Source organism: Amphritea opalescens, assembly GCF_003957515.1.
GTDB classification, from domain to species: Bacteria; Pseudomonadota; Gammaproteobacteria; order Pseudomonadales; family Balneatricaceae; genus Amphritea; species Amphritea opalescens.
Genome location: NZ_RQXW01000004.1, coordinates 1 through 57,671, shown reverse-complemented (window position 1 = coordinate 57,671; position 57,671 = coordinate 1). Strand labels below are relative to the sequence as shown.

57 protein-coding genes (1 of these 57 running past the window's edge) are annotated in these 57,671 nt (G+C 49.7%); 42 read left to right on the top strand and 15 right to left on the bottom strand.

Translation table 11 applies throughout. The annotated features are described in order from the left end of the window. From EH243_RS05655 to EH243_RS05645, 3 genes are all read right to left on the bottom strand, one after another. Positions 1-1,952, bottom strand: partial view of a valine--tRNA ligase gene (locus EH243_RS05655; RefSeq protein WP_126157677.1) — the 5' portion only. It extends 904 nt beyond the left edge of the window; the window shows 1,952 of its 2,856 coding nt (coding positions 1-1,952); it begins with the start codon at positions 1,950-1,952; its stop codon lies off the left edge, out of view. 231 nt (positions 1,953-2,183) lie between these two features. Further along, positions 2,184-2,615 (bottom strand): DNA polymerase III subunit chi, encoded by a 432-nt coding sequence (locus EH243_RS05650; RefSeq protein WP_126157676.1) that lies wholly within the window; start codon positions 2,613-2,615, stop codon positions 2,184-2,186. A 101-nt stretch (positions 2,616-2,716) separates the two neighbouring features. Continuing rightward, entirely contained in the window at positions 2,717-4,213 is a 1,497-nt protein-coding gene (locus tag EH243_RS05645; protein ID WP_126157675.1) for a leucyl aminopeptidase, read from the bottom strand. A gap of 178 nt (positions 4,214-4,391) precedes the next feature. Here EH243_RS05645 and lptF point away from each other — a divergent pair, with 178 nt between their 5' ends. Next, entirely contained in the window at positions 4,392-5,495 is a 1,104-nt protein-coding gene (gene lptF / locus EH243_RS05640; RefSeq protein WP_126157674.1) for an LPS export ABC transporter permease LptF, read from the top strand. Continuing rightward, positions 5,485-6,546, top strand: coding sequence for an LPS export ABC transporter permease LptG (gene lptG, locus EH243_RS05635; protein ID WP_241235003.1), 1,062 nt, complete (start codon positions 5,485-5,487; stop codon positions 6,544-6,546). Before lptF ends, lptG begins: the two co-directional genes overlap by 11 nt. A 111-nt stretch (positions 6,547-6,657) precedes the next feature. Here the strand turns inward: lptG and EH243_RS05630 are convergent, their stop codons facing one another. The 3 genes from EH243_RS05630 to gloA form a co-directional block, all read right to left on the bottom strand. Continuing rightward, positions 6,658-7,095: an RDD family protein gene (locus EH243_RS05630; RefSeq protein ID WP_126157673.1), complete on the bottom strand. Its 438-nt coding sequence runs from the start codon at positions 7,093-7,095 to the stop codon at positions 6,658-6,660. Between the two features lie 182 nt (positions 7,096-7,277). Then, positions 7,278-8,084 (bottom strand): tetratricopeptide repeat protein, encoded by an 807-nt coding sequence (locus EH243_RS05625; RefSeq protein ID WP_126157672.1) that lies wholly within the window; start codon positions 8,082-8,084, stop codon positions 7,278-7,280. A 267-nt stretch (positions 8,085-8,351) separates the two neighbouring features. After that, positions 8,352-8,747: a lactoylglutathione lyase gene (gloA, locus tag EH243_RS05620; protein WP_126157671.1), complete on the bottom strand. Its 396-nt coding sequence runs from the start codon at positions 8,745-8,747 to the stop codon at positions 8,352-8,354. A gap of 149 nt (positions 8,748-8,896) precedes the next feature. On the opposite strand from gloA, the gene EH243_RS05615 reads away from it, so the two are divergent. After that, positions 8,897-9,226 carry a phasin family protein gene (locus tag EH243_RS05615; protein WP_126157670.1) on the top strand — a complete coding sequence of 110 codons (330 nt, stop codon included), beginning with the start codon at positions 8,897-8,899 and terminating at the stop codon, positions 9,224-9,226. A gap of 31 nt (positions 9,227-9,257) precedes the next feature. Then, positions 9,258-9,776 carry a flavodoxin FldB gene (gene fldB / locus EH243_RS05610; protein WP_126157669.1) on the top strand — a complete coding sequence of 173 codons (519 nt, stop codon included), beginning with the start codon at positions 9,258-9,260 and terminating at the stop codon, positions 9,774-9,776. 61 nt (positions 9,777-9,837) lie between these two features. Here fldB and nhaD read toward each other — a convergent pair whose 3' ends face one another. Continuing rightward, the gene (nhaD, locus tag EH243_RS05605; protein WP_126157668.1) at positions 9,838-11,301 is read right to left on the bottom strand and encodes a sodium:proton antiporter NhaD; all 1,464 of its coding nucleotides are present in this window, start codon (positions 11,299-11,301) and stop codon (positions 9,838-9,840) included. Positions 11,302-11,512: 211 nt separating this feature from the next. Between nhaD and prfB the strand changes: the two genes are divergently transcribed. The 6 genes from prfB to EH243_RS05575 all read left to right on the top strand — a co-directional run bounded on the left by prfB (position 11,513) and on the right by EH243_RS05575 (position 17,183). Then, a complete protein-coding gene (gene prfB / locus EH243_RS05600; protein WP_126157667.1) occupies positions 11,513-12,607 on the top strand; it encodes a peptide chain release factor 2 in 1,095 nt (364 codons plus the stop codon). A 121-nt stretch (positions 12,608-12,728) separates the two neighbouring features. Further along, on the top strand, positions 12,729-14,231 hold the full coding sequence (gene lysS, locus EH243_RS05595; protein ID WP_126157666.1) for a lysine--tRNA ligase: 1,503 nt from the start codon (positions 12,729-12,731) through the stop codon (positions 14,229-14,231). Positions 14,232-14,429: 198 nt separating this feature from the next. Then, positions 14,430-14,879 (top strand): hypothetical protein, encoded by a 450-nt coding sequence (locus tag EH243_RS05590; protein WP_126157665.1) that lies wholly within the window; start codon positions 14,430-14,432, stop codon positions 14,877-14,879. 28 nt (positions 14,880-14,907) lie between these two features. After that, positions 14,908-15,594 (top strand): uracil-DNA glycosylase, encoded by a 687-nt coding sequence (ung, locus tag EH243_RS05585; RefSeq protein WP_126157851.1) that lies wholly within the window; start codon positions 14,908-14,910, stop codon positions 15,592-15,594. Positions 15,595-15,616: 22 nt separating this feature from the next. After that, positions 15,617-16,171: a hypothetical protein gene (locus tag EH243_RS05580; RefSeq protein WP_126157664.1), complete on the top strand. Its 555-nt coding sequence runs from the start codon at positions 15,617-15,619 to the stop codon at positions 16,169-16,171. Between the two features lie 178 nt (positions 16,172-16,349). Further along, positions 16,350-17,183 carry an alpha/beta hydrolase gene (locus EH243_RS05575; protein WP_206441531.1) on the top strand — a complete coding sequence of 278 codons (834 nt, stop codon included), beginning with the start codon at positions 16,350-16,352 and terminating at the stop codon, positions 17,181-17,183. Between the two features lie 67 nt (positions 17,184-17,250). Here EH243_RS05575 and efpL read toward each other — a convergent pair whose 3' ends face one another. The 6 genes from efpL to rsgA form a co-directional block, all read right to left on the bottom strand. Next, the gene (gene efpL, locus EH243_RS05570) at positions 17,251-17,817 is read right to left on the bottom strand and encodes an elongation factor P-like protein EfpL (RefSeq protein WP_126157663.1); all 567 of its coding nucleotides are present in this window, start codon (positions 17,815-17,817) and stop codon (positions 17,251-17,253) included. A gap of 99 nt (positions 17,818-17,916) precedes the next feature. Then, entirely contained in the window at positions 17,917-18,951 is a 1,035-nt protein-coding gene (ygfZ, locus tag EH243_RS05565) for a CAF17-like 4Fe-4S cluster assembly/insertion protein YgfZ (protein ID WP_241235002.1), read from the bottom strand. Positions 18,952-19,027: 76 nt separating this feature from the next. Further along, the gene (gene asd, locus EH243_RS05560) at positions 19,028-19,870 is read right to left on the bottom strand and encodes an archaetidylserine decarboxylase (RefSeq protein ID WP_126157661.1); all 843 of its coding nucleotides are present in this window, start codon (positions 19,868-19,870) and stop codon (positions 19,028-19,030) included. A 78-nt stretch (positions 19,871-19,948) separates the two neighbouring features. Then, the gene (locus EH243_RS05555) at positions 19,949-20,761 is read right to left on the bottom strand and encodes a sulfurtransferase (protein ID WP_126157660.1); all 813 of its coding nucleotides are present in this window, start codon (positions 20,759-20,761) and stop codon (positions 19,949-19,951) included. Further along, positions 20,758-22,425 carry an HDOD domain-containing protein gene (locus EH243_RS05550; protein ID WP_126157659.1) on the bottom strand — a complete coding sequence of 556 codons (1,668 nt, stop codon included), beginning with the start codon at positions 22,423-22,425 and terminating at the stop codon, positions 20,758-20,760. The genes EH243_RS05555 and EH243_RS05550 overlap by 4 nt, the downstream gene beginning before the upstream one ends. Before the next feature lie 18 nt (positions 22,426-22,443). Beyond that, on the bottom strand, positions 22,444-23,466 hold the full coding sequence (gene rsgA, locus EH243_RS05545) for a small ribosomal subunit biogenesis GTPase RsgA (protein WP_126157658.1): 1,023 nt from the start codon (positions 23,464-23,466) through the stop codon (positions 22,444-22,446). 97 nt (positions 23,467-23,563) lie between these two features. On the opposite strand from rsgA, the gene orn reads away from it, so the two are divergent. The 3 genes from orn to EH243_RS05530 all read left to right on the top strand — a co-directional run bounded on the left by orn (position 23,564) and on the right by EH243_RS05530 (position 27,248). Further along, complete coding sequence (orn, locus tag EH243_RS05540) at positions 23,564-24,106, top strand: oligoribonuclease (RefSeq protein WP_126157657.1); 543 nt, start codon at positions 23,564-23,566, stop codon at positions 24,104-24,106. Between the two features lie 126 nt (positions 24,107-24,232). After that, entirely contained in the window at positions 24,233-26,047 is a 1,815-nt protein-coding gene (locus EH243_RS05535; RefSeq protein ID WP_126157656.1) for a sensor domain-containing diguanylate cyclase, read from the top strand. A 208-nt stretch (positions 26,048-26,255) separates the two neighbouring features. Beyond that, positions 26,256-27,248: a patatin-like phospholipase family protein gene (locus EH243_RS05530; protein ID WP_126157655.1), complete on the top strand. Its 993-nt coding sequence runs from the start codon at positions 26,256-26,258 to the stop codon at positions 27,246-27,248. Between the two features lie 44 nt (positions 27,249-27,292). On the opposite strand, the gene queG is transcribed toward EH243_RS05530, so the two are convergent. After that, positions 27,293-28,417, bottom strand: a complete 1,125-nt coding sequence (queG, locus tag EH243_RS05525; RefSeq protein WP_126157654.1) for a tRNA epoxyqueuosine(34) reductase QueG — start codon at positions 28,415-28,417, stop codon at positions 27,293-27,295. A gap of 59 nt (positions 28,418-28,476) precedes the next feature. On the opposite strand from queG, the gene EH243_RS05520 reads away from it, so the two are divergent. The 12 genes from EH243_RS05520 (at position 28,477) to EH243_RS05465 (ending at position 41,422) form a co-directional block, all read left to right on the top strand. After that, complete coding sequence (locus EH243_RS05520; RefSeq protein ID WP_126157653.1) at positions 28,477-29,979, top strand: NAD(P)H-hydrate dehydratase; 1,503 nt, start codon at positions 28,477-28,479, stop codon at positions 29,977-29,979. 11 nt (positions 29,980-29,990) lie between these two features. Further along, positions 29,991-30,470: a tRNA (adenosine(37)-N6)-threonylcarbamoyltransferase complex ATPase subunit type 1 TsaE gene (gene tsaE, locus EH243_RS05515; protein WP_241235001.1), complete on the top strand. Its 480-nt coding sequence runs from the start codon at positions 29,991-29,993 to the stop codon at positions 30,468-30,470. A 65-nt stretch (positions 30,471-30,535) separates the two neighbouring features. Continuing rightward, entirely contained in the window at positions 30,536-31,882 is a 1,347-nt protein-coding gene (locus EH243_RS05510; RefSeq protein ID WP_164549052.1) for an N-acetylmuramoyl-L-alanine amidase family protein, read from the top strand. Positions 31,883-31,904: 22 nt separating this feature from the next. Continuing rightward, positions 31,905-33,797, top strand: a complete 1,893-nt coding sequence (gene mutL / locus EH243_RS05505; protein WP_126157651.1) for a DNA mismatch repair endonuclease MutL — start codon at positions 31,905-31,907, stop codon at positions 33,795-33,797. 55 nt (positions 33,798-33,852) lie between these two features. Beyond that, complete coding sequence (gene miaA / locus EH243_RS05500; RefSeq protein ID WP_126157848.1) at positions 33,853-34,758, top strand: tRNA (adenosine(37)-N6)-dimethylallyltransferase MiaA; 906 nt, start codon at positions 33,853-33,855, stop codon at positions 34,756-34,758. A 118-nt stretch (positions 34,759-34,876) separates the two neighbouring features. After that, positions 34,877-35,113 (top strand): RNA chaperone Hfq, encoded by a 237-nt coding sequence (hfq, locus tag EH243_RS05495; protein WP_091361235.1) that lies wholly within the window; start codon positions 34,877-34,879, stop codon positions 35,111-35,113. An 8-nt stretch (positions 35,114-35,121) separates the two neighbouring features. Continuing rightward, positions 35,122-36,441 (top strand): ribosome rescue GTPase HflX, encoded by a 1,320-nt coding sequence (gene hflX / locus EH243_RS05490; RefSeq protein ID WP_126157650.1) that lies wholly within the window; start codon positions 35,122-35,124, stop codon positions 36,439-36,441. Positions 36,442-36,496: 55 nt separating this feature from the next. Next, positions 36,497-37,678, top strand: a complete 1,182-nt coding sequence (gene hflK / locus EH243_RS05485; protein ID WP_126157649.1) for an FtsH protease activity modulator HflK — start codon at positions 36,497-36,499, stop codon at positions 37,676-37,678. Beyond that, a complete protein-coding gene (hflC, locus tag EH243_RS05480; RefSeq protein WP_126157648.1) occupies positions 37,678-38,559 on the top strand; it encodes a protease modulator HflC in 882 nt (293 codons plus the stop codon). The genes hflK and hflC overlap by 1 nt, the downstream gene beginning before the upstream one ends. Before the next feature lie 128 nt (positions 38,560-38,687). Next, on the top strand, positions 38,688-38,885 hold the full coding sequence (locus EH243_RS05475) for a DUF2065 domain-containing protein (RefSeq protein ID WP_126157647.1): 198 nt from the start codon (positions 38,688-38,690) through the stop codon (positions 38,883-38,885). 23 nt (positions 38,886-38,908) lie between these two features. Further along, a complete protein-coding gene (locus EH243_RS05470) occupies positions 38,909-40,093 on the top strand; it encodes an ATP phosphoribosyltransferase regulatory subunit (RefSeq protein ID WP_126157646.1) in 1,185 nt (394 codons plus the stop codon). A gap of 33 nt (positions 40,094-40,126) precedes the next feature. Then, complete coding sequence (locus EH243_RS05465) at positions 40,127-41,422, top strand: adenylosuccinate synthase (RefSeq protein WP_126157645.1); 1,296 nt, start codon at positions 40,127-40,129, stop codon at positions 41,420-41,422. 136 nt (positions 41,423-41,558) lie between these two features. Here EH243_RS05465 and EH243_RS05460 read toward each other — a convergent pair whose 3' ends face one another. Beyond that, on the bottom strand, positions 41,559-42,371 hold the full coding sequence (locus EH243_RS05460) for an inositol monophosphatase family protein (protein WP_241235000.1): 813 nt from the start codon (positions 42,369-42,371) through the stop codon (positions 41,559-41,561). 129 nt (positions 42,372-42,500) lie between these two features. Here EH243_RS05460 and EH243_RS05455 point away from each other — a divergent pair, with 129 nt between their 5' ends. The 17 genes from EH243_RS05455 to der all read left to right on the top strand — a co-directional run bounded on the left by EH243_RS05455 (position 42,501) and on the right by der (position 57,117). Beyond that, the gene (locus EH243_RS05455) at positions 42,501-43,235 is read left to right on the top strand and encodes an RNA methyltransferase (protein ID WP_126157644.1); all 735 of its coding nucleotides are present in this window, start codon (positions 42,501-42,503) and stop codon (positions 43,233-43,235) included. 150 nt (positions 43,236-43,385) lie between these two features. Further along, positions 43,386-43,871, top strand: a complete 486-nt coding sequence (gene iscR, locus EH243_RS05450; protein WP_126157643.1) for a Fe-S cluster assembly transcriptional regulator IscR — start codon at positions 43,386-43,388, stop codon at positions 43,869-43,871. A gap of 33 nt (positions 43,872-43,904) precedes the next feature. Continuing rightward, positions 43,905-45,119, top strand: a complete 1,215-nt coding sequence (locus tag EH243_RS05445) for an IscS subfamily cysteine desulfurase (protein WP_126157642.1) — start codon at positions 43,905-43,907, stop codon at positions 45,117-45,119. 35 nt (positions 45,120-45,154) lie between these two features. Continuing rightward, entirely contained in the window at positions 45,155-45,541 is a 387-nt protein-coding gene (iscU, locus tag EH243_RS05440) for a Fe-S cluster assembly scaffold IscU (RefSeq protein WP_126157641.1), read from the top strand. Between the two features lie 36 nt (positions 45,542-45,577). Further along, positions 45,578-45,901 (top strand): iron-sulfur cluster assembly protein IscA, encoded by a 324-nt coding sequence (gene iscA, locus EH243_RS05435; protein ID WP_126157640.1) that lies wholly within the window; start codon positions 45,578-45,580, stop codon positions 45,899-45,901. A gap of 54 nt (positions 45,902-45,955) precedes the next feature. Next, positions 45,956-46,495 (top strand): Fe-S protein assembly co-chaperone HscB, encoded by a 540-nt coding sequence (gene hscB, locus EH243_RS05430; protein WP_126157639.1) that lies wholly within the window; start codon positions 45,956-45,958, stop codon positions 46,493-46,495. A 6-nt stretch (positions 46,496-46,501) separates the two neighbouring features. Continuing rightward, positions 46,502-48,376: a Fe-S protein assembly chaperone HscA gene (gene hscA / locus EH243_RS05425; protein ID WP_126157638.1), complete on the top strand. Its 1,875-nt coding sequence runs from the start codon at positions 46,502-46,504 to the stop codon at positions 48,374-48,376. Beyond that, positions 48,376-48,714, top strand: coding sequence for an ISC system 2Fe-2S type ferredoxin (fdx, locus tag EH243_RS05420; protein WP_126157637.1), 339 nt, complete (start codon positions 48,376-48,378; stop codon positions 48,712-48,714). Before hscA ends, fdx begins: the two co-directional genes overlap by 1 nt. Before the next feature lie 19 nt (positions 48,715-48,733). Then, positions 48,734-48,928: a Fe-S cluster assembly protein IscX gene (iscX, locus tag EH243_RS05415; RefSeq protein WP_126157636.1), complete on the top strand. Its 195-nt coding sequence runs from the start codon at positions 48,734-48,736 to the stop codon at positions 48,926-48,928. Positions 48,929-49,091: 163 nt separating this feature from the next. Continuing rightward, positions 49,092-49,499: a nucleoside-diphosphate kinase gene (gene ndk / locus EH243_RS05410; protein ID WP_126157635.1), complete on the top strand. Its 408-nt coding sequence runs from the start codon at positions 49,092-49,094 to the stop codon at positions 49,497-49,499. 57 nt (positions 49,500-49,556) lie between these two features. Beyond that, the gene (rlmN, locus tag EH243_RS05405; RefSeq protein WP_126157634.1) at positions 49,557-50,690 is read left to right on the top strand and encodes a dual-specificity RNA methyltransferase RlmN; all 1,134 of its coding nucleotides are present in this window, start codon (positions 49,557-49,559) and stop codon (positions 50,688-50,690) included. A gap of 41 nt (positions 50,691-50,731) precedes the next feature. After that, positions 50,732-51,493, top strand: a complete 762-nt coding sequence (gene pilW, locus EH243_RS05400; RefSeq protein WP_126157633.1) for a type IV pilus biogenesis/stability protein PilW — start codon at positions 50,732-50,734, stop codon at positions 51,491-51,493. Then, positions 51,490-52,470, top strand: coding sequence for a RodZ domain-containing protein (locus EH243_RS05395; protein WP_126157632.1), 981 nt, complete (start codon positions 51,490-51,492; stop codon positions 52,468-52,470). Before pilW ends, EH243_RS05395 begins: the two co-directional genes overlap by 4 nt. A 53-nt stretch (positions 52,471-52,523) precedes the next feature. Further along, positions 52,524-53,762: a histidine--tRNA ligase gene (hisS, locus tag EH243_RS05390; RefSeq protein WP_338142343.1), complete on the top strand. Its 1,239-nt coding sequence runs from the start codon at positions 52,524-52,526 to the stop codon at positions 53,760-53,762. A gap of 43 nt (positions 53,763-53,805) precedes the next feature. Continuing rightward, positions 53,806-54,453 carry a YfgM family protein gene (locus EH243_RS05385; protein WP_126157846.1) on the top strand — a complete coding sequence of 216 codons (648 nt, stop codon included), beginning with the start codon at positions 53,806-53,808 and terminating at the stop codon, positions 54,451-54,453. A 3-nt stretch (positions 54,454-54,456) separates the two neighbouring features. Further along, entirely contained in the window at positions 54,457-55,608 is a 1,152-nt protein-coding gene (gene bamB / locus EH243_RS05380) for an outer membrane protein assembly factor BamB (protein ID WP_126157630.1), read from the top strand. Positions 55,609-55,701: 93 nt separating this feature from the next. Continuing rightward, a complete protein-coding gene (der, locus tag EH243_RS05375) occupies positions 55,702-57,117 on the top strand; it encodes a ribosome biogenesis GTPase Der (RefSeq protein ID WP_126157629.1) in 1,416 nt (471 codons plus the stop codon). Positions 57,118-57,671: the final 554 nt, after the last annotated feature.

Here is a 57,671-nt window from a genome sequence, read left to right as displayed (position 1 = left end):
TGCACATAACGGGCGGCGTTCCAGATCTTGTTACAGAAGTTACGGTAACCTTCCAGTCGCTTCACATCCCAGTTGATATCCCGGCCGGTGGAGGCCAGCGCTGCTAGGGTGAAACGCATCGCATCGGTACCGTGGGCGGCGATCCCTTCGGGGAACTGCTTTTCGGTACGTTTGCCAATTTTCTCCGCCAATTGCGGCTGCATCATGTTGCCAGTCCGTTTTTCCAGCAGGTCTGGCAGGCTGATGCCGTCGATCATATCTAGCGGGTCGAGTACGTTACCCTTGGATTTCGACATTTTATCGCCGTTTTCATCACGAATCAGACCGGTGACATAAACGGTTTTAAAGGGTACCTGCGGTTTGTCATTTTCATCTTTGATTAGGTGCATGGTCATCATCATCATCCGGGCTACCCAGAAGAAGATGATATCGAAGCCGGTGACCAGTACATCGGTTGGATGGAAAGTTTGCAAACGTTGGGTATTTTCAGGCCAGCCTAGGGTGCCAAAGGTCCACAGGCCGGAGCTGAACCAAGTATCGAGCACGTCGTCGTCTTGGCGCAGTTCGGTGTCTAGCGCTAGGCCATATTTCTCACGGGCAGAGGCGGCATCTTTAGCGACGTAAACATTGCCTTCATTGTCGTAGAAGGCGGGAATACGGTGTCCCCACCACAGCTGACGGGAGATACACCAGTCTTGGATATCACGCATCCAAGCGAAGAACATGTTTTCGTACTGTTTAGGAACGAACTTGATATCGCCATCTTCAACCGCTTTGATCGCCGGTCCAGATAGGGTTTTGGCATCGGCAAACCATTGGTCGGTCAGCATCGGTTCGATGACCACACCACCCCGATCACCGTAAGGGATGGTCATATCGTTTTCTTCGATCTTCACCAGTAAGCCCGCGGCTTCCATATCGGCGACGATTTCACGACGGGCAGCAAAGCGCTCCATGCCGTGATATTTCTCCGGTAGGGTGGTATCGATATCGTGGTTTTCGCTGCCATCGGTGTTAAAGGTTTCGGCGGCGTCGCGAATATCACCGTTGAGGGTGAGTATGTTGATCATGGGTAGCTTGCAGCGCTTACCGACTTCATTATCGTTGAAGTCGTGAGCCGGCGTGATTTTCACGCAACCGGAGCCCTTCTCCATATCGGCGTGTTCGTCGCCAACAATAGGGATGCGACGGCCAACCAACGGCAAGATAATCTCTTTGCCGATCAGGTCTTTATAACGGTCATCATCGGGGTTAACCGCGACACCGGTATCACCGAGTAGAGTTTCTGGACGGGTGGTACCCACTACCAGATAATCGTCTCCCGCAGCGGTTTTAACACCGTCGGCTAGTGGGTAACGCAGATACCACATCTTGCCTTTAACTTCGCGGTTTTCCACTTCGAGGTCGGAGATGGCGGTGTGTAGCTTAGGGTCCCAGTTAACCAGACGCTTACCACGGTAGATCAGGCCTTCGTCATAGAGACGGATAAACACTTCCTGTACCGCGGTGTAAAAACCGGAATCCATGGTGAAGCGTTCATTTTGCCAGTCAACGGAGTCTCCGAGACGACGCATCTGGTTGGTGATCATACCGCCGGATTCGGCTTTCCATTCCCAGATTTTCTCGATAAAGGCATCGCGGCCCAGATCATGACGGGTTTTCTGCTCTTCCGCCGCGAGTTTACGCTCGACTACCATCTGTGTGGCGATACCGGCATGGTCGGTACCGACCTGCCAGAGGGTGTTTTTACCCTTCATGCGCTGATAGCGAACCAGTGCATCCATGATGGTGTGCTGGAAAGCATGGCCCATATGTAGGCTGCCGGTGACATTCGGCGGCGGGATCATGATGCTGTAGGCTTCGCCTTCACCGGAGGGGGCAAAGTAACCTTTTTCTTCCCAGGTTTTGTACCAGGATTTCTCGATCTCGTGCGGCTGGTAGGTGGTATCCATTAATAGACCGTGCTCTCAAAGCTAGAATTAGTGCAAAAAAATAGTCGGATATTATACCCCCGAGGCTGTTAAGTAGCTAGCCGTCGCCATGGTGCGGTTTGTAAAGTTCAACGGTAGTAAACAAGATTTGGTAAGGGTGTGGTGAAGGCTGAACCGCACCGAAGTGATGTTTCGCTTGGGCGTGTTGGGGCGGTTCGTAACACTCATCGGTACCCTACGGGGGTTTAATGATTAACCTTTGGGGCGCATATCATGCATTTTTGGGGTGATACCGTTTTTTTTGTATAGAGCGAAGTTTTGCCGTGTGGCGGCGAGGATATCCGGTTGTTGAATCACAATCTCGAGGATACGATCGAATTTGAGGGTTTCAGCTGAGGCATCGAGGCCTAGGTTGATGTAGACATCTCGGTGGGTTGGGAGTTGATCTCCCCAGCCGATCTGCACGGGGGCATCGGGTTTTTGATTGAGTATCCCGTGGGGAATAAACGCATCGGGGCGATAGTCCCAGAGTAATTGATCGAGACGATTGGCTTCGGTTTCGTTGGCGACACGGATAAAGACGTTAAGCCCGCGGCCTAATACTTTATCGGCTAAACGACAGAGAAACGCGTTGCGGCTTTCCGGTTCGGCATTGGGCAGAACATAGAAATCAGCCTGACTCATAGGTGCTTACTCTTTGCAGCAAAAGGGGCTAACAGCGGGATGACTCGCAGGCGCCGGTTTAGGACAGTGCGCCTGCGAGTGATCCATACGGTTAGGCTGGCTTACTCTTCAGTTAGGTCGTCAACCTGAGCGATCAGATGTTGACACAGCAGCGGAACACAGCGTCCAGTGGCGCCTTTGGCTTTGCCGTTACTATTCCAAGCAACACCGGCGATATCCAGATGGGCCCAGCGGTATTTTTTGGTGAACCGAGACAGGAAGCAGGCGGCGGTTACCGTACCGGCGGCAGGACCACCGATATTAGCGATATCGGCAAAGTTGCTGTCCAGTTGTTCCTGATACTCATCCCACAACGGCAGACGCCATGCTTTGTCTGCGGCGAATTCACCGGCAGCCAGCAGATCATCGGCTAGCAGATCATCGGTGGAGAGTAGGCCGGTCGCATGGTTGCCCAGCGCGACGATGCAGGCACCGGTAAGGGTGGCGACATCGACGACGGTTTCAGGCTCGAAACGTTCGGCGTAGGTCAGTGCATCACAGAGCACCAAACGGCCTTCGGCATCGGTGTTAAGGATTTCAACGGTTTGACCCGACATCGTAGTGACGATATCACCCGGTTTTGTGGCATTGCCCGATGGCATGTTCTCAGCAGAAGCGATAATGCCCACGACGTTTAGGTCGAGACCTAGTTGAGTGAGTGCTTCCATGGCGCCCATCACACTGGCGGCACCGCACATATCAAACTTCATCTCATCCATTTTAGCGCCAGGCTTCAGGCTGATGCCGCCGGTGTCGAAGGTGATCCCTTTACCTACGAGCACATGGGGATGTTGATCCGGCTCGCCACCTTTGTATTCCATGACGATCAGTTTAGACGCTTCAGCGCTGCCTTTGCCGACGGACAGTAGGGAGTGCATGCCCAGTTTTTCCATCTCGTCTTCATCGAGAATGGTGGTGGTTAGTTCTTCGCACTCTTGTGCCAGCTTCAGGGCTTTTTCGGCCAGATAGGTTGGCGTGCAGATGTTGCCGGGCAGATTGCCCAGTTCACGGGCGGTATCGATACCATTGGCAATGGCAGAACCATCGCTGATGGAGAACTCGCCCAGTTCCGCATTATCATGGCTTAGCAGAAAACCAATGCTTTCTAGGCTAATGGCGTCGGCTTTTTTGCTCTTAGTTGCATCATATTGATACAGCTCGGCACTGGCCCACTCGGTATTGTGACGCAGTTGACGGTAGAGATCTTGATCAGCACTTTCTAAACCATCCAAGGCAATCACAATCGATTTGCAGCGGATCGCTTTGACGTTGCTCATGACGCTCTTGATGATTTTGAGCTGATTGCGGTCGCTACGCTCATCGGCTTTGCCCAATCCCATCAGCAATACACGCTTGGCGCTGATGCCTGGAACCTTATGCAGCAGTAGTGCTTCACCGCATTTGCCTTGATGATCGGTGAGTAGATCTTTTAGGTAACCGGCAGATGCTTTATTGATTAGATCTGCAGAGGGAGCCAGCTCACCATCAGAGGATACGCCAACGATTAAACAGTCAGTTTCAAGGGACTCTACTGACCCGGTAACTATTTCAAATTCCATGCTTTCTCCACACAAGACATCGTGTCTGGTTTATAAGATAATGATGCACCGGTTCAGACGTTGATGTTGGACCGATTTTAAATTGATACCCGGATTTTATCCTAATGCCGCAGAAACAAAACCCCGTTTTCGGTATCAGAGAGAATTCTTTACCGGCAATAATACAGGATATGGCAGTTTGATTATCTTTCGCTACCTGGCCAAAGAAGTGTTGATCAGTATGGCCGCAGTGACATTGGTGCTGCTGCTGATCATCATGAGTGGTCGTTTTATCAGTTACTTAAGTATTGCTGCAGCCGGAGAAATTCCGATGGAAGCAGTATTTTACTACCTTTTGTTCCGTCTGCCAGGGTTTCTTGAGCTGATTTTGCCTCTTGGGCTGTTTTTAGGGATTTTACTCTCGTATGGCCGCTTATATCTCGAAAGTGAGATGGTGGTGTTGCAAGCGACGGGGATGAGCCAGCGGCGTCTTACCATGTATACCCTGGGGCCGGCACTTGTCTGCGCCCTGTTAGTGGGCGGGATGAGCCTGTATCTATCGCCGCTGGGGGCGAATATGACCGAGATTATGTTGCAGAAGCAGCGCAATATCGGCGAGTTTGATGTGATTAGTGAAGGTCGGTTTCAGGCGATGCCCCGCGGTAATCGGGTGACCTATATCGAGAAGTTGGATAAAGCCAGTGGCTCAATGAAAGGCGTCTTTATTTCCGAAAAAGTCACCTTGGGCGATAAAGAGCAGGCCGTGATGGTGGTGGCTGATCAAGGCCGCAGCTATACCAACCCAGAAACCGGTGTGCGCTATCTCGTGTTAGATGATGGTTATCGCTATGAAGGCAACCCGGGTGAGGCCGATTATCGTCAGATTGCTTTCGAAGAGTACGGCATACGATTACCTGATCAACAGCCGATACAGCAGGTGAATAAACTCTACTCATTGCCCTCTAGCGATCTGGTGAATGGTACTGCGGCGCAGCAGGCTCAGCTTCATTGGCGTTTGTCGTTGCCCATGCTGACCTTAATTGTGGCTCTGCTGGCGGTGCCATTGAGTAAGACTAACCCCCGTCAGGGGCGATATGCCAAACTGATACCGTCTATTTTGCTCTATATGACCTATCTAATGTTGTTAACCAATGTGCGTAAATATATTGAGAGTGATGGTGGGGCGGTGATTCTACTCTGGTTGGTGCATCTGTTGTATTTTGCGTTGGCCATCGGGCTGATGTACTTGGATGGCTCTTGGAAAAAATTGCTCGGCCGAGGGAGAACCCAGCATGCTGCTTAAGTTAGATCGTTACATCGGTCAGCAGGTTCTACTCAGCATCTTGGTGGTGATGTTGATCGTTGTGGGGCTGGATTTCCTGTTCAAAGTCATCGATGAGATGTCGGAGTTAAACGAAGGTTATACCCTGCTGATTATGCTGGGTTACTCGGCGCTGAATATGCCGGCAGCCTTTTATGAATTTCTACCACTGGGCTGTTTGGTGGGGTGCTTGCTAGGGTTAGGAAGCCTCGCCAGTGGCAGTGAGTTAACGGTCATGCGAGCGGCGGGTATTTCGGTCTGGCGACTGGTGAAAATGGTATTAAAACCCATTATTCTGCTGTCACTCTTTGCCCTATTGATAGGAGAGTATGTGGCTCCTTACAGCGGTGCACTGTCTGAGAGTATTCGGGCGCAGCATCTTAATCGGGGAACTATCTCTGCTCGCACCGGTGTTTGGCATCGTGAGGGTGGTGAATATATCCATATTAATGTGGTCACACCAGAAGGTGATATTCAAGGCGTAACTCGTTTTGCGCTAGCGCCGGATAGCCATCTACTTTATAGCAGCTATGCAGATGCAGGCCATTATGAAAACGGCGGTTGGTTGTTGAGTTCGGTGGTTGAAACCCGCTTTCTCGATGATCAAACAGAGACCTCACGTTTCGATACCCAACCCTGGTCTATCGAGTTAACACCCCAGCGCTTGAAAGTGTTGATGGTTAAGCCGAAGGAGATGTCCACCAGTGAGCTGTATCGCTATAGCCAATATTTAGACGAACAAGAACTCAACAACGATCGTTATATGCAGAGCTTCTGGCGCAAGGTTTTTCAACCGCTTGCGATTATTGGTTTAGTACTAGTGGCGATCTCTTTTATCTTTGGTTCGCTGCGCAGTGTGTCCACAGGGCAGCGTATCATTACCGGAGTCGTGGTCGGGATGGCATTTAAGATCAGTCAGGATATTCTCGCACCGGTGAGTAGTCTCTACAATATCGACCCGGTTTGGTCGGCGCTGGTGCCGATATTGATCTGTATGACGCTTGGTGGCTGGCTAATTAAACGAGCGGGATAGTCGAGGGATAGTCGACGTTGCTGAACCTTAAGTGTTGAGTTCTTGCCCGCGCCCTCTTTATTGAGGATTAAACCGTATTGTTGAGGCTGCTCGGTCATACCGAGCAACCTGCTACTTAGGCAGTAACACTATCTGTGTTTCTGAAAAGCTGTCATGCCAAGTTGCTTTATTAGCAGAGAAGAGCATCCAGAAGAAACCTAGGCCTAAGCAAGCGGTGGATACGATGGCGGTCATAAAGCGGATCAGTGCTTGCCGTAAGCTTATGTGATGCCCATCGACGGTTTGCACTCTTAACTTCCATGCTTGCATCCCTAAGGTTTGCCCTAGACGTACCCAGAAGTAGGCATAAAAGGCGAAGGTGAGTAGGAAGAGTACGGTTTGAAATATCGGACCACTCACGGCTTCACCTTGGTTTAAGCCTACCGCAGCAAAACCGGCACACATCCAGATAGCCACAACCAGAAAAGCATCGTAGATCATGGCCGCAAAACGGCGCATTAGGCTGGGTTGACGTAGTTCTCCGTCGACTTCAGGGAAAGATATGCTCATGTTAATTACAACAGTCTCTTAGGTTTCATATGTACGGTTTAGGCTTGGCGATGCGGTGATCGATGCCGCGACAGAGCCTAATAAATTGTTGCCGACTATACCACCAAAATGCTTCGCGATGTTATGGCGCTGGTATAAAAAAGCCGAGCGCAATGCTCGGCTTTTCGTGGTTAGCTCAGGCCTTATTTGAAGGGGGTGACAAATTTGTCTTTGTATTCAGTGGCCAGTGTTTTCGCTTCGGCTAGTTCGGTATCGGACAGTTTCATCACGATACGGGACTGAATAGCGGTCGCTGTGCGGTTACCCAGTTCCAGGGCGTTTTGCAACCAAGCGTAAGCGATGATGTTGGTTTGCTGATTCGCATCGGCACCGTGGTTATTCGAATAGAGTGCACCTAGGAAGAACATAGCATCCATGTAACCCTGCTCAGCGGCTTTGCGATACCATTTTTCAGCTAGGGCGAAATCTTGGGTCACGCCAGTACCGAAGTTATAAGCACGGCCTAGGTTATATTGGGCGGCGACCAGACCTTGGTCCGCAGCAAGTTGATACCACTTGATCGCCTGTGAAGCGTCGCGGTTAAGGCCATAACCAAATTCATACATTTCGCCGAGGCGGTTTTGCGCAGTGACGTCGCCGGCTTCCGCATTAGGCTGAACGGTTTTTAGTTCAACCTTATAGCCTTTGTCTTTGTAAGCGCGAAGGCTGTTGACGCACTCTAAATGGCCTTGATTGCTACAGCGGTTGTAGAGTTTAACCGCCTGTTCTTCATCGGCCGCAACACCTAAACCGAATTCATACATCTGGCCCACTAGGTTCATTGCATCGAGATTGTTCTCGCTGACGAGTGGCTTCAGCTCAGTCATGGCGGTGCTGTAGTCTTTGGCTTCAAAGGCTTTCATGCCTTTTGCCAAACTAGCGGCATAGACAGAGGCTGTGTTGAGAGTCAGTAGCAGGCCGGTCATGGCCAGTAGAAGTTTCTTACTCATCGAGTTGCGCCCTTATGATTAAAGGTAAAAATTTGGCGCCTATTATAGACCTGTATTCCGTTGTTGATAGGGACAAAACGGATCTTTTTGGCAGGCCCTGTTGGCGCAGGTCAGTTGAATCGTTAATTAGCAGAATCTAATGTTGGCCGTATTCTACATGATCAGCAGTGAAAAATCATGATAATGATCAGGCCGATTGATTTGTGGCGGGTAAAATAGGCATCGAGATATCGATGCCTAGATAAGGATGCCTATTGGAGATAAATCTTACCTTTCTGAACGGTCGGTGCCGAGTAGTTCAATCATGTAACCATCAGGGTCACGCACAAATGCCAGAATCGTTGAGCCATGCATCATTGGGCCTGCTTCTCTGACGACCTCGCCACCTAGGGCTTTGATTTTATCGCAGGCGGCGTAGACATCATCGACTTCAATGGCAATATGGCCGTAGGCATTACCCATATCATAATGATCGGTTTCCCAGTTATGGGTGAGTTCGAGAACAGTCGAGTCGGACTCTTCACCATAACCGAGAAATGCTAAGGTGAACTTGCCATCCGGAAAATCGGTGCTGCGCAACAGCTTCATGTCGAGCATATCGGTATAGAAAGCGATCGATTTTTGCAGATCGGTCACCCTAAGCATGGTGTGTAATAGTCTCATTTTGTGTTCTCCTGTTTGTGGCCTGACAGTAATTCATCGTAAACTATCCCTCTGCCAGCGCAAATTAAACCCATCGGCGGCTTTTTAAGACCGGCTAATCCATGGGTAATCTTTCATCAGTAGGCAGAATGGCGAGCAAGGATACTGTTATGTTTCAAGATATGTCAAAAGCCGTAAACCAAACGATGGGGCCATTCAAAGAATTGGTCAATATTCAAACGAAAATGTTGGAAGAGCTGACCCGTCAGCAGATGATGTGTACCAAGGCCTGTATCGAGGCGACGGTTGCTCAGACGCGAGAGATGCAAAGCTGCTCGTCGACCGATGATTTAATTAAATCACAGCAGGTCTATGCGGCGCAGCTTGAGGAAACGTTAAAGCAAGCGAGTGACCAAAATATTAAAGCGCTAAAGGCTGCGCGTGAGTCCGTTGAGCAGTTGGCGAATGATGCCTTTGATGCGTTTGCGCCAAAATCATAGATTGTCAGATTCGATGAATAAGTGAGATGTAATGAGTAAGGAAATTGGTCTTTTTTACGGATCAACAACGGGCAATACAGAGAGTTGTGCCGAGCTAATTGCGACACATATTGGGTTTGATCGTGTTGATCTGCATGAGTTGGCGGCCGAAGGGCTAGAGGGAGTGTCCGATTATCGCTATCTGATTTTCGGTATCCCTACTTGGGATTATGGTGAGTTACAGGAAGACTGGTCCGATGTTTGGGCTGAGCTCGATGAGCTGGATCTTAACGGTGTGAAATGTGCGCTGTTTGGTTTGGGTGATCAGATCGGTTATGGGGAGTGGTTTCTGGATGCCATGGGGGCGCTGCACGATAAATTAGTCAGCCGCGGTGCGATTATGTGTGGTTACTTCCCCATTGAAGGGTTCAATTTTGAGGCATCTAAGGCGTTGACCGAAGAGCAAGACTGTTTTGTCGGTTTGGCATTGGATGAAGACTGTCAGAATGAACTGACCGCCGATCGTGTCGCCCGCTGGGTGCCTGAGGTGCTTGAGGCCTTTGCTCTTTAAGGCTAGGCATGATGACTTCAGCGATCGACATGATTCAGTGTCATGGGAGATAAGGCTCGACCTAGGTGCCGTTGATCCATAGGTGAGCTGCGATACTGAGCAGATAGCCGAGTGCGACCGCCCAGCTCCATTTGAGGTGACTGTAAAAGGTATAGACGCCCTGGGCCTGTCCCATTAGGGCGATACCTGCCGCTGAACCGATGGAGAGGAGTGATCCACCAATGCCGGTGGTGAGGGTGATAAGTAGCCATTGATGGGTCGACATATCCGGTTGCATCGATAACACGGCAAACATCACGGGGATGTTGTCGATCAGAGATGACAGTACACCGATCAGGCTATTGGCGAGTGTCGGCCCCAGGTGGTTATAGACTAAGTCAGACAACAGCCCAAGATAGCCCAGCGTGGCTAATCCGCCAACGGACAGTACCACACCGTAGAAGAACATCAGCGTATCCCAAGAGGAGCGCTCTACCACCTGAAAAATATCAAAACGGCGGATAACATCGGTATGATCGCCTTTCATCTGACGGATATCGGATAGGGTGTCGATATGGTGGTTATAAATATGGCCGGTATCGCGGATATTCGATTCAAATCGGCTGAGGTAATAGCCATAGAGCTTTAAAATACCCAGTCCGGTCATCATGCCTAATACCGAGGGCAGATTGAGCAAGCTGTTGCTAACAACGGCTAGCATGATAGTCATCAGGAATAACAGCAGAATAGTCACTGCCCCGCGTTTCATATGCCGTTTTTGCTGTCGTTTTTCTGGGGTTGGATAGGCTTTTTCGATCGTGAGCGACATAATAATGGCTGGGGTTAGCCAGCTGATCAATGCCGGAATAAACAGGCTGAAGAAATCGGCAAAGGGGATAATGCCTTTTTGCCAAACCATCAGTGTGGTGATGTCCCCAAAGGGGCTGAAGGCCCCGCCGGCATTGGCGGCAACCACGACATTGATGCAGCCCACGGCGATGAATTTTACACTTTTTTGGCCGATGGCCATCACGACGGCGCCCATTAATAGCGCGGTCGATAGGTTGTCGGCTATGGGCGAAAGAAAGAAGGCGAGTGCGCCGGTGGCCCAGTAAATCTGTACAAGGCTGAGCTCGCAGGAGATGAGCCATGCACGCAGTGCGGCAAATACCTGGCGCTCTTCCAACATGGTAATAAATGACATCGCCGCCAGTAGAAAGAAAAACAGTTCGGCATATTCCAATAAATTATGCCGAAAGGCGATAGCGGCGGTTTCGCTGTCCCCTTCAAGGGTATAAGCCAGACCGACTAACAGCCAGATAAGCCCTGCGGCGACAATCACCGGTTTCGACTTTCGCAGATGAAAAAGCTCCTCCCCTAGCACGAAGATATAACTGATGCAGAAGATGCACACACAGGTGATGCCAATCCAGCTGTTACTAAGCAGAGGGACGTTATCAAGGGTCTCAGTTGCCATCAGTGGGGTCGAAAAGAGTACCGCCGTCAGGATGAAAAGCGTGCGGCGTGGTGTGAGTAGATGGGGCATTTTGCTTCAGGTTATCTCAAAGTTAGCGATATCTGTTCTAATTCTTGCCGATAAAGAGAGGTAAAGTCGAGTTTTTTCAGGCCATTGGATACACAGCTGCCGGGTAATCAGGTAAAATGTGCTGCTTTTTTAAACGGCCATTTCACTCCGGCGTACAACCCGGGAGCCAAGATGTGCTCCCCGTGCAGATAGAGAGAGTTAAGCGAATACGATGGAAATCAATCCGATCACCAACAGCCTGAAAGATATTACCGAACGTACAGAGACCCTGCGTGCTTATCTGGAATATCCAGAGAAACAGGAGCGTCTAGAAGAGGTAAATCGGGAGCTGGAAGATTCTGCTGTCTGGAGTGAACCCGAACGAGCACAGGCGCTGGGTAAAGAGCGGGCGATGCTGGAAGGGGTGGTTAAAACGATCGATGATCTCACCAGCGGTGTCGCCGATGCCCGAGATCTACTAGAGATGGCTGTTGAAGAGGACGATGAAGACACGGTCGAAGAAGTGCGTACAGAAGTCGCTAGCCTCGAAGGCATGTTGAATCAGCTGGAGTTTCGTCGGATGTTCTCCGGTGAAGCGGATGGCAATAATGCTTACCTTGATATTCAGGCCGGTTCCGGTGGCACCGAGGCGCAGGATTGGGCCGAAATGATGCTGCGGATGTACCTGCGCTGGGGTGAAGATAAGGGTTTTAAAACCGAGCTGGTGGAATGCTCAGCCGGTGATGTCGCGGGTATTAAATCGGCGACCATCAGTTTTCAGGGGCCATACGCCTTTGGTTGGCTGCGGACCGAGACCGGCGTACATCGCTTAGTGCGTAAGTCTCCCTTCGACTCCGGCGGCCGCCGACATACCTCATTCTCTTCAGTCTTTGTCTCCCCCGAGATTGATGACAATATTGATATCGATATTAACCCTGCGGATTTACGGGTGGATGTTTACCGTGCCTCAGGTGCGGGTGGTCAGCACGTTAACCGAACGGAATCCGCGGTGCGTATTACCCACGGGCCCTCCGGCATCGTCGTGCAGAGCCAAAGTCAGCGTTCGCAACACCAGAATAAAGATACCTGTATGAAACAACTGCGAGCAAAACTCTACGAGATGGAGATGCTGAAACGCTCGGAAGCGGCGCAGGAGCAAGAAGATAGTAAAGCGGATATCGGCTGGGGTAGCCAGATTCGCTCCTATGTACTCGATGATCAGCGCATTAAAGATCTGCGCACCGGTGTGCAGAGCAGTAACTGCGATAAGGTTTTGGACGGGGATCTCGATCAGTTTATTGAAGCCAGCCTCAAAGCGGGCCTGTAAACAACCGCCGTTGTCACGCTGAAGTAATTCAGTAATGCCGAAAAAACGATGGGATCTGTTTGTTGTTATATAACCAGATTGCCATGAATTAAAGATTTAACCATTGAAGGTTCAACATAAAATGTCTGATAACACCCAGCAGCAAGATGAAAACCGCCTGATTGCAGAGCGTCGTGAGAAATTGAACACGCTGCGTGAAGCGGGTAACGCTTTTCCTAATACTTTCCGTCGCGATAGTTATGCACAGGATTTGCAGGATCAGCATGGTGATAAATCGAAGGAAGAGATTGCTGAAGAAGGTATTACGGTTAGCATTGCTGGCCGAGTAATGCTTAATCGCGGTGCCTTTGGTGTTATTCAGGATATGACGGGTCGCATTCAGTTTTATGTTAATAAGGAATCGCGTCCTTTCGCTAAATCCCTCGATCTAGGGGATATCATCGGTGTTACCGGTGTCCTGCATAAGTCAGGTAAAGGCGATCTGTATGTTGACCTGGGTGAGTATGAACTGCTGACTAAAAACCTGAACCCACTGCCGGATAAGCATAAAGGTTTGCAGGATACCGAGACTCGTTACCGTCAGCGTTATGTTGACCTGATTATGAATGAAGACGCTCGCAAGGTGTTTGAGGCGCGTTCAAAAATTGTCGCCGGTATTCGTAACTACCTGACAGAAAAACGCTTTATTGAAGCTGAAACACCGATGCTACAGGTTATTCCTGGCGGCGCAACTGCTCGACCTTTCGTCACCCATCACAATGCACTAGATCGGGATATGTTCCTGCGGATTGCCCCTGAACTCTATCTCAAACGTTTGGTTGTGGGTGGTTTTGAGCGGGTATTTGAAATTAACCGTAACTTCCGTAACGAAGGTTTGTCGACTCGCCATAACCCTGAATTCACCATGATCGAATTCTATCAGGCCTATGCTGATTATCGCGATCTGATGGACTTAACCGAAGATATGTTGCGTACCGTGGCACGGAACGTGTTGGGCACAACAACTATCATCAACACCGTGCGTAACGATGATGGTGAAGTGCTAGAAACCTTCGAATACGATCTGGAAAAACCCTTTACTCGCCTGAGCGTCTTCGATTCTATTCTGCATTATAACGATGATATTACCGCTGAAGCGCTAGCGGATGATCATGCCGCGCGTCAGATTGCTGAACGTCTGGACATCGACGTAAAAGAGATCTGGGGGCTGGGCAAGGTTCAGATCGAGATCTTCGAGAAAACCGTTGAACACCGTCTACAGCAACCGACCTTTATTACCGAGTATCCGACCGAAGTTTCTCCGTTGGCCCGTCGTAGTGATGCCAATCCGTTTGTTACCGACCGTTTTGAATTCTTTGTCGGTGGCCGCGAGTTAGCCAATGGCTTCTCCGAGTTGAATGACTCAGAAGATCAAGCAGAGCGTTTCCGCGCTCAGGTGGCGGAAAAAGATGCCGGTGATGATGAAGCGATGCATTATGATGCCGATTATATCAACGCCTTGGAATACGGCCTGCCGCCAACCGCCGGTGAAGGTATTGGTATCGACCGTTTGGTGATGCTGTTCACCGATTCCGCTTCCATTCGGGATGTGATCCTCTTCCCCGCGATGCGTCCTCGAGGCTAAGCCCTCAACCGATCAAGGCTGCCAATGGCAGCCTTTTTTATGTACAGGACGTACGGTATGCCGCGGGCGCAGGGATGCGCAGGAGCGGCGATGGACAGGGCTCTTGAACCGTTTTGCCGCGGGCGCAGGGCTCGTCTCTTTTGAATCGCTATATGCCGCAAACCTTTACTATCAAACCGTATAACGAGGAGCCAGCATATGAGTTGGTTAATTCCACAACAAAAGCGACACCTACCCGGTAAGCGTTGGCTCAGCATCGTGCTGCGCTCCTTGCATCTGGTGGGTATCGCCGGCCTAGCGGGGGCTTATCTGTTTGATCAGCCGGAAGCCGCTTGGTGGCCGTTTATGATCCTCGGTATTGGTAGCGGCATACTGATGGCGGCGAAAGAGTTGTATGTCGATGGGATCTGGTTGTATCAATTGCGGGGGCAGTTAGTGCTCTTGAAGGTGCTGTTGCTGTTGGGTGGTTTCTATTGGTTCGATCAGGCGCAAGCATGGATCTATATTGTGGTGATTCTGATTTCCGGTTTGATCTCCCATGCTCCCGGTAAAATTCGCTATTACTCGGTGATCTATGGCAAAACACTCACTCGAGATATATGGCAGGGTGATACGAATGCGAAAATTCGTGATAGCGGCGATAACTAGGAAAAATTGAATGAGTGATCATGTGGTGATGACATTAGACAACGCACCCAGTTGGCAGCCGTGGTTAGACGCGGAGTTTACTCAGCCCTATATGGTGCAGTTAACCCAGTTTTTACAACAGGAAAAAAACGTCCAGAAACATATCTACCCCCCTGAGCACCAGTGGTTTCATGCACTGGAGGCGACACCGCTGGATCGGGTGAGAGTCGTGATTATCGGTCAAGACCCTTATCATCAGCCGAATCAGGCCCATGGTCTCTGCTTTTCAGTGCAGCCGGGGATTAAAACCCCACCTTCGTTGGTGAATATTTACAAAGAGTTACACAGTGATCTCGGCATTGAGCCGGCGCGTCATGGTTATCTGGAAAGCTGGGCGCAGCAGGGGGTTTTGCTGCTCAATGCGGTCTTAACCGTGGAAGACTCCAAGGCCGCATCCCATCAGGGAAAGGGGTGGGAACGGTTTACCGATAAAGTGATCACGACGGTTAATGAACAGTGTGAGCATGTGGTGTTCCTTCTGTGGGGCAGTTATGCACAGAAAAAAGGGGCCATGATTGATACGCAGCGTCACCTCGTATTGAAGTCGGTGCATCCATCACCGCTAGCGGCGTATCGCGGTTTTTTTGGCTGCCGACATTTTAGTCAGGCCAATGACTATCTTTCGGCGCAAGGGCGAGGCTTGATAGAATGGCAGCTCCCCGCGCTGAATGGCTAGTGATGACCTAAGGAGGTGTTGTATGACCGATACCGTACGTTTGAAAGTATTTCATCTCGATAGTGAGGCGCAGGGCTATCTCTCCGAACTACTTGAGTTACGCCTAGACGAAATTTGGGCCGGTGGGTTACATACCTGTCTGGGGCAAGATATGAATCGGGCGTGCTGGTTGCGCTTTCGTTTGGATGATGAACACTGGATAGAGATTAGTGTTACTCGGCATCCCTTTAGTGATGGTTTTAGCGTGGGTTGTTTGGCCGCGGCTGAGGTTGAGGCCGTGATGCCCAGAGCAGATCAATGCAGTTGGATCAGCCTGCCAGCCGCCGCAAGAGTGGTATCGATCGATATCTATGAGCAGCGTGAGTTGATCGATGTGATTGCACCTGATCTGAATGTTCCATCTGAATCACTCAATTATGATGCGTTATTGGTACTGTATCTCGACAATGGCTCCGCCATTATGTTGGGAATGGAGCAGGATTTTGTCGATGGTGAACTGGTGATACTTCAGACCGACCAGCCTGCGACTCAGATAGGCCCAGGATTACGCCTGCGACGCACCTTGCCTGCTCACTAAAAACATCGATATGCGAATGGCGTGAAGCGGGTAATGGGCTAGGTTTAACCTAGGGGTAAGAAACCTGCTTTGATGGGCAGGCGTTGGTTAATCCAATTGATAGGGCAGGGAAATGTGTCTAGATAGCAGGGAGCGGTATCTTACAATTTATTCTATGTTGCTATTGTTGGGGAGTTTGTTGTTTTCCAGTGTAGCCTTTGCGAGCGCTATTCAGCGCGCTGCCGATATCGCTTATGGTCAAGATACCCAGCAAACCTTCGATGTTTATTATCCGGCGGATGCTCAGCAGGCACCGGTTATTTTTATGGTGCATGGCGGCGCATGGAAGATGGGGGATAAAGCATCGAAAGCGGTTTATGACAATAAAGTCGAGCGTTGGGTGACGCGTGGTTTTGTTCTGATCTCGGTTAATTATCGATTGTTACCGCACGCAGACCCGGTCAGCCAAGCAAGGGATGTGATGCGCGCTTTACGATATGCGCAGCGTCATGCCGCCCGCTGGGATGCGGATGCCACGAAATTCATCTTGATGGGGCATTCCTCTGGAGCGCACTTGGTGTCTTTACTAGCGACAAGGCCGGCATTTGCGATGGGCGGCTTGGTTCGCAAGGATAACCCGAAAACTCCTTGGCTCGGCACCATCGCGCTGGATTCCGCCGGCTATGATGTTGTCAGTATTATGAGTCAGAAGGGGGTTCGACGTTTCTATCAAAAAGCCTTTGGCGATAAATCCGCCTATTTGCAGCAAGCGTCACCTCTATTTCAATTGCAGGAATCCATAACGCCCTTTTTAGCGGTTTGTTCAGAGAAGCGTAAAGATGCACCTTGTCAGCAAGCCCAGATGTTTGTTCAAAAAGCCCAATCGTTGGGCACCCGCGCAGAGCTGTTGAAGGTTGACCTATCTCACCGGGCTATTAATGTTGAGTTAGGTAAGGCAAACCGATATACGGCGGCGGTAGAGATTTTTATGGCGTCACTGGATGTATCGGTCGCGGCGCTGCTGCGGCAGTAATATGACGAAAATGTAGGCAGAAAAAAACCGCTTCAATGAGCGGTTTTTTTGATGGCCTTGTTAAGGCTTAAGCACGGCCGGTGAACTTACGTTCTTCGACATTCACTTTAATGCGGTCACCGGTAGAGATATGTTCAGGCACCTGAATGATCAATCCTGTGGACAGAGTCGCAGGCTTGGTTCTCGCGGTTGCCGAGCCACCCTTGATCGATGGATCGGTTTCGGTGATTTCTAGTTCAACGATGCCGGGCAGGTCGAGGGCAACCGGTGCATCATTCACGATCATAACGTGCAAACCTTGCAAGTCATCGGTGATGAACATCAGCTCGTCTTCGATGTTCTCTTTATTCATGCTGTAGGAAGAGTAATCTTCACTATCCATGAAGACATACTCATCGCCATCGGAGTAAGAGAAGGTGACTGCACGACGGGTTAGGTCGGCCAGTGTCAGCATATCTGAATCTTTAAAGGTTTCATCGATCTTAGCGTTGGTAGCAACATTGTACATCCGCATGCGATAGAGACTGCCGCCAGCACGTCCTTGAGGGACGGAGCGCTCGATATCGCGAACAATATAAGCTTCACCATTAATGTCGATGGCTGCGTTTCTTTTTATTTCACTAGCTTTTGGCATGATCACGGGTTCCAGAATAAAAATGGGTGGATAGTATCATCAGATCCATTGTTGGACAAAATGGGGCGGTGAAGAGAAGGCTTTCACCGCATCTGATGATTAGTGTGTTTTTCGTTCAAACAGTTCAGGGTCGGGGGTGTAGGGTAGGTCAAGACGCGTTAGCGGTTGATCGTTACCTTCGAACATGAGTTGGACTTGGTTGTCATCGAAACTGGTTTTGAGTATCACGGCTAACAGTTCGCCGCCCTCTGCTGAACTCATCGCGGCACTGACAACAGTGCCTACACCGGCGCGATCTGGGGTGTTGATACTGCTGCCGGGAGTCGGTGGATGATCTGCACTAAAGGCTAGACGGAACATAGGGCGATTGAGTTTGCCCCGATGTTGCAAGCGGGTGACGACTTCTTGGCCGGTATAGCAGCCTTTAGTAAAGCTAACGCCATCGAACACCTGCAGATTAGTCATCTGTGGGATGAAGCTTTCGAGGGTTTCTGTGTGCAGCGCGGGAATGCCGGCGCGGATCTCGCTTAACAGCCAAGCATTGGTGCCGGCTAGGGAGACTTGTGCTGCTAATGAGGTTAGCAGTGAGGTCGCTTGTTCCACCGGTAGCCAGAGCTCAAATCGATCCCCAGGCACGCGGATCAGTAGGCCATTGAGGTGAGCGCTCATGAGGCCGTCCTCTGCTGGAATGCTGAAGCCTTGAGCGGTGAGTAACTCACTCGATTGCTGACCGCTGAAGCCTAAGCCTACAATCTCGTCTGAACGATCTTGGCTTTCGGCTTTAGAAAAGATCATATACTTTTTTAGGTTCGCCATGGCGGTGTCGAGAAGGGGGCGCTCGGTACGCAACCAGAAACCATTCTCCACCGGCATCAGGCGGCTAAGGCTGACCATGCTGCCTTTGATATTACAGTGAGAGCCTAACAGGCTTTGGCCTGCGCTCACGCGGCTAACATCGCAAGAGAGTTGTCCTTGAAGAAATTTTTCAGCCTCCGGCCCGATGACATCAAATAACCCTAAATGGGTTAGTGGTGTCAGCGTGACAGCGGTGTTGCTATCGGTCTCTGACACCTGGCAATGGCCCAGTTCATTAACCTGAATACCTAATGTATTAAGCGTATCTAACCAGCTCATAATTAAACCTGAAACAATGATGTATGTAAGTGCCCATCGAAAGGGGCATATCTAAGTTAATGGCGGCAAGTTGTTGCTAGCCGCTCATTTGTTGGCCTAAGCGTACGGGATCATCCGCCTGTAGTGATGCTGACCAGTCTATTGCGTCTTTACCAAATAATAGAATCACGGTGGAGCCGAGTTTAAATCGCCCCATCTCTTCACCCTGTTGCAGGATTATCGGCTCTACAGGTTTTTGATGGTCTATGCGCCAGCTGTTTTTCGTTGGCGGCGCTACCTGACCACCCCAAACGGTTTCGATACCCGCGACAATCATGGCGCCGACGAGGATCATCGCCATCGGCCCTTGTTCGGTATCAAAAATCGTGATCAATCGTTCGTTGCGGGCAAACAGGTTATCAACACCCTTAGCGGTGGTCTGATTAACCGAGTAGAGATCGCCCGGAACATAGATACTTTCCCGCAGGGTGCCGGTGATTGGCATATGCACCCGGTGATAATCGCTGGGTGACAGATAGATGGTGGCAAAACTACCGTGAATAAAGTGTTCGGCTAGATCCGCGTGGCCCCCTAGCAGAGTACTAAGGCCATAGCCTCGGCCTTTAGCTTGCAGAATACGGCCGTATTGCAATGTGCCGATCTGGCTGATTTCGCCATCGGCGGGTGATACCACAGCCGCCTCATCGAGAGGACGAATATCCGGCTTCAGTGCGCGGGTGAAGAAGGCGTTGAAATTGTCGTATTGCTCCAGATCTTCAATCAACGCTTCGGACATATTCACCCCGTAGCGTTTGGCAAAGGTCTTAATAAAGGGGCGTTTGATCCAGTTGCAGCGACTCTCAGCCAAATAACCGACTGCACGGGACAGCAGGTGTTGAGGCAGCAGATGTTGCAGCAGAATAAAAAGGGAATCTTTCACTGTCAGGGTTCCGAAAAAACATTGTATAAAAAGTACCGGTATTATCCGGCATAGCTGGCATGTTTAGCATACACAGGTTTAAGACTCGATGGGCGTATCATCTCGATTGCCCCACTCAAACCAAGAGCCATCGTAGCAGCGTACCTTATCGAACCCAAGATGTTTTGTGAACAGATAACTTAGCCCTGAACGTCGGTGGGTCTGGCAGTGGGTGATCACGGTTTTATCCGGTGTCACGCCCAGTGCCGCTAGGTCAGCAAGAATCTCGGCAGCGGGCTTTAGTTGTGGACAGTCCGTGGATGCCAGGGCGTTGGTCCATTCGTAGTTCACCGCGCCGGGTATGTGGCCGCCATGCTTCGCATTAATGACTTTCTCGCCGCTATATTCAGCCGGTGAACGAACATCCAGTACGATATGATCGCTATCCTCGAGATGGCCGCTAATGTAAGCGATGTCCGCTAGGTAGTCAGGGTTGAGTGTTCCGCTGTAATGGCTGGCGACCGGGGTGTTCGGTGTGGGTTGTAGTGTGAGGCCCGCTTTTTTCCAAGCGGGTAAATGGCCATCGAGAAGTGAGCACTGCTGATGGCCGATACAGTTAAGGGTCCAGATCATGCGTCCTGCCCAAGCACCCATCTGGTCATCATAAACAACCACGGGGCGCTCAGGGGTGAGGCCTATCTCACTCATTAATGCATTCAGTTGGGCGAGGTCGGGTATTTTATTGGGCACACTGCCTTGTCCCCGTAACAGACGCGTCGGATCGACACGGATGGCGCCGGGGACATGACCGGTGAGATAGTTGTCGGTTGATGACAGATCAAGGATCAGCAGTTGTGGATTGGATAATTCGTTAACCAGTTGTTGAGGCGAGATAACCAGTGGCAGGCTCATTGTTTGGCTCCAGCGCGTGAGGCGTAAAGTTGATCAAGGCAGCGTCCCGCTGCAAGACACAAGGTTTTAAATTGTTGATGGTGAATATTCTGTATCCCGTCGGGCAAGCCTTCGCGGTCGGCATAGATAATCACCATGGATCGATTTGAGGCGATCAGTGACATAAATAGATAGTTGTGCTCCCCCACCGAACGACTAAAAGAGGTTGGCAGCATCTCACTGACCTGTTGACGGTTCTGTTGTGTGATCAGCAGGCAAGCGGGTTTCTTATTTAGCCGGTGGAACAAGCTGTTAGGGGATAGCTGATGGGTAGAGTGTGGTAGGGGGTGTCCCTCTTCAAAGCCTATCGCTTTGACGACTTTGAGTGTTTGGCTATTGGGCGGCAGGATATTCAGTGCGACACGCTTCATGCCGACGCCACGTACCAGTCCCTTCAGTAGATCAGTCAGAATCTGTGGGCCCTGGGTGTAAGAATCCCCCAGTACGTTGAACTTATCCAGATAGGCCTGATAGGCATCCTGTTGACGTTTATCAGACTTTGCCTGAGCGGCGTTGTCATGGGCCTCGAGTGTGTGTGCGTCAGGCTTGATATCAACGGTTGCCGGTTTATTCAGTAAGGGTAGGGCGGTATCGGGTTGCGGCCGTGCGAATAATTTTTTATCTGTTTGGGTGAGTCGGTAAGCCGGTGCAAGATCGGACTCTAGCATTAGCATCTCGGTGGCAGGCGAGAGAGTACCGGGAACATGATAAAGGCGTGCGGCGGCAGCACAGTTCTTATGTAGAAAGCTGCAGGTGTGATCTATCTCGCCACGTAGGTAATCATTAATAATGTCCATCAGGTGCAGCGTTGCTTCACTCGTCCAGCTGTAATTGCTGGTGAAGGCTAACCAGTTACTCAGTTTTACGGGGAAGAACTTTTGCTGAGTCAGATGGTTTAGCTGTCGAAGTTGATCGCCCTCTAAACGCGGATCGCCCAAAGCACGTTGATGCAACTGCATGATCATATGGTGATTTAGAGGGGAGCTGGTTTCTAGGGTGATGCGAGCCAAAGGGGAGACTGGCCAGTGGGTCAGTAACCGCTTAGAGATGGCATCGATGGTGCTACCGAGAATGCGGGCTTCGGCAAGTTCTGGACTTATGTTCTTTTCGCGGACCAAAATCTGGATTTGAGACATCTGCAAGGGAGCGAAATACCACAGCAGCCAGTGGCCAATATTGTAAAACAGGGCGGCTTGATAGCTTTCTTCGGCAAACATCCCACCGCGACATTGGATTAACCATTGTCGAGCCTGAATCGCCGCATGGTGGCTATTGGCCACCGCACGAAAATACATTTTTTGGGCAGTGCTGCTGGGCTTTAAACGGATAGTTGGCAGGCTGTTGATCAGTTCTTCGAGCTTGCGGATACCCAATGAGCCGATGGCGTGATCAATGCTGGTGATCTCTGATTTTTTCTCGCCATGGAGTGTGCCGGCGGTGAGTGCCACATAAAAGCAGAGCAGAGGATCGGTTTTGATAAAGCGACTCAGGAGGATGACCGAACAGTTTTTGTCTGTCAGCATACGCTGAAATCGATGCACCATACTGGCCCTGACCGGTGGTTGCTTATCGCTCAGGAATTGGTACCACTGCTCAGCATTTTGTGGCTTTTGTTGTTCGGTCATCCGCCGGCATTATCCCCGTCAGTTCTGATTCAGGCTCGTTAGAATATGTTTGTAACTATTAACCCGCTGGGCACTGATTTTACCCTCTTCGATCGCATGTTTGATAGCACAACCGGGTTCCCGTTCATGGTTACAATCTCTAAATTTACAGTAACCGATAAAGGGTGCAAATTCGCGGAAGCCATCGAGGAGGTTGTTTTCATTAATGTGCCATAGGGCAAACTCACGGATTCCGGGAGAGTCGATCAAGTCGCCGCCATCGGGAAAGTGAAACAATCGTGCGGTGGTGGTGGTGTGAGTACCCTTGCGCGTGGATTCGGATAAGGCGCCCACCTTGAGGTCAATACCCGGTAACAGCGCATTAATTAGGGAGGACTTACCCACCCCCGACTGACCGACAAAGACGCTGATGCGGTCATTGAGTTGTGCTTGCAGCGGCGCAAGACCCTCTTTATCCACCGACGAGACGGTCATGACCTGATAGCCGATCGAGCGGTAAAGATCGATCATGGTGTCGACCCGTTCACGATTGTCATCATTAATCAGGTCTGTTTTGTTGAGCAGGATGATCGGCTCGATACCGCTTAACTCAGAGGCCACCAGGTATCGATCGATAAGGTTGTAATGGGCGAGTGGTTCAACGGCGATGGTGATAATGATCTGGTCGATATTGGCCGCCACCGGCTTTAACTCACCGTGGTTATTCGGCCGTTGCAAAATGGTGGTCCGTGGTTGTGTCGCTACCACCACGCCATACTCTACGCCCGCCCGCCAGATAACCCGGTCACCGGTGACGAGCGCATCGAGGTTGGTACGCATATGGCAGCGAAAAATCTGCCCAGCCGCTTCGCCTTCTTGGGCTTCAACATCAACCTGACGGCCAAAGTGGGAGATGATCTGGCCATGTTGCTCAGGGCCCAGATCACCGCCTTCCAACTGCTGGTCGATATCTGAATCTTTACGGGCGGCCCGCTGTGCGCGCTCATCCTGAATCTTTTGTACACGCCATGTTTGGCGGCGGTTAAGTTTTCGTTTCGACATTTATCAGCTAATTCTGGTGTAGGGGTGAATTTTTACAGCCTGCTAAGGTATTCTATTCAGTCTTAAATTTATAGTACTGACGCTAAGGAATACCATTATGTCACGGCAGAATAACCTGATCTGGATCGATCTTGAGATGACCGGCTTGGATCCGGAGCATGACAGGATCATTGAGATTGCTACCATCGTAACAGATTCGCAGTTGAATATTCTGGCAGAAGGGCCAAATTTGGTCATCCATCAGTCGGATGCGCTATTGGACGGCATGGATGAATGGTGTACTAATCAGCATGGGAAATCGGGTTTGACGCAAAAAGTCCGTGATTCCCTGATTAGTGAGCGTCAGGCTGAATTGGATACCATTGCTTTTATTGATCAGTATGTTGATCAGGGCGCGTCACCTATCTGTGGTAACTCGATCGGTCAGGACCGTCGTTTTTTGGTGAAGTATATGCCGGAACTAGAAAACTGGTTCCATTACCGCAATCTGGACGTCAGCACGATCAAAGAGCTGGCTCGGCGTTGGGCGCCTGAAGTGCTCGATGGTGTAGTGAAGAAGGGTTCACACCTAGCCCTTGATGACATTATCGATTCCATTAATGAGCTGGCTCATTACCGTAAAACGTTTTTTAAAGGTTAATGTTAAGTATGAGTTACGGGCTAAATTCACCTTCTATCGCGGTTTAATATTGTAGCTTTCCGCAAAAAAGCTTATATATAGAAGGGTTATTGATAGAGGGTAGAGGGATTGAGCGCTTGAGTACCGATGATTGATGTAATAGATAATGCAAGCTCATATAGCGATGCACCGCTGATGATGTCGGCCGATGAGTTGGATAAAATTCTGAGCTTGCAGCAGACTATTTTCACTCAGGTAGCCCATAGTGAGAATTTTCTCGATATTCTCACCGCCTTATGTCAGATGGCCGAACAGTTGTTACCTCGTTCGGCTGCTACCATTATGTTGCTGGATAAAGATACTGGACTCCTGAATGTGCTGGTGGCACCGAGTGTGCCGCAGGCAGGGATTGATGCGCTATGTCGTTTATCGCCAGGGCCGAGCGGTGGCTCCTGTGGTAACGCTGTGATGCGTGATGAACCGGTGTATGTGCAAGATACCTTTAGCGACCCTAGATGGGGCGATCTGCGTCATCTTGCTCGAGATTTTAACCTATGCGCCTGCTGGTCAGTACCTGTTCATGATGCTGATGACGCCGTCATTGGTTCCTTTGCACTGTCTTCGTTTGAACACCGTATGCCTTCGGCCTTTCATACTCGGTTACTGGATGTCGGTGCATTGATGGTGAGTATTGTGCTGGCCAAACATACTCAGGAACAGGCGCTGGAGGCACAGCAGCAGCAACTGGTCACTGCTCTTGAATATGATAGTCTGACGTCGTTGCCGAATCAGTCTAAATTAAAATTAACGTTAAATAACTGCATTGCTAAGCAATCGTTATTGCTGATCAATCTGGATAATTTTCGTTTTATTAACACCGCTTACGGGCCAGCGTTCGGTGATCTCTTTCTGTGTGAAGTGGCTAGTTTGCTTGCTGAGCAGTTTCCTGATGCTGAACTCTATCGTATCAATGCGGATGAGTTTGCCCTCTATTATCGAAGACTCACCGATCTTGAACAGCAGGTAGAGTGCTTTCGCCGCTATCTATTTACCCATTCATTGATGATCGATAATCAGCGTTTTAGTATCACCTTTACGATTGGTGGGGCAACAGGGCGTACCGCATTGCTTGAGCAGGCTATTCAGGCGATGAGTCAGGCCAAGGCGCTAGGGAAGAACCGTTTCCATCTCTATAACGCCGAACGGGATGAGCCCGATCAAGCCTTGCGGCGTGAATATATCGGCTGGAACGCGATGTTACATCAGGCGCTTAATGATGGTCGAGTCGTTCCCTATTTTCAGGGCGTTCGGGATAACGCGACCGGCGATATTGTGAGTTATGAGGCGTTGGTACGATTGGAAGATAATGGCACCGTGTATACGCCTTACCATTTTCTTCATGCGGTCAAACTATCGGGGCTGTTCCCCACGATTAGTCGCTTGATGATCGATAAAGGGTTGGCCAAGATCGCGGGTACCGGTTTGATGCTGTCCGTCAATATTACCGAAGATGATCTTTTGATGGAGTATCTAGAAGCCTATCTGAGCGAGAAGACCGCCCAGTATGGTGTTAAACCAGAACAGTTGGTGCTGGAGATTCTTGAAGGGGTTAGCTCAGCGGGTAAAAGTAGCCATATTGCTCAACTGTGCCGCCTCAAGGCGCTAGGTTATGTGTTGGCGATCGATGATTTTGGCACCGAATATTCTAATTTTGAGCGCATTCTTGAGCTACATGTGGATGTGGTAAAAATAGATGCGAAATATATTAAGAATATTGATACCGATAGTAAGAGTTATGAAATTACTCGAGCGATCGTCTTTTTTGCCCGCAATGCGGGTATCAAGACAGTCGCAGAGTTTGTGCATAATGAAGCGGTTCAGAAGGTTGTTGAATCCCTCGGTATTGATTATTCACAGGGGTATCTGTTTAGTGAGCCCGCGCCAACCCTCTCTGCCCATTAATAATTGTTAAACATAGCGCTATTGCCTGTCCTCCTTAGGCTAATCGAGCTTAAAAACCATCCTCTGATACCGCTTTTTATCGGTCTGCAACAGTCGTTTCAGGCCAGTTTAACTGTTTAAACATAGAGTATTTATTCTTAGCGAGGTATTTTTGTGCTATTTTTTGTGCAGCGCACAATAAATATCGATACTAACGTTGAGGTGAATTATGAAGTCAGTATCTCTGAATCTTGCATTGCAAGGTGGCGGTGCTCACGGAGCATTTACTTGGGGGGTCTTAGACCGCCTACTGGATGAAACCTGGATCAATTTCGAGGGTGTCAGTGGTACCAGTGCCGGTGCGATGAATGCGGTGATGATGGCGGAAGGTTGGCGTCAGGGTGGGCGAGAAGGGGCGAAGCAGCAGTTGGCATCCTTCTGGCTGGCGGTGGCGGCAAGTGATTTTTCGGTTCGCTTACCTGAGCAGGTCGAAGGTGCGGTGACACGTTTCTGGCTGCATGCGATGCGTTATTTGTCCCCGTATGATGTGAATCTACTGGATATTAATCCATTGGAAGATCTGTTAGCAAAGCAGGTGTGTTTTGAAAAGCTGCGTCAAAATAGTCCATTCAAGCTGTTTATTGCCGCGACAGAGGTGGCGACGGGTAAATTGAAGCTGTTTCACGAGCGGGAGTTAGATTTGCCCCGTCTGCTGGCATCGGCTTGTTTGCCGAACATCCATAAAGCGATTGAAATTGATGGTGCATACTACTGGGATGGTGGCTTTTCGGGTAATCCAGCGGTCTTTCCCCTGATCTATGAGTGTGTTGCGGATGACGTGTTGATTATTTTATTACAATCGTTACAGCGGGAGAGTTTACCCGTATCGGCTGAAGCGATTGCGGAAAGAGTTACTGAACTCGGTTTTCAAAGCACCTTTATGCGAGAGATGCGTGCGGTGAGTAATATTCGCCAATACAGTTCTGGCTCTCGTTGGCGACAGGGCTGGGCTGAACGCAAAGTCAACGGCATGCGTTGCCATCTGCTAGAAAGTGATGACTCATTGGATGGGCTCAGTCGCATGAGTATGTATGATAATAGTAAGCAGTTTTTGATCGGTCTGAAGGATGCCGGCCGAGAGGCTTGCGACCAGTGGTTGCATACCCATCAGGCTAAATTGGGTAAGCGGGAAAGCTGTGATGTTAACGGTCTTTTCAGTTAAGTCTTTTTAATTAACCCTTTTTAGTTGAATGTCTCTAGTTCGGTCTAGTCCGGCAACTTAGCTGCGCGGGGGTGTTGCAAAATAGGGGTGCTATTGTCTGTGGAGGTAGATTGAAGCGCCTCCATGGCCCAGCGTGCATGTTCCCGCACCAATGGATCATCTCCATCTATCATTCCCTGTAAAGCACTCAAAACGGCCTCTCCGCCGCGGCTGTTGCCGAGGGCGACCGCGATATTGCGTTGCCATCCGCTGAAGCCGGTGCGCCGGATGGCCGAGCCTTCGGTGCGTTTGAGAAATGTGGCTTCATCCCATCTTTGTAGTTCTAGTAATGAGATCTGATCCAGTTGATGTCGCGGGGTAAAGTCGGTTTCCTCGCTATGTTTGGCAAATCGGTTCCACGGGCAGATCAGCTGGCAATCATCACAACCAAAGATTCGGTTACCGATCAGTGGGCGGAACTCAACGGGAATAGCGCCTTTCAGCTCGATGGTGAGATAAGAGATACAGCGCCGGGCATCCAGTTCGTAGGGGGCGACAATCGCTTGGGTTGGGCAGACATCGATGCAGGCTTGGCACTGGCCGCAGTGTTCCTCGGTATAAGGGGGATCGACGGGGAGAGGGAGATCAACAAACAGCTCCCCGAGCAAAAACCAGGAACCCGCTTCTCGGTTTAAGATCAGGGTATGTTTACCCTGCCAACCTAGGCCGCTCTTGCGGGCTAGGGGGCGTTCCAGTACAGGGGCGCTATCCACAAAAGGACGGTAGCCGAATTCACCGATCAGTTTCTCAATCGCTTTACCCAGTAGCGTCAGTTTTTTACGCATGATCTTGTGATAATCACGCCCCATGGTGTAGCGGGAGATGTAGGCTTGGTCTGGGTTTTTAAGAATCTTAAGCGTTTGGATATCGGGCGGCAGGCAGTTCATGCGCACACAGATAATCCGTTGAGTGCCTTCGGTCAACAGGGCGGGGTTAATGCGTTTATCAATATTGTTCTCTAGATAGCTCATCTCCCCGTGATAGCCTTTATCGAGCCACTCTTTTAGGGGGGCTTCTTCAGCGCTGAGATCTGTATCGGTAATGCCGCATTGCTGAAAACCCAAGGCCGCAGCCTCTGTTTTGATCTTTATTGCTAGGTTTTGCAGTGTTTCGGGGTCGTATTGAGTCATTGGCACTATATAATAAAGTTAGGAATGAAAAAGTTAGAAGCACTTTTAGAGAATACCGTATGTCACATTCAGGCCTGCCAACAGCATTATACACAGCCCAACAGAGCCGCGCTCTTGATCGTATGGCGATCGCTTCAGGGGTGCTCGGTTTTAAACTGATGCAACGAGCCGGTCACGCGGCGTTTGATCGCTTGCGGCAACGCTGGCCTGAGGTACGTAAATTAACCCTACTCTGTGGCGGCGGTAATAACGGCGGTGATGGTTTCGTCGTGGCGGGGTTGGCGCATCGTCAAGGCATGTCAGTACAGCTTCTTTGCGTTGGCGGTGATGATTTTGCCGAACGGTTATCCGGTGAGGCGCAAGAAGCTTGGACATGGTTGCAGAATGAAGGAGTGTCTAGCGAGCCTTATCGAGGACAAACTTTTACCGGTGAGCTGATTGTTGATGCTTTGTTGGGTACGGGTATCAGCGGTGCGGTGCGTGATCCTTTTAAAACGGCGATTAAACAGATCAATCATGCGGGTCTTCCGGTCGTGGCTTTGGATATCCCCTCTGGGCTATGCAGTGATACCGGTGCGGTGCAAGGCATTGCGGTACGAGCCGACCTGACGGTAACCTTTATCGGTGTTAAGCGGGGGTTGTTGACCCATCAAGGACCTGAATATACCGGCGAGCTACTCTTCGATGACCTGCGCGTGAGTGATGATGTCTATGAAGCGGTAGAGGTTTCGGGGTTTATCACGGGTGCGGATGATGTCAGCCATTTGTTGCCTCCTCGCCCTAAAGCGGCCCATAAAGGTCGCTGTGGTCATGTTTTAGTGATCGGTGGCGATGTAGGTATGGGTGGTGCGGTTATTATGGCGGCACAGGCGGCCGGTCGTTGTGGTGCGGGGTTGGTGACGGTAGCGACGCGAGAAGAACACCTAAGTGCCCTGCTCAGTCGCTACCCTGAAGCGATGGCCGTAGGGGTTCGCTCTGGCGCTGAACTTAATCCTTTGCTTGAGCGCGCGACGGTGCTGGTGTTGGGGCCTGGTTTGGGGCAAAGCGCTTGGGGTGAGCAGCTGCTGATGGTCGCACTGAAGAGCGGTAAACCTCTAGTGTTGGATGCTGATGGGTTAAATCTGTTGCATCGGCGGCGGGCGTTTGGTCAGTTAGATGGAGAGCATTGGGTGATTACACCGCATCCGGGAGAGGCCGCTCGATTGCTGGACTGCTCGGTTGAGGCGCTACAAGCGGATCGATTTGCTGCGATTGTTGCGTTACAGTCCGCTTTTGGCGGGGTGGCCTTGTTGAAAGGCCCAGGCAGCCTCAGTTTTGATGGGGATGCGTTGCATCTTAATCCTACCGGTAATCCGGGGATGGCGACCGGAGGAATGGGCGATGTGCTCAGTGGCGTGATTGGTGCGTTGATGGCGCAGGGCTTGTCTGCTGCGGATGCTGCTCGCTTGGGGGCTTGGTTGCATGGGGCGGCAGCCGATCGCAGTGCGAAGCAATATGGTAGCCGAGGTATGCAAGCGACTGATCTATTGGCACAATTGCGTCTGTTAGTGAATGGTTTATGAGGAATAACAGCGTGCCGCAAGAATCTGATAGCAGTGTGTTCGTGGCTGATGAAGCCGCGATGGTAGGATTTGGTCAGCAGTTGGCTCAGGCGATTAGCGGCGGGGAAGTCATCTTCCTTAACGGTGATCTAGGTATGGGTAAAACAACGTTGAGTCGTGGTGTCTTACAAGGGTTTGGTCATCAAGGTTCCGTTAAGAGTCCAACCTATACACTGGTTGAGCCTTATGAATTAGAGGCGTTAACGGTGTTTCACTTTGATCTCTACCGTTTAGGCGACCCTGAAGAACTCGAATATCTCGGGATTCGCGACTATTTTACCGATCAGAGCATCTGTCTGATAGAGTGGCCTGAACGGGGTGAAGGCATCTTGCCAGTGGCGGACTTGCTGTTAACGATTAACGTCGAACAGCGAGGTCGGCGGATTACTTGGCAGGCTCAAACTGAAAAAGGCCGGCAACTGGCCGATAAGCTAAAGAGTTGTACTGTTTAGTGGGTAAACGATAAAGGTGTAGCTGTTGGGGGAATACGGGTTGTATGAGCGGTAGAATAAATAGAATGATTCAGCGATTGAGCCTAGTTGTGCTGCTATTGAGCGGCGGGTTGAGTGCTGTCAGCGCTTTAGGTGCTGAGGTTCATAATGTGCGGGTATGGATTGCGCCGGATCATGCACGGCTGGTATTCGACCTTTCGGCAGCGGCACAGCATAAATTATTCACCCTGAAAAAACCTGACCGGATTGTCTTAGATCTCGCTAATACTAAGTTGGTGTCTGACCTGCAAGGGGTTGATTTAGCCAGTAGTCCTATCGCCTTGATGCGCTCGGGTTCCCGTAACGGCGGCAAAGATTTGCGTATCGTGCTGGAGCTTAAAGAGCATGTAAAACCGAAAAGTTTTGCCCTCAAGCCGAATGATCAATATGGCGATCGGCTGGTGGTCGATCTTTACCGCGATATGGCGGAAGCGCCGCCGAAAACAGCGGTGGCGTCGGTTAACGACCCTTCCGCTCGGCGAGATATTATTATTGCTGTTGATGCCGGCCATGGTGGCGAAGACCCTGGTGCGATTGGGCCGGGGCGGGTGAAAGAGAAAACCGTTGTACTGGGAATTGCACGGGAACTGAAAGCCTTGCTGGCGAAGGAGCGGGGCTTTCAGCCGAAGTTAACCCGCGATGGCGATTACTATATTAGTTTACGCAGCCGTACTCAGCGGGCGCGGAAGATGAATGCGGATATGTTTGTATCGATTCATGCGGATGGCTTTCGCGACCATCGGGCTAGAGGCGCATCTGTATGGGTGCTGTCGCCCCGTGGCGCCAGTAGTGAGATGGGCCGCTGGTTAGCGCAAAAAGAGAACAGTGCTGATTTGATTGGTGGTGTGGGTAGTGTCAGCTTAGAAGATAAAGATGATGTATTGGCGAAGGTGTTGCTAGATATGTCGATGACCGCGAGCCGCAGTGATAGCCGAGATATAGCGAATAGTATCCATCGTAATATGAGCAAGTTCGCTAAAATGCATAAAAAACAGGTTGAGCAGGCGGGATTTGTGGTGTTGAAATCGCCGGATATCCCTTCCATTCTGGTTGAAACCGGCTTTATTACCAACCACGATGAGGCCGCGAAGTTAAAGTCAAAAGCTTATCAGCGTAAAATGGCGCAGGCTATTTTTTCGGGGATCAAAGCGCATTTTACCGCCAAGCCTCCAGCGCAGACTTGGTTGGCGTGGCAAAAAGAGGGCGGTACTCAAAAAACGACCCCGTTCAGCTACAAGGTTGTGAGGGGGGATACCCTCTCTGTTATTGCCAGCAGGAACGGTGTATCGTTGGCTGCTTTACGTAAGGCAAATGGGCTACGTAGCGCTGACCATATTATGATCGGTCAGGTGCTCAAGATTCCCGCCAGTTAATCCATTAGATGTAACCTGTGATATGTCCCGAATACACCTGCTGACCCCTCGGCTGGCGAACCAGATCGCCGCCGGAGAAGTGGTTGAACGACCCGCTTCTGTAGTTAAAGAGATCTTGGAGAACAGCTTAGATGCTGGGGCTAGCCGAATTGAGCTGGATATTGAGCAGGGCGGCGTAAAGCTGATTCGGCTACGAGATGATGGCCGAGGCATTGAGAAAGATGATCTAGCGTTGGCGCTTAGCCGTCATGCGACCAGTAAAATACTCAATTTAGATGATCTTGAGGCGGTTGAAAGCCTCGGTTTTCGGGGGGAAGCCCTCGCCTCCATCAGTTCGGTCTCTCGTCTAACATTGACCTCGCGGACGGCCGATCAGGATGCCGGTTGGCAGGTGCAAACCGAAGGGCGGGATATGACCGCTGAAGTGTCGCCGGCCGCCCACCCTCAGGGCTCCACCGTTGAAGTACGGGATCTGTTTTTTAATACCCCTGCGCGCCGTAAATTTCTCAAAACCGAAAAAACTGAATTTAAACACCTTGAAGAGGTGGTCAAACGACTGGCGCTGAGTCGGTTTGATGTGGGGTTTACGCTGCGTCACAACCAGAAAGTGATTCATCAATTACGTCCTGCGATCAGTGAGACCGAACAAGAGCGCCGTATATCGACGCTGTTGTCACCGGCTTTCATTGAAAATGCGATGAAGGTGGATGTGAGTGCTGAAGCCTCAGGACTTAGGTTATGGGGTTGGGTTGCGTTACCAACCTTTTCTCGAAGTCAGGCTGATCTGCAGTATTTCTTTGTTAATGGCCGGATTATTCGCGATAAAGTGGTGGCGCATGCATTACGGCAGGCCTATCAAGATGTGCTCTATCACGGGCGACATCCTGCGTATGTGCTGTATATGGAATTAGACCCTAAACTGGTGGATGTGAATGTACACCCCACTAAGCATGAAGTGCGTTTTCGTGAAACCCGATTGGTGCATGATTTTATTTTCCGCACGACTCATCGGGTGATTGCCGATATTCGCCCAGAGCAGGGCAGCGAACCCGCTATTTCGGGCGCGGCGGCTTCAACATTACTGAGTGCGGTGCCGGGCCAAGCGGCGAGTGGGCAGCATTTTGAGCAGAGCCGGATGCCGCTGCACCAATTGCAGGGGACTGCTACAGGTATGGCTGGGGCCGGTTTTGCGCCGTCCAGTCGTTATGTTGGGGATCGTCCGAGTGCGGGGCAGGTGAGAGATCAGATTGCTGGCTATGGCGCGCTACATCCACAGAACGGAGTGGTTGATACCGCTTTAGATGCGATGGCTGAAACCGATAGCAGTGAATGTCCCCCATTAGGGTATGCGATTGCACAGCTGCACGGTATTTTTGTGTTGGCGCAGAATGATGCGGGCTTGGTGGTTGTGGATATGCATGCAGCCCATGAGCGGGTGGTGTATGAACGTATGAAACTGGCCTATGAAGCGGAAGGCGTGCGTAGTCAGCCTTTGCTAGTGCCGGTGAGCATGGCAGTGAGTTCCATGGAAGCCGATTGTGCGGAAGAGCACGCCGAAGTGTTTTCTAAGTTGGGCATCGAAATTGCGCGCATGGGCGAGGAAACGATAGTCATCCGGCAGGTGCCTGTGGCATTGGCTAGCGCCGATATCAGCAAGCTTATTCTCGATGTATTAGGGGATATGGTGATCTTTGGTACCAGTCAAAAAATTCAAGAGCATACCAATGAGTTGCTGGCCACGATGGCATGTCATGGCTCTGTCAGAGCGAATCGACAACTGACTATTCCAGAGATGAATGCGTTGTTAAGGGATATGGAGCGCACCGAGCGTAGCGGTCAGTGTAACCATGGCCGGCCAACGTGGACGCAGATGTCGATGACGGATCTCGATAGCTTATTTATGCGGGGGCAGTAAATTGAGTTCCTCAGTCGATGAAAACCGTGAGAAGTTACCACCCGCTATTTTTTTAATGGGGCCGACCGCCTCAGGTAAGACCGATTTGGCGATGGCGTTATGCGATCGTTTGCCCTGTGACATCATCAGTGTCGATTCAGCGATGATCTATCGCGATATGAATATTGGCACCGCGACACCGGATGCGGCGTTTCTTTCTCGCTATCCGCACCGGTTGGTGGATATTCTTGATCCGGCAGAGAGTTACTCTGCGGCTGATTTTCGCGCCGATGCACTGGCTGAAATGGCGGCGATTCGCGGCGCTGGCAGAATACCTCTGCTGGTCGGTGGCACAATGATGTATTATCAAGCGTTGCTGAAAGGGCTGGCGGTACTGCCTCAGGCGAATCAATCGATTCGTGATCGTCTGGTGCAAGAAGCTGAGTTGCAGGGTTGGGAGTATTTACATCAGCGGTTGCAACGGGTTGATCCTCAAGCGGCTCAGAGAATTCATCCGAATGATCCCCAGCGTATGCAGCGGGCATTAGAGGTCTACGAATTAACCGGGCGTAGCATGACCGATCTGTGGCAGGAACAAGCGCAGCAGAAACTGCCCTATAATGTCACTCAGCTTTGTGTCATGCCCGAAGCGCGTAAAACATTACATGAGCGGATTGAGAAACGTTTTCAGGTAATGTTAGCGCAAGGGTTTGAAGCGGAAGTTCGTTCACTGTGGGATCGTGGTGACCTAAATCTGCAGATGCCATCGATGCGATGTGTCGGTTATCGGCAGATGTGGGAGTATTTCGAGGGGCAGTGGGATTACCCGACGATGGTCGAAAAAGGTGTCATCGCTACGCGACAATTAGCCAAACGACAGATAACTTGGCTGCGTAGTTGGGAGAATCTGCATTATTTTGAATCAGCAGACCCTAATTTAACCAATAATGCCTTGAAATTGTTGGATGGGATCATTATATAATGCAGTACAGAAAATAATTTTTGGGCTGTCCGGCTTTTTAGTGACAGCATATTGTATCGCGGGGCATGAATTATGCTTCAGTCGTGGTGCACCACTTACTCATAGGAAGGAGCTTCCAATGTCAAAAGGGCAATCGTTACAAGACCCTTATCTAAACGTACTACGTAAAGAACGGGTACCTGTTTCAATTTTTCTTGTAAACGGCATCAAACTTCAGGGACAGATTGAGTCCTTTGATCAGTTTGTGATTCTGCTGAAGAATACTGTCAGCCAGATGGTTTACAAGCACGCTATTTCTACTGTGGTTCCAGCCCGTCCGGTAAAACTACCGCAGGGTGATGAATCAACTGACTGAGGTTTTCATTGTTCTTTGAGCGCCCTAAGTCTGGCGAGTGCGCCATTCTTGTTCATATCGATATGGCTGATGAGGTGGACCGCGAAAGTCCAAAAGAGCTCGAAGAGCTCGCCCTATCCGCCGGTGCAGATCCGGTTGCGTTTTTAACCGGATCTCGCAGTCTCCCCAACCCCAAAACATTCATTGGCTCTGGAAAGGTAGAAGAGCTGAGAGATCTTGTGCACCTGCACGAAGCTGAGTTAGTGATTTTTAATCATGCGCTAAGCCCCGGTCAGGAACGTGAGATTGAGCGCGCTATCGAATGCCGTGTGCTCGATCGTACAGGATTGATTCTGGATATTTTTGCCCAGCGTGCCCGTACCCATGAAGGTAAACTTCAGGTGGAATTGGCTCAGTTGGAGCATATGTCGACGCGTCTGGTGCGCGGCTGGACCCACTTGGAACGACAGAAAGGTGGTATCGGCCTGCGTGGTCCGGGTGAAACCCAGTTAGAAACCGACCGACGTCTGCTGCGAGCCAGAATTAAAAGTATTCTCAAACGACTAGAAAAAGTGCGTAAGCAGCGCGAGCAGGGGCGTCGAGCCCGTAGTCGCTCAGAAGTACCGACGATCTCCTTGGTGGGTTATACCAATGCGGGTAAATCGACGCTGTTTAATCGTATCACTGACGCTGAGGTCTATGCGGCCGACCAGCTATTCGCTACTCTAGACCCAACCTTACGCAGGATCGACTTAGCCGATGTTGGGCCCGCGATTCTAGCGGATACCGTTGGTTTTATTCGGCACTTGCCGCATAAGCTTGTTGAAGCATTCCGTGCTACTCTGCAAGAAACAACAGAAGCAGAGTTGTTGTTGCACGTGATCGATGCTTATGATGAAGATCGGCAGTCGCATATGCATGAAGTGCATACCGTACTGAAAGAGATCGGCGCAGATGAAGTACTAACACTTGAGGTTTATAACAAAATCGATATGCTCGAGAGGGCTGAGGCCCGTATCGATCGTAATGATGAAGGTAAACCGATACGTGTCTGGCTATCCGCTGTATCTGGCGAAGGTATCGAGCTGTTATTTGAGGCGATCACTGAGTTGCTCGTCGATGATATTTTTCATCAGCAGCTAAGTTTGCGGCCGGAGGAAGGTGGGCTACGAGCTCAACTTTATGCTCAGGGGGCTGTGCTTAATGAGGTGGTTGATGAGCAGGGGATGATTGATCTGGAAGTTAGAATTCAGAAAAAAGATCTACTGCAATTATTAAGTCGTATGCACATTGCGCCGGAAAGATACCTTGGTGACAATGTCAACAAACCCGAGTGGTTGCATAGTTAGCGTATGCTGCTTACAATTTTTTTAATGGTTTCAAAGTTCAATAACGGAGTACAGTATGGCTTGGAATGAGCCTGGTGGTAACGGCAATAATCAGGACCCCTGGAATAACGGCGGTGATCGTCGTGGCGGTGGTAAAAAAGATCAGGGGCCACCTGATCTCGATGAAGCATTGCAAAAACTGCAGGAAAAACTGAACGGCATCTTTGGTAAAGGTGGCAATAAAGGCACAGGAGGCTCCGGTTCTAATGGGTCCTCTGCTGGTTTCTTGGCCGTAGTGGTTGTCGTCATACTCGTGGGTTGGGCTGCGATGGGTTTTTACACCGTCGATCAGCAGGAGCGTGGTGTTGTACTGCGACTAGGTAAATATCACGAAACCGTGATGCCTGGTCTGCAATGGAACCCGCCCATGATCGATGAAGTGATCACTACGAATGTGACGCGTGTAAGTGCTTATGAGCACCGCTCGCTGATGTTGACTGAAGATGAGAATATCGTTGATGTCAGCATGACCGTTCAATACGTTATCTCTGATCCGGTTAATTATGCCTTGAAGGTTCGTGATCCTAATGCCAGTTTGCGTAATGCTTCTGAATCGGCTTTGCGGCATACCGTTGGTTCATCTGAGATGAACTCAATTCTGACGGCTGGTCGTGAGGTATTAGGTAGCGATGTGAAACTGCGTTTGCAGGGTTTCATGGATGACTATCAGACCGGTTTGCGTATTACTCAGATCAACATTAAAGAAGCTAAGGCGCCGTCTCAGGTTCAGGATGCGTTTGATGATGTTATCAAAGCACGTGAAGATGAGCAGCGTTCGATCAACCAGTCCGAATCGTACCGTAATGGTATTGTCCCTGAAGCGCGAGGTATTGCTCAGCGTATGAAGGAAGAGGCAAATGGTTATCGTGAGCGAGTAGTGGCGCAGGCGAAAGGTGATGCTCAGCGTTTCACGTCATTGCTGACCGAATATCAGAAAGCGCCTGAGGTAACCCGCGAGCGTCTTTATCTTGATGCAATGGAAGAGGTGTTATCGAAAAACTCTAAGGTGCTGATTGATGTTGAGGGCGGTAATAATATGATGTATCTGCCGCTGGATAAGCTGGTAGAGAGTCGTCCTCGGACATCAACTGGATCGACAAGTGGACGGTTGAACAGCTCTGAATTACAGGATGTGACTGATCAGGTTATCGATCAATTACGTCAGCGTCAGCAAACGACTACACGGGAGGCACGCTAATGTCGGGTAAATCAATGACAGGATTGGTGATCGCACTCTTGCTGGTGGTGGTTGGCTTTAATACCCTGTATATCATTAAAGAAACAGATCGGGCGGTATTGCTGAAGTTTGGTGAGATTGTTGATCCGGATATCAAACCGGGTTTGCATATCATGATCCCAGTGATCAATAAGGTGCGTAAGTTTGATGGGCGTGTGCAGACATTGGATGCTCAGTCTCAGTCGTACCTGACCGTTGAAAAGAAACGTCTGATTGTTGATTCTTTCATTAAGTGGCGTATTGTTGATCCGCAAAAATACTACACCGCAACATCGGGTGATGAGTATAAAGCAGCCGAGTTGCTGTTTCCAAACGTGGATGCGGGCCTGCGAAACCAATTCGGTGAGCGTACTCTGAATGAGGTTGTTTCCGGTGAGCGTGATGAGTTGATGGTAGAGTTGGTTGATTCCTTAAGTGTTCAGACTAAGGATGAGCTGGGTATCGAGATGGTTGATATCCGCGTTAAGAAAATCGACTTGCCTCAGGAAGTATCTGCCTCTGTTTACGAGCGGATGCGGACAGAACGTGAACGGGAAGCGCGCGAATTGCGTTCTCGTGGTAAAGAACTTGCCGAAGGTATCCAGGCGGATGCCGATCGTCAAAAAGCGGTTATCGAAGCCAATGCTTATCGTGATGCTCAACAGGTCCGTGGTGAAGGTGATGCTTTAGCGGCTAAGGTATATGCGGATGCATATAACAAAGATGCTGAGTTTTACTCTTTCTACCGTAGCTTGAACGCTTATAAAGCGGCGTTTAATCAGCAGGGCGATATCATGGTGTTGAAACCGGATAGTGAGTTCTTCCGTTACTTAGGTAGCCCTACGGGGAAGGCGTCGGAATAGACCTTTCGTCGTATAAAAAATCCACGGAATAGGCTGCACTAAAGCGTCGGTTCCGTGGTAGAATTTATTAACCGGGTTAAGACCCGGTTTTTTTATGTGACGGCTGTGCCGTTGTGTCGAGGAGAGTTATGCATTCTGAACTCTGGCATCCGCTACTGATAGGTTTCTGTCTGATGCTGGTGATGGAAGGCATCGTTCCTTTTCTTTATCCACAACGTTGGCGCAACTTGGTACACCAATTAGCTTTGGTGAGTAACCGAGGGCTGCGCATAACAGGTTTTGTAAGTATGATGACCGGTGTCATCCTGCTTTATATATTCAACTGATCCACTGTATTTCGGAGAGTTACATGTCCTTGGCAGAACGCTGGTTGCTACCAGACGGCGTCAAAGAGGTGCTGCCGCCTCAGGCACAACAGGTTGAGACTGCGCGTCGTCGCTTGCTGGATCTTTATGATAGCTGGGGTTATGAGTTAGTCATGACGCCACTGATTGAGCACTTGAATTCACTTCTAGTGGGTGTCGGTCGAGATCTAGAGCTGAGTACGTTTAAAGTAACGGATCAGCTAACAGGTCGTATGATGGGCATTCGTGCAGATATTACCCAGCAAGTCGCCCGCATTGATGCGAACCATCTGAGTTATCAGGGGCCGGTTCGTCTTTGCTATTGCAGTACCGTATTGCATACCTTGCCAGCTAATCCGCTGGCGTCCCGAAACCCGCTACAAGTGGGTGCTGAACTATTTGGTCATTCCGGTGTTGCCAGTGATGTTGAGATTATCTCGCTGATGGTAGAAACGCTGAATGCGATGCAGGTCAATCAAGAGTTGAGTCTCGATCTAGGCCATGTCGGTATTTACAGTGGTTTAATGGGTGAGGCTGCCTTAAATGCCGATCAAGAAGCGGAATACTTTGAGTTGCTGCAGCGTAAAGACTTGCCTGAAATAGGGCGGTTTTTAGCCGAATCTGATCTGGATGAGCGCATGAAGCGTTATCTGGCGGTACTGCCGACATTGCATGGCGGACGGGAAGTATTGCAACAGGCTCGTGAGTGTTTTGCGGGTGTAGAACAAACGATTATTGAAGCGTTGGATTATCTGGATGCACTTGCAGAGCAGATCTCCCAGCGTTATCCGCAACTGGATCTGTATTTCGATCTGAGTGAGTTGCGGGGTTATAACTACCATACAGGCGTCGTGTTTGCTGCTTATGTTCCGGCATTTGGGCAAGCGGTGGCAAAAGGTGGCCGTTATGATGAAGTCGGGCGCGATTTTGGTCGTGCTCGTCCGGCAACCGGGTTTAGTGCAGACTTGAAAACACTTGTTGGGTTGGCGGCTACACCGTCTAAACCGGCACGTAAAGTTGTACGGGTACCGGCTGTTGAAGACTCTGCAGCGCTGGAAGTTGTGGCTAAGTTGAGAGCTCAGGGAGAGCGTGTTGTACAGTTGCTGGATAGTGCTGTTGTGGAAGATGCGCAGCAGTTTACTCACCAGTTAGTGCAGCAGGATGATACGTGGGTTCTCAAGAGCCTTTAATTATTAAGATAGACTAATCGCTAGAGACAACCAATGGGCAAAAACGTAGTTGTTTTAGGAACACAGTGGGGCGACGAAGGTAAAGGTAAAATCGTCGACCTGTTAACAGATCAGGCTACTGCCGTGGCACGCTTTCAGGGCGGTCATAACGCAGGTCATACGCTGGTTATTGACGGTGAGAAGACCGTTCTTCACCTGATTCCATCCGGTATCTTGCGTGAGAATGTGCTCTGCATGATCGGTAATGGTGTGGTGCTTTCTCCGGAAGCACTGCTAGAAGAGATAACCGAGCTGGAAGGGCGCGGCGTTCCTGTACGTGAGCGTTTGCGTCTGAGCCCTGCCTGTACGCTGATCCTGCCGTATCATGTTGCCCTTGATCAGGCGCGTGAACTGGCGCGTGGTGAAGCTAAAATCGGTACCACGGGTCGTGGTATTGGGCCGGCGTATGAAGACAAAGTCGCGCGTCGTGGTTTGCGTGTAGATGACCTGATGAATCCGGAACGTTTTGCGGTGAAACTCAAAGAGGTATTGGAATACCATAACTTTGTGTTGCAAAACTATTACAAGGTCGAGGCTGTCAGCTACGATAAAGTGCTGAAAGAAGCGCTGGAAATGGCTGAGATCATGCGTCCGATGGTGGCTGATGTTACCTCGATGCTGCATGAGTACCGTGAGCGTGGTGAAAATATCATGTTTGAAGGCGCTCAAGGATCGTTGCTCGATATTGATCATGGTACCTACCCTTACGTTACCTCATCTAATACAACCGCTGGCGGTACCTCTACAGGTAGTGGTTTTGGTCCATTGTATTTGGATTATGTGTTGGGTATCACTAAGGCATACACCACACGCGTTGGTTCAGGTCCTTTCCCGACTCAGTTGGATTGTGAAATCGGTGATCGTCTGGCAACTCGAGGTCATGAGTTTGGTGCAACAACGGGCCGTGCTCGTCGTTGTGGTTGGTTTGATGCGGTTGCGCTTAAGCATGCTATTCGGATTAACTCGGTATCCGGTATCTGTCTGACTAAGTTGGATGTGTTGGACGGTCTGGAAACGATCGAAATCTGTACCGCTTATAAAGATGCCCAGGGTAATCTTGTGAGCTCTTTGAGCGGCAGTGAAGATTATGAAGCGGTTGAGCCGGTTTATGAATCTATGCCTGGTTGGACGGAGTCCACCTTGGGTGCTAAAACACTGGATGAGTTGCCGGCTGCGGCAGTGGCTTATATTAAGCGCTTAGAAGAGCTGACCGGTGCGCCGATTGATATTATATCAACAGGCCCTGATCGACTTGAGACAATCGTTCTGCGTCATCCGTTTGATGCGTGATCGTTGTTAGTGGCTTAAGCCAATGCATGGCTTAAAAAAATCCCGGCTTTTGCCGGGATTTTTGTATCTGGTCTGTGCATCTAAAGGCGAAAAAAAACCGGGCTTGCCCGGTTTTATTGTGTCTAGCGGTAATGGCTTACTTTAGCGCGTCATTCAGGGCAGGGTGGATTACCTGAAGCAATGCTTTAAGCATTTTCGGGTTGCCTGCGACTAAGTTGCCGGAACTTAAGTAGTTGTTGTTGCCGGTGAAGTCAGACAATAAGCCGCCTGCTTCTTGGATCATGAGTGTGCCAGCTTCCATTTCAGAGCGTTTTAAACCGATTTGGAAGAAGCCGTCCAGTCGGCCTGCCGCTGTATAGGCTAGATTCAGAGCGGGTGATCCACCACTGTGAATACGGCCGTTTTCCAGTGAGATGTTCTTGAAGATCTGCTGGAAGCTGTCGAGCTGCTCTTTGTCGCTACTGCGACCAAAGAAACCGCTGCCAATCAGTGCGTTATCCAGTAGTTTGCGATTGCTAACACGCAGGCGTTTGCCGTTCAGCTGTACGCCTCTACCTCGGCTAGCGGTAAACTCTTCACCGGTGATTGGGTTGAGGATGATAGCGTGTTCCAGCTTTCCGCGTTGGTGGCAGGCAATGCTTAGAGCAAAGACGGGCAGCGCATTGGAAAAGTTCGAAATGCTGTCAATCGGATTGACTGACCAGATAACATCACAAACTCGATCTTCGGGCTTGTGTGTGCCGGTATATTCACAGTCGATCTGATGATCTGGATACGCCTTATGGATCGTATTAACGATAGTGCGTTCAGCTTGTTTGCAGGTGTCTTCGATATATTCGATAACACTTGATTGTTCTGATTTGATCAAATCAAGTCGTTCGATTGAACGGGAGATTTGTTCACCTGCGACACGTGCTCCGCGCAGGGCGATATTAACCATCGGTTGCATCTGTAAATACCAGTAAGGGAACCAAAACGCGCATTATACAAAACAGTTGCCATATAAAGAACAGTCCATGATTAATAGTTGCAAATTATCTGCTAAAATATGGGCCTTTTTTGTAATGGCGGGCTAAAGATGCTGGAAAATATCCGAATCGTACTGGTCAACACGACCCATCCGGGCAATATCGGTGGTGTGGCGCGGGCGATGAAAAATATGGGCTTGTCCGATCTTTGCCTGATTGAGCCGCGGCGTTTCCCACATGCAGATGCGAGTGCTCGTGCAGCGGGTGCTGACGATATACTGACAAATGCAACGGTGGTGGAGAGTCTTGAAGATGCTTTAGCCGATTGCCATTTGGTGGTGGGTACTAGTGCGCGTAGTCGTACGATTCCTTGGCCTCTGGTGAATCCTCGGGAGCTGGCAGCCATTGTGACGCCGCTACCCTCAACAACCCGTGTGGCTATCGTCTTTGGGCGCGAAGATCGCGGATTGACCAATGAGGAGCTACAACGCTGTCATCAGCATGTGCATATTCCCGTTAATGAGCAGTTTAGCTCGTTAAATCTGGCGGCGGCGGTTCAGGTGATCACCTATGAGATGCGCATGGCACAAGAGTGTGATGTTAGTGATGCCAAGCCGCGTTGGGGGACTGAGTGGGATGTGGATCTTGCTGACGGACGTGAGCTTGAAAGGTTGTTCGATCATTTTGAGGAGGCGCTAACGGAAATCGATTTTCTTGATCCCGATAAGCCTCGTAATCTGATGCCTAGGTTGCAAAGACTGCTTTTAAGAGCGGTGCCTGATAAAATAGAAGTGAATATATTGCGTGGGATGCTAACCGCAATACAGAAAGGCTGTCGGCGCTAACCTTTTGATAAGGTTTCTGTTTATTTTTCCTGTTGTGGGTCTTGTGAATAGTTGACTGTTTTACTGGGTTTAATAGTTGACCAAAATAGTTGGTTATTGCATAATGCAATCAGCTTCGTTGACGTGCGAAGAATGACGGAGAGATTGCAGATGCGATTAACGACAAAAGGCCGCTATGCGGTGACAGCTATGCTTGACCTGGCAATTCATGCCGGCAAAGGGCCTGTAAGTCTGGCCGATATATCAGAGCGGCAGGGCATTTCCCTGTCATATCTTGAACAGTTATTTGCTAAGTTGCGTCGCAACGAGTTGGTTCGCAGTGTGCGAGGGCCCGGCGGTGGTTACCAGTTAAATCGAGAGCAGCAAGGTATTAACGTTGCTCAGGTTATTGACGCGGTGAATGAGTCGGTTGATGCAACCGGTTGCGGTCATACGGGGAGTTGTCAAGACGGCAGCATCTGTTTGACACACCATTTATGGTGCGACCTGAGTAGCCAGATCCATGATTTTTTAAGCCAGATTACATTGGCTGACCTGATGGAAAGAAGTGATGTACGTACTGTTGCTAAGCGACAGGATCGAGAGCATTTATCTTCATTTGAGGATTCACTCATTTCCGCAAAAGTAACGGCCTGAAAGACGGTTCAGGTTTTTGGAGAAGTATAGACAATGAAATTACCAATCTACTTTGATTATTCCGCTACAACACCTGTAGATCCCCGGGTTGCAGAGAAGATGATTGAGTGCCTCACGATGGACGGTAATTTCGGTAATCCGGCATCCCGCTCACATCTTTATGGCTGGAAAGCTGAAGAAGCGGTTGAAACTGCACGTCGTCAGGTTGCTGACTTGCTGAACGCTGATCCGCGCGAGATTGTTTGGACCTCCGGTGCTACCGAGTCTGACAACTTAGCGATTAAAGGCGTGGCGCACTTCTATCAGAAGAAGGGCAAACATATTATTACCTCTAAAATTGAACACAAGGCGGTACTCGATACTTGTCGTCAATTAGAGCGTGAAGGGTTTGAAGTTACTTATTTAGATCCGGATAAAGACGGAATTATACAGCCTGAAGCAGTAGCTGCGGCGTTGCGTGAAGATACGACGCTGGTTTCTCTTATGCATGTTAACAATGAGATCGGCGTGATCAATGATATCGCTGCGATCGGTGAGATTACTCGGGCGAACGGCGTATTGTTTCATGTTGATGCAGCGCAGAGTGCCGGTAAAGTTGATATCGATGTTGTCGCTATGAAGGTGGATTTGATCTCCCTTTCTGCGCATAAGATGTACGGGCCAAAAGGTATGGGCGCGCTTTATGTTCGTCGTAAGCCTCGCGTTCGTCTTGAAGCACAGATGCACGGCGGTGGCCATGAGCGTGGTATGCGTTCTGGTACGCTGGCAACCCATCAAATTGTTGGTATGGGTGAAGCGGCGGCCATTGCTAAAGCTGAGATGCATGAAGAAATCGAACGCATTAGTGCCTTGAAAAAACGTTTCTGGGATGGTCTTTCCGATATGGAAGAGATCTACCTCAACGGCTCTCGGGATCAGCGCTATATTGGTAACATGAATGTTAGCTTCAACTTTGTTGAGGGTGAATCTTTGTTAATGTCGCTGAAAGATCTAGCGGTATCTTCAGGGTCTGCCTGTACTTCAGCAAGCTTAGAGCCGTCTTATGTGTTGCGTGCGCTAGGACTGAATGACGAGATGGCGCATAGCTCCATTCGCTTCTCCATTGGTCGTTTTACAACAGAAGAAGATATTGATCGCGCTGTCGTTGAAATTCGTACAGCCGTAGGTAAGCTCCGTGAATTATCGCCTTTATGGGATATGTATAAAGACGGTGTGGATTTAAGCAAAGTTGAATGGGTTCACCACTAGTTTTTAACTGGGTGAACACTCTTTAGGAGGTCGTTATGGCTTATAGTGAACAGGTTATCGATCATTACGAGAATCCTCGTAATGTCGGCAAAATGAATGATCAGGACGATAATATCGGTACTGGTATGGTCGGTGCTCCAGCCTGTGGTGACGTAATGCGTCTGCAGATTAAGGTCAGTGACGATGGTGTCATCGAAGATGCTAAGTTTAAAACCTATGGTTGTGGTTCGGCGATTGCCTCTAGCTCCCTTGTAACCGAGTGGGTTAAAGGGATGACGCTGGATCAAGCGCAAGAACTTAAAAACACTACCATCGCCGAAGAGTTGGCACTGCCGCCGGTTAAGATCCATTGTTCTGTCTTGGCAGAAGATGCGATTAAGGCAGCGGTTGCGGACTATAAAGAGAAGCAGGCGAAGAAGTAATAACGGAGCCTTGGGCTCAATGGAGTAAACGGATTCATGGCAATTTCAATGACACCGGCTGCGTCTGATCATATTGGCAAATATCTGAAAGGGCGTGGTCACGGGTGTGGTATTCGTCTTGGGGTTCGCACGTCGGGCTGTTCTGGCATGGCTTATGTGCTGGAATTTGTTGATGATATTCAGGAAGAAGATCAGGTATTTGAATCTGACGGTGTTAAAGTTGTAATTGATCCTAAGAGTCTGCTCTATCTTGATGGAACCGAGTTAGACTTTGTTAAAGAGGGTCTTAACGAGGGGTTTAAGTTTAATAACCCCAATGTCAAAAATGAGTGTGGTTGTGGTGAAAGCTTTAATATTTAAGCTTTCACTGGCTTAGGTGCCGATAACCCCTCTTTTTCACCTGCTGGTTATATGATGGATATTACCCAGAACTATTTCGAATTCTTAGCTCTGCCGGTGACGTATCAGCTGGACTTGCAGGCTTTATCTGAACGAAGCCGGGAGCTGCAAAAGACGCTGCACCCGGATCGTTTTTCTCACCTGTCTGACAGAGAGCGTCGGCTCTCGGTTCAATATACAGCGTATCTGAATGAAGCAGTTGCGACACTTAAACATCCTTTGTCGCGTGCTCAATATCTCTTGAAGCTGAAAGGGCTTGATACTTTCTCTGAATCTCAGGTACAGCTTGATCCTATGTTTCTCATACAGCAGATGGAGTTGCGGGAGTCGCTTGAAGATATCGCTAGCGCGGCAGATCCGGAAGCCGAACTTGAGCAGCTTAGGCAAACGGTTGAGCAGGAGATGAAGTCCTTGCGTGAGCAGTTTGATCGTTACTATCAACAATCGACGCCCTCAGCCTATGAGGCCGCAGCAGTCTGTGTCAGAAAGATGCAGTTTATTGATAAGCTGGGCCGTGAGATTGAGGTTTTGGAAGATCAACTTTTCGACGAATAGATAAATATGGCGTTATTGCAGATTGCAGAACCGGGACAAAGTCCTGAGCCCCACAAGCGAAAGCTGGCGGTTGGCATTGATTTAGGTACGACAAATTCATTGGTTGCTGCGGTTCGCAGTGGCGAATCCAGCACCCTGTCGGATGAGGGCGGTAGTCATTTGCTGCCTTCGGTTGTTCGTTATACCGAGCAGGGTGTTGTGGTAGGGCAAGCCGCGTTGGCTAAGGCCTCGGTCGATCCTTTTAATACTATTGTGTCGGTTAAACGACTGATGGGACGCGGTATTACTGACCTTAAAGGCTTGCAGGGTGAGGCGGTTTACCGTTTCAGCGAGCGTGACGGTGGGATGCCATTTTTGCAGACGGTTGCGGGGGATAAAAGCCCTGTTGAGATCTCTGCAGAAATTCTAAAAACGCTGAAAGCTCGGGCTCGTGCTGCTTTAGAGGGCGAACTGGAAGGGGCGGTGATCACCGTGCCAGCTTACTTTGATGATGCTCAGCGGCAGGCAACGAAAGACGCCGCTCAGTTAGCGGGTATCAAGGTGTTGCGTCTACTGAATGAGCCGACGGCAGCGGCGGTCGCTTATGGCTTGGATCAAGCGGCCGAAGGTGTTATTGCGGTTTATGACCTCGGTGGTGGTACTTTCGATATTTCTATTTTACGTCTGAATAAAGGCGTTTTTGAGGTACTGGCGACCGGCGGTGATAGTGCTTTAGGTGGTGACGACTTCGATCTGGCGTTGGCTCAATGGTTTCTGGATCAGTTAGGCGGTAAAGAGGTCGTGGCGGGAGAATCCCGTTATCTAACTGAGAAAGCGCGTTGGGTTAAGGAGCAGCTGACGGATCATGCGTCGGTGACGGTTGAGCTTGATCATGCGGGGCAGCGAATCTCGCTAGACGTTTCTCGCGAGCTATTTGATGGTCTAGTCGAACCGCTCATCAGCAAAACTATTCGAGCTTGCCGGCGATCCTTAAGGGATGCCGGTGTTGAGCTCGACGAGGTTCAAGATGTTGTCATGGTGGGTGGTAGCACTCGTGTGCCTGCAGTGCGAAGCCGGGTCGAACAGTTTTTTCAGCGTGCTCCTCGTATAGATATCGATCCGGATCGTGTGGTTGCTGTAGGCGCTGCGATTCAGGCGGATGTGTTGGCCGGTAATAAGCCTGATAGCGAAATGTTGTTGTTGGATGTGCTGCCGCTCTCTCTTGGGCTAGAAACCATGGGCGGGTTGGCGGAAAAAGTTATCCACCGCAACTCATCGATACCCGTGGCTCGGGCGCAAGAGTTTACCACCTATCAGGATGGTCAAACGGCGATGATGATCCATGTGGTGCAAGGTGAGCGGGAGTTGGTATCGGACTGTCGTTCGTTGGCTCAGTTTGTTTTGCGCGGTATTCCGCCGATGGCCGCTGGAGCCGCTAAAATCAGAGTAACATTCCAAGTGGATGCTGATGGTTTGTTAGGCGTGTCTGCTAAAGAGTTGTCCACCGGTGTTGAAAGTGAGATTCAGGTGAAGCCGTCCTACGGTTTGGATGACAATGAAATAGCCGATATGTTGAAGGCCTCATACAGCTTTGCTGAAGATGATATGGTGCTGCGTCACTTGCGTGAACAGCAGGTTGAAGCGGATCGACTATTAGCTTCATTAGAACAAGCGATGCAGGCCGATGGCGAAAGCTTATTGACGCCGCAAGAGTTGACGCATTTGAGCGAACAGATGGCTATTTTGCAGACGTTGCGCAACGGCTCTGATGCAGCTGCTATTGAGCAGGGTGTTAAAGTATTGTCTCAAGCCAGTGATTTCTTTGCTGCGCGACGGATGGATCAAAGTATTAAAAACGCTCTTAAAGGGCATACTATCGATGAGATTGAGGGAGATTCCTGATGCCGCAGATTATTTTTCTGCCCCATGATGAGCTTTGCCCAGAGGGTAAAGTGATTGAGGCTGATGTTGGTGAGTCTATCTGTGATGCCGCTTTAAGGGAAGGTATTGAGATAGAGCATGCTTGCGAGAAGTCCTGTGCTTGCACGACGTGTCATGTGATTGTGCGAGAAGGTTATGACTCATTAGAGGAGTCGGATGAACTCGAAGACGATATGCTGGATAAGGCATGGGGTCTAGAACCGGAATCCCGTCTGAGTTGTCAGGCCTTGGTGGGTGGTGATGATCTAGTCGTAGAGATTCCTCGGTATACCATTAATCAGGTGTCTGAACGACATTGATAGCAAAGCGGAGGACGCGATGAAGTGGGTTGATGTTTACGATATAGCAATAGAGTTAGATGAAAAGTATTCCGATACGGACCCCCTTACGGTGAGTTTTCCCGATCTTTATGAGTGGGTGATGGCATTGGAGGGCTTTGATGATGATCCTGAGCGGTGCGGTGAGAAAGTGCTGGAAGGGATTCAGATGGCCTGGATCGAAGAACGACAGTAGATGATAGTGAAATAGCCCGCATTAGCGGGCTTTTTCGTGGCGGCTGGCGCTGTTCAGTCAGCATTGGTTAGCGTATAATTGCGCGTTTCATTTTTCTGGTGTGGCTGCCACGCTCCGTGAGCGGCCAAACTGCCCTGAATTTTATACAAAGGATTAATAGCACATGGCTATCGAACGTACTTTTTCTATCATCAAGCCTGATGCCGTTGCAAAAAACGTTATTGGTAAAATCGTTTCTCGCTTTGAGTCTAACGGTCTGAAAATCGTTAACATGCAACTGAAGCAACTGACTCGTGAAGAAGCTGAAGGTTTCTATGCAGAGCACAAAGAACGTCCTTTCTTTGCTGATCTGGTTGAATTCATGACTTCAGGCCCTGTTGTTGTACAGGTGCTTGAAGGTGAAAATGCGATTGCGCTGAACCGCGAGCTGATGGGTGCTACTAACCCACAGGAAGCCGCTGAAGGAACTATCCGTCGTGATTTTGCTCAATCTATTGATGCGAATGCGGTTCACGGTTCTGATTCTCCAGAGTCTGCAGCACGCGAGATCGCTTACTTCTTCGGTAAGTAAGTTGTCCCTGCGGGCCGCTATTCGGCGGCCCGTCATTTCATGAACGTTGAGGTCAATATGACTGAATCCACCCGTAAAATTAACCTGCTCGGATACTCTCCTAAAAAATTGGAAGAGTTTTTTGTGAGTATCGGCGAAAAGCCTTTTCGGTCGACCCAGGTGCTGAAATGGATTCATCAGTTTGGTGCCAGCAGCTTTGATGAAATGACTAACATCAGTAAGTCATTAAGGCAGAAACTGAGTGAAGTCTCCGAAATTCGTGAGCCTGACATACTGGTGCAGAATATATCCAAAGATGGCACCCGTAAGTGGGTCATTCAACTCGATGGCGGTTCCGCTGTTGAGATGGTGCTGATTCCTGAAAATACTCGTGCCACTCTGTGTATCTCATCGCAGATTGGCTGCTCGTTAGATTGTAGCTTCTGCTCGACAGGTAAGCAGGGTTTTAACCGTAACCTCAGTGCTGCCGAAATTATTGGTCAGGTGAGGGTCGCGATCCGCTCATTTGGACCCTTTGATCCTTCCGGTGTCCGCCGGGTGACCAATGTGGTATTTATGGGGATGGGCGAGCCATTGATGAACTTCGACAATGTTGTCGATGGTATTCATCTGATGATGGACGATAATGCTTATGGGTTGTCGAAGCGGCGTGTTACGTTAAGCACCGCCGGTGTTGTACCGCAAATTGATAAGCTGAGTCAGGTGACTGACGTATCCTTGGCGATCTCGTTGCATGCACCAACCGATGAGTTGCGTGATCAGCTTGTGCCGGTCAATAAGCGTTACCCGATTGCCGAATTGGTTGATGCCTGTAACCGCTATATGGATAATTTAAAAGATAAACGTGTGATTACGGTTGAATATACGCTGATTGCCGGCGTTAATGACCACCCAAGTCAAGCAAAACAGTTAGTTAAGCTGTTAAAGCGTTTACCCTGTAAGTTAAACCTAATACCATTTAACCCGTTTCCTAATTCAGACTATCGTCGTCCCTCTGAAGATGCGATTCAGGCATTTAAGACGGTGCTGGTCAAAGCGGGTGTGATTACCACGGTACGAAGAACCCGAGGTGATGATGTCGATGCCGCATGTGGGCAACTGGTTGGGCAGGTTATGGACCGTACTCGACGTAGCGCAAAATACATACCGCTAAAAGATGCCAGTGGGGTGCAGCAAGAGCCGCCCCGCTAATCAACTAAATGTGATATTAATCTCACCAGGAGTGAATAAGATTGAAAGGTTATCTGATATTACTGATTAGTCTATTGATTACTGGATGTGCGGGACAGGATGTCTCAACCACAGAGCAGGATGTTCCTAAGGCTGTTCAGGCTTATAATTCGTTAGGAATGCAGTATCTGCGCAGAGGTGATACCCCCAATGCTAAGCTGGCGTTCCAACGCTCCATTGAGATCGATTCAGATTCAGCTCAGGCCTACAACGGTTTGGCGATGGTCTTCCAGATAGAAGAAGATACCGAACTGGCCGAAAGTTATTTTAAGCAAGCGATAAAGGTTGAGCCTGATAGCGCCATGATGCACAACAATTATGGTGCTTTTTTGTTTAGCCTTGAGCGTTACCCGCAGGCCTGTAAAGAGCTGGCCCGTGCAACAGAAGATCCTTTTTATAATCAGCGTAGCCAAGCCTTTGAGAATCTTGGTCGATGCTATCTGTTGATCGATCGTTTAGATGCGGCTGAACATGCGTTTAAGCGCAGTCTAACGTTGACGCCTGGGCGTCCTTTGGCCATTTTGCAACTAGCCGACGTGATGATTAAAAAGGATAACCTTGAAGAGGCGGTCAGCCTGTTCGATCAGTTTAGTACAATGGTAGACGAAAAACGGGTTCAACATAGTGCTCAGAGCCTCTGGCTAGGGGTGCAAATATCTCGGTTGAAGAATAACGGTGTTAATGCTGCAACCTATGGTCTGATCCTCAAAAATATGTACCCGGATTCAGAAGAATATCGGCAGTATAAGGAGTCTACTCTGTGAGTAATGAGCAGTTACTGGGTCAAGAAACTGAAGAATATGGACAGGTGTTTCCTGCCGCAGAATTTGTCACCGCGAGAGAGCAGCAGGGTCTGTCGGTTGATGATGTCGCCCGAGAATTAAAACTGTCGGGAAAATATATTGAGTCACTCGAGCGTGGGGCGTTCGATGAGCTGCCGAGCATGGTGTTTGCTCGAGGCTATGTTCAATCGTATAGCAAATTACTGAATCTAGATGTGAGTCGCTATCTCGCGCTGTTTGATAATCTCTATGGTAGTACGAGCGCCGGTAACGCGCCTCAGTTCCGTACCACGTCCGGTGCGCAATCAACGGCAAAGCTAGGTGATCCAGTTATCAAATGGTCGGCTTGGATCTTTGTGTTAGCCATTGTGGCAGCAACTGTTTGGTGGTGGAAAATACAGCAGGGTGCTGATCCCGCTATCTCTCTTTCTCCGGCAACCGAATCGGTCGAAGTAGAATCTGTCGACGGTAGTACACTGATTGTTCCATCAGGTTTGGCGCATGGGAACGATAATCAGACCGCTCCTCAGCCAGAGATCAATTTGGTGGCCAGCGATGGTACCGAGTTAACCGCTGACGCAGCAAATTCTGAAGTCCCAGAAGCCGATTCAGCTGAGACATCCTCTGATGCATCGATTGATAGTTCAGTCGAAACACAAGCTGAAGCAGAGGTGCAGCAAGAGGAAGCACCGCAACCGGTTATCGGTACCGATGTGTCATTGCGTATTACCTTTACGGATGAGTGTTGGGTTAGCGTTGAAGATCATACCGGTAAGGTGCTTGAAATGCGGGTTAAGCCTGGGGGCAGTGAGTTGAATGTGTCTGGCGAAGCACCGCTTAAGTTGTTGCTAGGCCGTGTCGAGGCTGTGGGTAATGTATTTCTTAATGGCTCAGCGGTAGAGTTTAATCGCGGTAGCCGTTCAGGTGTGGTGCGTTTAACGCTGCCACAAAGTGAATAAAGTTTTAACAGATTAGGTAATGAACATTGGCCAAGATTAATGCCATCCGTGGAATGAACGATATCCTGCCCGACCAAACACCGGTCTGGCAGTTCCTTGAAAGTAGTGTGAAGTCGGTACTCGGTACCTATGGGTATACCGAGATTCGTATGCCAATAGTCGAACAGACAGATCTTTTTAAGCGTTCTATCGGTGAAGTGACTGATATCGTTGAAAAGGAGATGTATACCTTTGATGACCGTAACGGTGAGAGCCTGACGCTTCGACCTGAAGGCACGGCTAGCTGTGTGCGCGCCGGAGAAGAGCATGGTCTTCTGTTCAATCAGGCACAGCGGTTATGGTATCAAGGACCGATGTTTCGTTATGAAAAGCCTCAGAAGGGTCGTTATCGTCAGTTTCATCAGATCGGTATTGAAACCTTTGGTATGGCGAATGCGGACATTGATGCAGAAGTGATCATGCTGAGCGCGCGGTTATGGAAGCAGTTAGGCATTGCTGATGCGGTTACCTTGCAGCTTAATTCACTGGGTAGTAATGAAGCGCGGGCTGAATATAAAGAAGCCTTAGTAACATACCTCTCAGCGCGTAAAGACCAGTTGGACGAAGATAGTCTGCGTCGATTGAGCAGCAATCCATTACGGATACTGGATAGTAAAGATCCTCAGACGCAACAATTGTTGGATAACGCGCCTTCATTAGCCGATTATATCGATGATGAATCCCGTGAACACTTTTCTGATCTGTGTGAAATGCTTGATCAGGCGGGTATTGCCTACGAGCTAAACCCGCGATTGGTCCGCGGTCTCGACTATTACTGTAAAACCGTATTTGAATGGGTTACCGACCAATTAGGTGCTCAAGGGACTGTTTGTGCTGGCGGCCGTTATGATGGCCTAGTGAAGCAGTTGGGTGGTCGACCCACTCCTGCCGTCGGTTTTGCGATGGGGGTTGAGCGGCTTATCTTATTATTGGAAACCCTTGAGGTTATACCCGATGCCGTGAAGCAGCCATTTGATCTGTATCTGGCCGCAGAGCACAAAGGTTTGCAAAAACCATTGATGGTGTTGGCTGAGCAATTAAGAAATGAACTTCCCGGTATGCGAATTCGAGTGCACTGCTCAGGTTTGAAAAATATCAGTAGTAAAGCTCGGCAGACCGGTGCCCCTTGGGTGGTACTGGTGCGTGAAGAAAACGAGTCGCTACTGGCTAACCTGTGGTATAACTCTGAACCAACCTATGATGTTCAGGTCAACAACTTGAGCGGCTTGCTGCAACAACAGCAACAGGCATAATAATTAAATTGTGAAAGGCGATTAGGAGCAAGCTGTGTCAGAGATGCGCACTGAAGAAGAGCAGGTTGAAGCGTTAAAGAGTTGGTGGAAAGAGAACGGTAGATCTCTATTGCTCGGTATTGCTTTGGCCTTGGCCGCCGTGTTTGGCTGGAAAGGTTGGCAGAATAATCAGCAGGTTACCGCAGAAAATGCGTCGGTGGTCTATCAAAATCTGGTGCAGGCCGTTGCGTTAGCAAGCGCGCCGCAATCTACAGATGATCAGCGTACCACTGCGACGCACCTCGCTAAATCACTCAAAGATGAGTTTGGCGATACGGCTTATGCTCGTTTCGGTGCGTTGTTTAGTGCCCGCTTGTATGCTGATAGTGGTGATTATGCTGCTGCATTGGGTGAGCTAGATTGGGTGTTGGCCCAAGCGCCTGATGACGTCATGAAAACCGTTGCAACGATGCGTAAAGCTCGGGTGATGGCTGCAATGGGTGACGCGGATAAAGCGGTCTTGTTGTTGGATGGTCTTAACACTGCAAGTTTCAGCGTGAGTGTGGCCGAACTTAAAGGCGATCTTTACCTGCAGTTAGGGCAGGTTGATAAGGCTCGTGATGCTTATCAGGTTGCTGTAGCGGCTGCTCCCCAAGGCGCGCGTCCCCTGTTAAGTCTGAAGTTAGATAATCTGGCCGTCAAAGGAAGCTAACCGATGAAACAAGTATTATCTCGTGCGTTGCTGATGGTTATCTGTTCTCTATCGATATCAGCCTGTGGTTGGTGGGGTGGTGAAGTAGAGATTGAGCCTGCAGAGCTGGTCGATTTTGAAGCAGAGAAAGAGGTTGATGTTCTGTGGAGTAAGTCTGTCGGTGCTGGTTTAGGCGAAGCCTTTAATAAGTTGAGTTTGGCCGTGAGCGGTGATGCTGTTTATGCCGCTGATGTTGAAGGGCGCGTTGTTGCATATGATCGACATGATGGAAGTTCTCTTTGGAGTGTCGACCTAGATACCCCGATTGTCGGTGGTGTCGGTGTTGGGCCAAATCATGTTGCCGTTACCACTGAGAGTGGTGAAGTTGTGATGCTCAGTGCGGAAGATGGTGTCGAGATGTGGCGCCAGCAGATGAGCAGTGAAACGCTTAGCCCTGTGCAGATGAATAATGAGATGGCTGTTGCGCAACTCCAAAATGGTAAGCTGGTTGCGATGAATATCAGCAGCGGCGAGCGTCTCTGGACTTATGATAGCCAAATTCCTAGTTTGACGCTGCGCGGAACCAGTTCGCCAATAGTTGCTGCGAATGCCACTATTGCTGGATTTGCAAACGGTAAGCTGGCCGCGGTACGTAACGATACCGGTGCTGAATTATGGGAACGGCGAATTATCATCCCAGAAGGTAAGACTGAGATAGAGCGTCTGATTGATATTGATGCACGGCCACTCTATATCGATGGCGTGATCTATATTGTGAGTTATCAGGGTAAGTTAGTGGCTGTTAGTGCGGCCGATGCTCAGGTTCTTTGGTCGCAGAATGCATCAAGCTATCGGAGTTTGGCTGCCGGTTTTGGTAATATATATGTCAGTCAGGCGAATGGCTTTATCGAAGCCTTTGATCAGCGTAGCAGTGCGAGTGTATGGCGTCAGGCTGCCCTAGAAAATCGTCAAACTACTTCTCCGGCGGTACTTGGTACTTCGGTTGTGGTGGGTGATTACGAAGGCTATCTCCACTTTATGTCTCAAGTAGATGGGCATTTTGTTGCTCGCTATAAGGCGGATTCAGATGGTCTGCGTGGCGATATGGTTGCAGTTGATGATGTGCTGTATGTGCTAGGTAATGGTGGGCGCTTGGTTGCGTTACAGCTCAACTAGTATCAGTGTTGTTGATTCAGCGGCTATCTGTTATTTCAGGTAGCCGCTATTTTGTTTTAGACGAATACGTTTTTTAAAATTGGTAATAAAAATATGCTTCCGGTAATTGCACTTGTTGGCCGACCCAATGTAGGTAAGTCGACGTTGTTTAACAGACTGACAAAAAGTCGCGATGCGCTTGTTGCAGACTATTCTGGTCTGACGCGTGACCGGAAGTATGGTGAAGGTTGTTTGGGTGATCGGGATTATATCGTCATCGATACCGGTGGTATCTCCGGTGACGAGGAAGGTATCGATTACAAGATGGCCGAACAGTCGCTGATGGCGATTGAAGAAGCGGATATTGTTTTGTTTCTGGTCGATGGTCGAGCGGGTCTTAACCCTGCGGATGAGATGATTGCCGATCATCTGCGTCGATCAGAAAAAGAAAGCTATCTGATCGTCAATAAGACAGACGGTCTTGATCCCGATATCGCCATGTCTGATTTTTACTGTTTAGGTTTATCAGAACCCTTGCCGATTGCGGCATCACATGGTCGAGGCGTTACCCAATTAGTTGAGTATGTCTTATCAGAAATTCCGCTTCGAGAGGAGCTTGATGAAGATGAGGAGCGCCAGCGGCAAAAGAAAATCGCCATTATCGGTCGACCTAATGTGGGTAAATCAACACTGGTCAACCGGATTCTAGGTGAAGACCGTGTCGTTGTATTCGATCAGGCGGGTACCACTCGGGATAGTATCTACATTCCTTTTGAGCGGGATGGCGAACCTTACACTCTGATCGATACCGCGGGTATCCGTCGGCGGAAAAACGTCACAGAGGCGGTAGAAAAGTTTTCTATCATTAAAACGCTGCGTGCGATCAACGATGCTAACGTCGTGGTATTGGTCATTGATGCCCGTGAAGGTGTTTCTGATCAGGATCTGCATCTTTTGGGCTATGTGCTTGATGCGGGCCGTTCGCTGGTAATCGCCATTAATAAGTGGGATGGCATGACCGGCGAAGAAAAAGAGGAGGTGCGCGAACAGTTGCGTCGTCGTCTTGAGTTTGTTTCCTTTGCGCGGATGCACTTTATCTCTGCATTGCATGGTAGCGGTGTCGGTAACCTGTTTGTTTCGGTGGACGAGGCCTATGGCTTTGCCATGACTAAATGGGCTACCAATAAATTAACCCGCTTATTAGAAGACATTGTTGCCGACCATCAGCCGCCAATGGTTAACGGTAATCGTATTAAGCTTCGTTATGCACACCAAGGGGGCTCTAATCCGCCGATTATTGTTATCCATGGTAATCAAACAAACTCATTACCAGGTTCTTATAAGCGCTATCTGGAAAATAAGTTTACTAAAATCTTGGGTATTAAAGGTACGCCGCTGCGGTTTGAGTTCAAGAGTAGCGCAAACCCCTTTAAAGATAAGAAGAATGAACTGAGCAAGCGCCAAGTGATGAAAAAACTGCGCCAGAAGTTGCATAACGATAAGCAGAAAAAGAAAGGCAGAAAGAAATAAGGCCTGCTATTTAGCGCATGAATCGGAAATATCGATTAAATATTACTGAATGCAACCCACAAAAACCGCCGTCAGGCGGTTTTTGCGTTCTTGTGCGCCCCTTTTCTTGGGATGGCATCTGCCAAGCGGTTTGTACTTTCTGGTAGGAGCCTCTTCCAGAGGCGATAAGCTTTAAACTGCGGTCTTGTTGCGCTACATGATTGGTGCTCCTAGCGGGTCTATCTAGGTGAGCAGCGGGTAGCCGCTAAAAATTCGACCTTTTTCATCAAAATGACACTTTTTCGTGCTGCCCCTGTTGACTCCCTGCCTGTCCGGTGTAGAATGCGCCTCCTCGCTTGAGACAGCCACCGGAAACGGTCACTGAAACAAGTCGAGCTGTTTGATTAACCCATTGAAAGCACGGCGTTTAACGCAAGCTTTTAACAGCGGAAAGTTAAACAGGAAGTCGCCGACTTCGTTTGAGAATTTGCTAAAAATTCTTAAACAAAAAGGTTGACTTCATCAGGGTGTTGAGTAAAATACGCACCTCGCTTGAGACGACTCACCGCAAACGG

Coding starts and splice junctions, on each gene's coding strand:
- efpL (WP_126157663.1), bottom strand. CDS start 17,817: ATGCCAAAAGCTAGTGAAATAAAAAGAAACGCAGCCATCGACATTAAT.
- nhaD (WP_126157668.1), bottom strand. CDS start 11,301: ATGCCCCATCTACTCACACCACGCCGCACGCTTTTCATCCTGACGGCG.
- hflC (WP_126157648.1), top strand. CDS start 37,678: ATGTCGGGTAAATCAATGACAGGATTGGTGATCGCACTCTTGCTGGTG.
- EH243_RS05530 (WP_126157655.1), top strand. CDS start 26,256: ATGAAGTCAGTATCTCTGAATCTTGCATTGCAAGGTGGCGGTGCTCAC.
- hisS (WP_338142343.1), top strand. CDS start 52,524: ATGAACGATATCCTGCCCGACCAAACACCGGTCTGGCAGTTCCTTGAA.
- EH243_RS05625 (WP_126157672.1), bottom strand. CDS start 8,084: ATGAGTAAGAAACTTCTACTGGCCATGACCGGCCTGCTACTGACTCTC.
- EH243_RS05580 (WP_126157664.1), top strand. CDS start 15,617: ATGACCGATACCGTACGTTTGAAAGTATTTCATCTCGATAGTGAGGCG.
- iscR (WP_126157643.1), top strand. CDS start 43,386: ATGCGATTAACGACAAAAGGCCGCTATGCGGTGACAGCTATGCTTGAC.
- ygfZ (WP_241235002.1), bottom strand. CDS start 18,951: ATGAGCTGGTTAGATACGCTTAATACATTAGGTATTCAGGTTAATGAA.
- fldB (WP_126157669.1), top strand. CDS start 9,258: ATGAGTAAGGAAATTGGTCTTTTTTACGGATCAACAACGGGCAATACA.
- queG (WP_126157654.1), bottom strand. CDS start 28,417: ATGACTCAATACGACCCCGAAACACTGCAAAACCTAGCAATAAAGATC.
- hfq (WP_091361235.1), top strand. CDS start 34,877: ATGTCAAAAGGGCAATCGTTACAAGACCCTTATCTAAACGTACTACGT.
- EH243_RS05645 (WP_126157675.1), bottom strand. CDS start 4,213: ATGGAATTTGAAATAGTTACCGGGTCAGTAGAGTCCCTTGAAACTGAC.
- EH243_RS05650 (WP_126157676.1), bottom strand. CDS start 2,615: ATGAGTCAGGCTGATTTCTATGTTCTGCCCAATGCCGAACCGGAAAGC.
- EH243_RS05460 (WP_241235000.1), bottom strand. CDS start 42,371: ATGCAACCGATGGTTAATATCGCCCTGCGCGGAGCACGTGTCGCAGGT.
- bamB (WP_126157630.1), top strand. CDS start 54,457: ATGAAACAAGTATTATCTCGTGCGTTGCTGATGGTTATCTGTTCTCTA.
- hflK (WP_126157649.1), top strand. CDS start 36,497: ATGGCTTGGAATGAGCCTGGTGGTAACGGCAATAATCAGGACCCCTGG.
- EH243_RS05470 (WP_126157646.1), top strand. CDS start 38,909: ATGTCCTTGGCAGAACGCTGGTTGCTACCAGACGGCGTCAAAGAGGTG.
- rlmN (WP_126157634.1), top strand. CDS start 49,557: ATGACTGAATCCACCCGTAAAATTAACCTGCTCGGATACTCTCCTAAA.
- gloA (WP_126157671.1), bottom strand. CDS start 8,747: ATGAGACTATTACACACCATGCTTAGGGTGACCGATCTGCAAAAATCG.
- hscA (WP_126157638.1), top strand. CDS start 46,502: ATGGCGTTATTGCAGATTGCAGAACCGGGACAAAGTCCTGAGCCCCAC.
- hscB (WP_126157639.1), top strand. CDS start 45,956: ATGGATATTACCCAGAACTATTTCGAATTCTTAGCTCTGCCGGTGACG.
- EH243_RS05590 (WP_126157665.1), top strand. CDS start 14,430: ATGAGTTGGTTAATTCCACAACAAAAGCGACACCTACCCGGTAAGCGT.
- EH243_RS05520 (WP_126157653.1), top strand. CDS start 28,477: ATGTCACATTCAGGCCTGCCAACAGCATTATACACAGCCCAACAGAGC.
- miaA (WP_126157848.1), top strand. CDS start 33,853: ATGGGGCCGACCGCCTCAGGTAAGACCGATTTGGCGATGGCGTTATGC.
- lptG (WP_241235003.1), top strand. CDS start 5,485: ATGCTGCTTAAGTTAGATCGTTACATCGGTCAGCAGGTTCTACTCAGC.
- EH243_RS05615 (WP_126157670.1), top strand. CDS start 8,897: ATGTTTCAAGATATGTCAAAAGCCGTAAACCAAACGATGGGGCCATTC.
- EH243_RS05510 (WP_164549052.1), top strand. CDS start 30,536: ATGATTCAGCGATTGAGCCTAGTTGTGCTGCTATTGAGCGGCGGGTTG.
- EH243_RS05445 (WP_126157642.1), top strand. CDS start 43,905: ATGAAATTACCAATCTACTTTGATTATTCCGCTACAACACCTGTAGAT.
- fdx (WP_126157637.1), top strand. CDS start 48,376: ATGCCGCAGATTATTTTTCTGCCCCATGATGAGCTTTGCCCAGAGGGT.
- orn (WP_126157657.1), top strand. CDS start 23,564: ATGTCACGGCAGAATAACCTGATCTGGATCGATCTTGAGATGACCGGC.
- prfB (WP_126157667.1), top strand. CDS start 11,513: ATGGAAATCAATCCGATCACCAACAGCCTGAAAGATATTACCGAACGT.
- EH243_RS05555 (WP_126157660.1), bottom strand. CDS start 20,761: ATGAGCCTGCCACTGGTTATCTCGCCTCAACAACTGGTTAACGAATTA.
- iscX (WP_126157636.1), top strand. CDS start 48,734: ATGAAGTGGGTTGATGTTTACGATATAGCAATAGAGTTAGATGAAAAG.
- EH243_RS05630 (WP_126157673.1), bottom strand. CDS start 7,095: ATGAGCATATCTTTCCCTGAAGTCGACGGAGAACTACGTCAACCCAGC.
- ndk (WP_126157635.1), top strand. CDS start 49,092: ATGGCTATCGAACGTACTTTTTCTATCATCAAGCCTGATGCCGTTGCA.
- rsgA (WP_126157658.1), bottom strand. CDS start 23,466: ATGTCGAAACGAAAACTTAACCGCCGCCAAACATGGCGTGTACAAAAG.
- EH243_RS05550 (WP_126157659.1), bottom strand. CDS start 22,425: ATGACCGAACAACAAAAGCCACAAAATGCTGAGCAGTGGTACCAATTC.
- EH243_RS05535 (WP_126157656.1), top strand. CDS start 24,233: ATGATTGATGTAATAGATAATGCAAGCTCATATAGCGATGCACCGCTG.
- EH243_RS05475 (WP_126157647.1), top strand. CDS start 38,688: ATGCATTCTGAACTCTGGCATCCGCTACTGATAGGTTTCTGTCTGATG.
- EH243_RS05385 (WP_126157846.1), top strand. CDS start 53,806: ATGCGCACTGAAGAAGAGCAGGTTGAAGCGTTAAAGAGTTGGTGGAAA.
- EH243_RS05465 (WP_126157645.1), top strand. CDS start 40,127: ATGGGCAAAAACGTAGTTGTTTTAGGAACACAGTGGGGCGACGAAGGT.
- ung (WP_126157851.1), top strand. CDS start 14,908: ATGACATTAGACAACGCACCCAGTTGGCAGCCGTGGTTAGACGCGGAG.
- iscA (WP_126157640.1), top strand. CDS start 45,578: ATGGCAATTTCAATGACACCGGCTGCGTCTGATCATATTGGCAAATAT.
- lysS (WP_126157666.1), top strand. CDS start 12,729: ATGTCTGATAACACCCAGCAGCAAGATGAAAACCGCCTGATTGCAGAG.
- mutL (WP_126157651.1), top strand. CDS start 31,905: ATGTCCCGAATACACCTGCTGACCCCTCGGCTGGCGAACCAGATCGCC.
- EH243_RS05455 (WP_126157644.1), top strand. CDS start 42,501: ATGCTGGAAAATATCCGAATCGTACTGGTCAACACGACCCATCCGGGC.
- der (WP_126157629.1), top strand. CDS start 55,702: ATGCTTCCGGTAATTGCACTTGTTGGCCGACCCAATGTAGGTAAGTCG.
- iscU (WP_126157641.1), top strand. CDS start 45,155: ATGGCTTATAGTGAACAGGTTATCGATCATTACGAGAATCCTCGTAAT.